Source organism: Myxococcus sp. CA033, from assembly GCF_013336625.1.
Classification (GTDB): Bacteria; Myxococcota; Myxococcia; order Myxococcales; family Myxococcaceae; genus Myxococcus; species Myxococcus llanfairpwllgwyngyllgogerychwyrndrobwllllantysiliogogogochensis.
Genome location: NZ_JABUMU010000024.1, coordinates 111,092 through 165,530 on the forward strand (window position 1 = coordinate 111,092; position 54,439 = coordinate 165,530).

Sequence of the window (54,439 nt, forward strand, 5' to 3'; positions counted from 1 at the left end):
GTGGTCCAGTGAGCGCCACGTCCCCAACGCCCAGTCCTCCTCCTCCGGGTCGTCGAAGCTCACCACGCACAGCGCCCGGTGCCTCCCCGAACTGCACACCGCCGTCAGCCGGCACTCGCCCGGCTCCATGTGCAGCGAGGCGCGGCCGCTCACCCGCTCGCCCCGGTACTCCAGCTCCATGGCCCGGCGCTCCGCCGTGGTGGGAGCCAGACTGTCCTCCGTCGCGTCCTCCAGGGGAACGAAGCGCACGCTGCGCCGATGGTCCCTGGCCACCCAGGTGCCGTCCTCCAGGTGCGCCTCCGCCAGCGAGCCCGGGATTCGAATCTCCCAGCCCGCCGGCAGCGCCACCTGCACCGCGCCCCGCCGGTAGCCGATGGACGGCCCCCTCGCCGCGTGGAACGCCGCGTGCCGGTGGACGAGCTCCGCGAGCGTTCCACCCACGCCCAGGTAGCCGAGCACCTCGCGCCACTCGCGCCACGGGTACGCCAGCTCCGGGTCCTCGCGCCACGCCAGCTCCAGCGCGCGCGCCACCTCGCGCAAGAGCCGGCGCTCTTCGTCCAGCAGCGGCGGACGCCACACGACTTCCGTCCACAGCCGGCACAGGGCCCGGCCCAGCCGCGCGTGCGCGCCCACGCCCTGCTTCCACCAGGGAAACACATCCATGCCCAGCCGAGGGTCCTCGTACACGCGCCGCATCCACCGCTCGTCCCGAGGGCCCAGCGGCGTCAGGAGCGCGCCGGGATACTCGAAGGTGTGGCCGAAGCGCATCGACATCGCGAAGCCCGACTCACCCCGGCTGCGCAGCCGCAGCACCTGTCCCACGGACTCCTGGAGCCACGCGAGCATGTGTACTTCCACCGGGCCCGCGTCGTCCGTGTGGAAGTAGCCCGTGGGGTCTCCCACGCCCATCGCCTCGTCGGCCTCCGCCCAGTGCAGGTCCAGCGATTGACCCATCGCCTTGAGCAAGTCACAGAGGAAGACGTGGTAGCCCGGGCCCACCGCCGTCGTCTCCGCGGAGATGACGACGCGCGCGCCGCTGGCCGCGAGGATGGAGACTTCGCCCGCCGCTGGATGCAATCGCAGTCGCAGCATCGGCGCGCCGTGGGGGCCGGTGCTCAGATGACTGCTCTCCAGCCATTCTTTCGCGTTCCCCTGAAACCATTGCTCCACCTGCTGCAACCAGGAGCGCGCGTTCTCGGATGACGGCGTGAAGGGCACATCCCCTCCACGCCGGCCGGCCAGCAGCAACTTCACACTCATCACGCCTCTCTCGGGTTGGGACGACGGTTCATCCGGGGACAGGGCATGTCTCCGCGTCTTGTCAGGAAAGCGCGCTTCGCCTTGAAGGTGCCACCGACCCCGGGTGCCTGCCGGCCCGTGCTCCACGTCGCGCGGAGTCACGAGCGAGAGGACTTTCGCTCGTCCGCCTGCCTGCCCTTGCCGCAATGACTTGCAGTGACGTGAGGCTTTCGTGACCCGGAGGCATCAGGCCACGGAAGTTGAAGAGAGGTTCAGTTCTGGGTGGCGGCGGCGGGCGCGTCCTTGCGCGCGTTGGCGGCGACCTTCTCCGCGATGCGAGCCCAGGAGGTGTGCTGGCGCACGGACTCGAGCGACGGCTCGGTGGTCAGCGACGTGGTGGCGGCGAAGCCCTGGTCGGCGGCGCGCTCCAGCCAGATGATGGCTTCGTCCTGGCTGCCGGCGCGCGCGGCGATGACACCGGCGTAGTAGAGCGCGTCGGGGTGGCGGAAGCCGTCGGCCCAGGCCTTGCGGTAGAGGAAGAGCGCGTCCTCGTAGCGGCCGTCCTCCAGCAGCTTGTCGGCATCGGCGCCCAGCCGGCGCGCCTCGCTGGCGTCGGGCGGCACGGGGCGGGGGACGGGCCCGGAGGGGTTGCTCGGGTCGTTGGTGTGGGTGGTGGCGCAGGCGGTGAGGTGAAGAACGGCGAGGACCGTGAGGAGACGGCGCATGGCGGAGGGCTCCGGTTTGAGAAGGTTTCGGGCGGGGACGCTGCCAATACCTGGCCAACCATTCAAGCAGGGGCTTGCTGCTCGGAGCAGGGACGGCGTCCACGTTGAGGGAAAGGAGGCCGTCATGAGCAAGAAAGACGTGCTGCACATTCCGCCCGATGCCCTTCCCACCATCCCCAAGCGCGAGGCGGGAACCGAGGACGAGTCCTCACCGCGCCGCGCACCTCCGACGTTGGACCCGGGCACTGGGCCCGGAGGCACCCCCGGGGCGGATGAGGATCCGCTCATCATCGAGCCGCAGATGAACCCCGGCCGCTATCCCGGGACGAGCGTGACCTGAACGTCATGAGGTGGAGTGCGCGAGGCCCGCGTCCGAAAGGGCGCGGGCCTTTTGCTGTTGGACGTCTCCGAGCCAGTGCCGCTCGCCAGAAATGGTGATGCCCGCGCCGGTCGGGGCGCGGGCATCGGGTGCGCTCGATTCAGCGCGGGGCTACTGCTTGCGGCCGGACTCCGGCTCGCGGGGCGCGCTGGTGTCGGGCGCGTACGGGTCCTCGCGGTCGCTGGAGTCAGGCGTCAGGTCTCCATCCCCGCTCGTGCCGGGGTCGACGGCGGTGTCATCCGCGGGGTCCAGCGTGCCCGAGCCACCCGTGCCCGGGTCCAGCGTCGGGTCCTGACCCGTGGGCGGGCTCAGCGTCGGGTCCTGCCCGGAGGGCGGACTCGTGGACGGGTCATCCACGCCCGTGCCGCCCGTGCCCGGGTCCACGGAGGGGTCCGTGGCTGGCGGTGGACTCATCGTCGGGTCATCCATGCCCGTGCCGCCCGTGCCGGGGTCCGGCGTGGTGCCCGCGGGTGGCGTCGTCGTCTCGCTGCCCGTCGTGGTGCCCGTGTCCGTCGTCGGGGCCGTCGTGTCGTCGCGCTTCGCGCTCGAGTCGGACTTGCAGGCGGTACCAAACACGAGAGCGCCGGCGGCGAGCGAACCCAGGACGAGCTTCGTCTTCAGGAACTTCTTCATGGTGGTTCTCCCACTGGAAAGGTTGGGTTGGTGGTGTGGCTGGCTGCTGCTGGTCGAGAACGTGAGCAGCCAAATCGCGACCTGCAGCGGACGCCCCTCCGGCTGCCTGCTCCCCGGGCAAAGGCAGGAAGCAGCACGTGGGGACCTTGTCCGCGCGCGATTGTCTTTCAGCCGTCTTTGTTCGGGCCCACCAGCCGGGGTTGGTCATCCCCGCGAGTGCCCTGGGAACGGCGGCGCAGGGACTCGCGCCACCCCGGCGTCAGCAGCGGACACTCCGCCAGCGCGGCGGCGTCCTCCCGCCGGTGCTCATGCATCGCCAGGTTGGCGAACGCGACGGTGAACGCGGGGAAGGGACGCTCCACCAACTCCAGCGCGTCGCCCGCACGGACCTTGCCTTCTTCCAGCACGCGGTAGTACCAACCCGTGCGTCCCGTCCGCTGGAGCAACAGCGCCAGTTCCTTGTGCCGCCAGCGCCGCGCGGGCTTCCAACAGGGCTGACGCGGCTGCGACACCTGCACGCGGGCGCCACCCACCCGCAGCACGTCGCCAATGCAGACGCTGTCCTCGGCGCCACCGGAGACGACCCAGTTCTCACCGAAGGCGCCCGGGCCCACGTCCTCACGCGCCAGTTGGGCGCGCCAGAAAGCGTGGTGCGAGGCGGGGTACGCGAGCACCGCCTTCTCCAGTCCCCCATGGACCCGCAGGTCCGCCTGACCATCTCCGGCCAGCCCCGTGCGCGACAGCCACACGGGCCCCAGCACGGGCTCCTTGTGGATGGCGCTGGTCCACGGCCGCTCCAGCGGGTCCACGGCACCCGGCGTGCCGAACTCGCGGGGCATGCCCACGTGGAGCGAGAGGATGCGGGGGAGCTCGGTGTCCATCACTCGCGCGACAAAGCAGGCGCGCGAGGCGCTGTCCAGCGGTCCTGACTCGTGAAGGCCGCTCGTTCGACAAGAGGCGGGGGCCGCCCTGAAGGCCGCCCCCGCCTCGTCAACCTCGGGTCGCGTGTGGCGTCAGAAGGTTCCGCCGTCCATCACCGCGCCGCCCGCGGGCGGCTGGAACGTGTCGTCATCCGTGGTGCCCGGCACCACGCCCGAGCCACCCATGCCCGCGTCACCGTCGAGCGTGGGCGTGGTCCCCGGCGCGGACGTCGTCGTGTCCGGGGTCGTCGGGGTGGTGTCGCCCGGCGTCGTCGTGGTGGTGTCGCCCGGCGTCGTCGTGGTGCTGCTGCCGGGGTTCTGCTGTGGCGTGCTGGGCACCGTGCCCGGCGCAGTCTGCGTCGGGTCCATCATCGTCGGGTCCTGCGTTGTCGTGTCCGGAGTCGTCGTACTCCCGGAGCCGCCCGTCGCGGGCTGCCCCGAGGTATTCGGGTCCGTCTGGGCCACCATGACAGGTGCCTCCGTGGAACTGCACGCCGAGCCCAGTGCCAGGGTACCCGCCATGGCACCCGCCCACATCCACCGCCTCATGTGCTTCGCCATTGCCTCCTCCTTCCGTGGGTGTGCGTCACTTCAGCTCAAGGGGTGGCGTGCTCGGGGCCAGGTGCCCCCGCCGCCGCCCGTTCCTTCACTTCCGAATCCATTCGCGCCCGGTGCCGACGCCTCCGTCGCTCCGTCAGCACCAGCAGCAGCGCGGGAAAGGCCACCAGCATGACGAGTAGATTGGTGGCGAAGCCCATACTGGCCAGTGCCCCCACGGAGTTCAGGCCTGGATGCCTGGCCAGGAAGAGCGCGCCGAAGCCCATGGCGCTCGTCAGCAGGCCCCCTGCGATGGCCCGACCTGTCTCCGAGTAGACCTCCACGAAGTCGCTGCCCGGTGACGCCAGGCGTGTCAGCAGATGCACGCCCGCGTCCACCGTCGTCCCGATGAGCACGGGGATGATGAGGATGTTCAGATAGTTGAACTCCACCCCCACCAGCGGCATCAGGCCAATCAGCGCGAGCAGCGACACCACCGTGGGCAAGAGGCACAGCACCGCCATGCGCAGCCCGCCCAAGGTCATCCACATGGCGAGCAGCACCGCCAGCGTCGTGCCTCCGAGGATGAGCGGCGCCTCGTGCGTCACCATGTCCAGCAGGTCCGCCATCACCATGGCCTCACCCGCCGCGGACACGCGCCCCCCATCCAGCGTCGGGGCACCGCGCACCTCGCGCGCCAGGGCCCGCACGGCCTGCCCGTCCGACTGGTCCACCGCCGGGTACACCAGCACGAAGCTCCCGGGTGTCCCCTCGCGTCCCATGAACTGCTGACGCACGCTCGGCGGAAGGTCCTCGAGCGTGAAGGGCCGGGCCTCGCTCTGACGACGCAGTTCCACCAACTGCGTGCGCTGCTCGGGCGACAGGCGCTCTTCAGGGACGTTCTCGAGCAGGCGGTGGATGTCCTGGAGCACGGCCTGCTTGCGCGGCTGGTCCTGGGGCACGAGCGACGACAGCGAGGCCACGAAGTCGATGGTGGAGTCCTTGCCCCGCTCGCGCTGACGCCGGGCCAGGGCGGACGCCATCGCGTGTTCCTCTTGCGTGCTCTTCGTGAGGACGACGACCGGCGTCTGCGAATAGCCGATGATTTCGTTCACCTGCTTGTCGAGCACGAACGAGGGCAGGTCCTGGTCCTCGAGCGTCCCGAAGTTGTAGTCGAAGCGCACCCGAGGCACCTGCGTCAGCAGCCCCACCAACAGCACCGCCGAGACGCCGGTGATGACGTAGCGGTGCCGCACCAGCACGCGCCCGAAGGGGGACTCGCTCGGAGCGACGGCCGCCCGTTTGGGACGCCAGCCCCAGCGCGCCGTGAGTCCCAGCAGCGCGGGCAGCACCAGCACGTACGCGGCGATGAGCACCAGCATGCCGATGCCCGCGATGACGCCGAACTCCCGGAACGCGCGCAGCCGAGACGTCCCCAGCACGAAGAAGGTGAGCGCCGCCACCAACGCGGACACCAGGGCCGCGCCGCCGGTGTGCGTGAAGGACTCGCGCGTGGCCTCCTCGGAGGACTCGCCCTCCGTGCGCAGGTGCAGGTAGCGCCCCAACAGGTGGATGCCGTGCTCCACGCCCAGGCCGCCGAGGATGGCGCCCAGAAAGCCCGTCAAGAGATTGACCTGTCCATACAGCAGGGCCACCAGGCCGTACGTCCACGCGAGGCCCATGCCCACCGGTGTCAGCACGAGCCCCACCGCCAGCGCGCTGCGGAAGTGGAAGAGCAGGTAGAGCAGCATCAGCGCCATGGCCACGGCCGACGACACCGCGATGTCGCGGATGATCTGCTTCTGCTGGTCCAGCTTCTTCTGGAAGGTGCCGGTGATTTCCACCCGGAAGCCGGGGCCGTACCTGGACAGGTCCTGCGCGTCGAGCAGCCCGCGCACCTCGTCCACGATGCGGCGCGAGTAGGCGAGGTCCGCCGACGTCATCTCCGGCTTGACGAGCACGACGACGCGCCGGGCCTTCGCGTCCAGGTAGTAGTCGTCCTTCGCGGAGGACAGCTTCTGTCCCGCGGCGCCGCCGTACTTCGCCTCCAGGTCGGAGAAGTCGAGCGTCGGCTCGGGCTCGTCCACCAGCGGCACATAGAGAGGGTTGGCCTGCTGGCGCTCCCATTGGAGCCGCGCGGCGAGCCGACGGTGGACCTCTCGCAGGTCCTCTTCCGACAGGAAGTAGAGCGCCCTGTCGCGGAAGAAGGCGCCCGTGCGCTCCTTCTCCACGAAGCGCACGCCGGGCAGCGCCTGGAGCTTGGGTGCCAGGTCATCCGCGAAGCGGCGAAGCGACTCGGCGTCTCCTCCTTCGCCCACCACCGACACCCAGCCGAGTGCGCCGAAGCGCGTCTCCAACTCGTGCAGGTCCTGCACGCTCTCAAATGAGTTCGGAAGCAGGTCCACCAGGTTCGCGTTGAGCTTGAGGTTGCGAGCGAAGAAGCCCCCCACCGCCGCCAGGAGCAGCGCCAGGCCCAAGGCGAGAATGGGCCGCTGGTGACTGCGTGTTGCCAGGGCCCCGAGGCTCCGCTCCACGCGTCGCATCCAGCGGCGCTCACTCCGCGTCGATGTCGTCGTTGGCTCCGAGTCCATCTGTCACGGTGGCGTCCCGTCCCCAGGCTCCGGCCTCTGCCGGTAGCGTGGAGGGCGGCACGGCTTCCCCTCCCTTGGGTGTCCGCGTGAGCGGCCCCATGTGGTCGGGAACGTGGGGACTCGGCGCGGGGGATGCAGTGCTCGCCGACTGGCCGTCTGCCCCCCGGGAGGGCGGCGGACCCGCTGCTCACGTCCCTGATGCGCGACGCGCCCGGCCGTGCGCTCCACCCGTGGAAGCAGCCGGGCAGACAGCCGGGCGAGGGTCGTTGGGACTTGTTAGAGAAGGTCAGGTCATTCGGTGCCTTACATTCCGCCTTACGGCATAAACGCGTTGACTCCCTGGTTGGCGCATGCCCAAGGTGGGCCGGCCGTTGTTCGGCCCGCAAACAACACAGCAGGTGTCGCAACATGGGTGAGAAGCGTTGGTCGGAGCGGTTCGAGGGGGCGATGGGCCAACTCGCCGCACGCAGCCACCGGCGTCCGTATCAGGCACTGGTGGTGGCGTTGGTGCTCACGCTGCTGGGGGCCTGGTTCGCGAGGACCCTGACGCTCAGCGCGGACTTCGTGGGCCTGCTGCCCAAGGCGTTCCCCAGCGTCCAGGACATCGAGAAGCTGCGCAAGCGCTTCGGTGGCCAGGGCAACGTGGTGTTGGTGGGCATGGGCGCGGAGCCCGAGGTGCTCAAGCGCTTCGCGGACGACATGGCGCCGAAGCTCGCGGAGCTGTCGGAGATTCGCTACGTCAACTACCAACGGCCGAGCGAGTTCTTCGACAAGCACGCGCTGTACTACGTGGACCTGGATGACCTGAAGACCATCCAGGGCCGCATCGACGCGCGCATCGCCTGGGAGAAGGAGCAGGCCAACCCGCTGTTCGTCCGGCTGGATGACGCGCCGCCGCCGTCGGTGGACTTCGCCGACATCGAGCAGAAGTACACCGGCCGCGCCAATCAGCGGCTCTCCGGCCAGGGAGATTTGTACTACCTGGACACGACGGAGCGCGTGGTGGTGCTGATGGCGAAGCCCAAGGGCAGCGCCGCGGACCTGAACTACTCCAAGAAGGTCGTCACCCAGGTGGAGGACTTCCTGGCGAAGCAGGACCTGTCCAAGTACGGGCCGGGCTTCAAGACGGCGGTGACGGGCACGTTCAAGAAGAAGATCGACCAGCAGCGCGTCATCGTCAGTGATTTGGCGACCGCGTCCTCGCTGGCCATGGTGCTCTTGCTGGCGTACCTGGCGTTCCACTTCCGCAGCGCGCTGTCGGTGGGCTTCACCATGCTACCGGTGCTCGCGGGCCTGGGGTGGACGTACGGCTTCGTCGGGCTGGCGTACGGGCAGGTGAATCTCTTGACGGGCTTCCTGGCGGCGGTGCTCGGCGGTCTGGGTGTGGAGCACGGCATCCACCTGTTGGGGCGCTACGGGACGCTGCGTTCGGAGGGGATGACCTCCGAGGCGGCGGTGCACGAGTCCTTCCGGCACACGGGCTTCTCCGCGCTCATCGCGGCGCTGGTGGCGGCGCTGACGTTCTTGAGCCTGGCGCTGTCGGAGTTCAGGGCGTTCCGCGAGTTCGGCATCATCGCGGCGGTGGGCATGCTGGTGAGCATCTTCGCGTACGTGCTCATCCTGCCGGCGCTGCTCGGGGTGGCTTCGCGCTTTGGCTGGTCGCCGCGCGTGCACCAGGGTGGCACGGGGCCCATGGCGCTGTTGGGGCGGTGGCTGCCGCGTTCCTATCGAGGGGTGGCGGTGGTGATTGGCGTCGGAGTGCTGGCGCTCATCTCGCAGGCGTATCGCATCTCGTTCAACTACGACTCGCGCACGCTGGAGGACTACAAGCAGGCGTCGGCGGTGCTGGACCAGAAGGTGAACAACATCCTGGGCTACTCGCAGACGCCGGTGGTCGTGCTGACGGACTCGCAGGACATGGAGCGCGAGGTCGTCCGGCAGTTGGAGGCGCGCAAGGCGGCGCGGGGCAAGGACTCCACCATCGACTTCGTGGGGGCGCTGGAGGACCTGGTGCCTCGCCAGCAGGCGGAGAAGCGGGCGGTGCTGGAGGCCATCCACACGCGGCTGAACAAGCTGGACCCGGAGCGGCTGCCGGAGGACACGCGGGCGTCGCTGACGCGCGCGCTGAACATGTCGCAGGCGAGGCCCTTCACCCAGGCGGAGCTGCCGGCGAGCGTGCGGCACCAGTTCGAGAGCCTGGATGGGAGCACGGGTGGCGTGGTGCTGGTGTACGCGGGCGGCGGGGTGAGCCTGTCGGACGGCGAGGGCACGCGGCGCTTCTCCAAGGAAGTGCGCGGGCTGCACATGCCGGACGGCAGTCAGGTGTCGGCGGCGGGCGAGGCGCTCATCCTGGCGGACATCCTGGACATGGTGTCGCGCGAGGGCCCGCGGATTCTCGCGGCGGCGGTGCTCAGCGTGCTGGCGGCGATGTGGCTGACATTGGGGCGGCTGCGCACGGCGCTCATCTGCATGGTGCCCACGTTGCTGTCGGTGGCGGGGCTCGTGGGGTTGATGGCGCTCCTGGATTTGCAGTTCAACTACCTGAACATCATGGTGTTGCCGGTGTTGGTGGGCACCACGGTGGATGCGGGTGTGCATCTGGTGCAGCGGCTGGGTGAGCCGGGCGCGGACTTCATCTCCGTATATGGGGAGACGGGCCGGGCGATTACGGGCGGCCTCTTGACGAGCGCCATCGGCTTCGTGGCGTTGGTGCTGGCGAAGCACCCGGGGCTGAACTCGATTGGTGACCTGGCGAACCTGGGGTTCGGGTTGAACCTGGTCATCGTGCTGCTGGGGTTCCCGTCGCTGCTGTTGCTGGTGGAGCGGTGGCGTCGCAAGCACGGGGCCACGGCGGAGCAGCCGGAGCAGCCCGCGCCGGAAGCGTGATTCATGCGCGGCCGGGGCGCCGTGGTGGTGCCCTGGTCGGTGTCCGAGGAGGGCAGGGTATGAAGCGGAGCGGATGGTTCGCGGCGGTGACGGTGGCTGTGGCCCTGGCGGGCTGTGGCCATGGTGGGAAGAAGGAAGAGAAGAAGGGCGACACGCGCTGCGAGGAGTCGCGGAACCTCTCGTGCATCACTGGCACGGAGTGTTCCATGGACCGAGACCGTGGCTGTGAGGTCTGTCGCTGTTCGCCCGCGGATGCGCTGACTCCCACGGACAAGCGCCGGCCCACGGCGATGGAGCCGCAGCAGCGCTGGTAGGGCGGGGACGGGCTACACGAGGTGAGCGACTTCGACGTCCAGTCGCTTCACCTTCAGCTCTGTCAGGAGCCCATGCAGCTTGGGTGACATGAGCAGGAGCGGGTGAGGGCGCAGGATTCCGCTCCGCATCCCCACCAGTTGCCGTGTCCAGGTCAGGTCGCTTCCGTCGTAGTCGCCGCGCCGCAGCGAGAGCTCGGAGAGCACATTCAGGCCGACGACGTGGCCCTTGGGGCAGCGCTGCGCGTTGTCCTCATCGTGGTCGAAGGGGTCATTGCCCGTGAGTGTGGCGGGCAGGATGTCGACTGGGGGCGCTGTCACGATGAGCTGATGCCACTCCTTCACTGGCTCTGACCGCGCACCAGCTCGCCGGATGGGTCGGAAGTCCACGCCGGTGATTCCATGCTCCCGCCAGAGGTCGGCGAGCCGAGCGGAGATGACCCATTCGTGGGAGATGGTTCGAGCGAGGTCCACGCGCTGGGGAATCCGGCGCACGTCCAGGCTCAAGTCGGAGACCTGCCGCGCGCCCGCTCCACACAGCGTGCACGCGGTGGATTCATCGTATGCGGTGCCACACGCCTCTCCAGCCGGCTCGAAGACGGCCTCCAGTCCCAGCTTGAGCAACTCGGCGGACTTCAGTTCTCCCACGGAGTAGTGGCGAAGGATGCGCCAGCCCGCGAAGAACATCTGGCCTTGCTGACGCAGGGCGCGGTCAATCTCCCTGACGCGCGACACGCGGCCATCGTCGGTGGGGAGAGTGACCTTGCGCACCGTGCCACTCGGAAGCACAACGCCCTCGTCTTCGTGAAAGAGTCGCCATGCTTCCGTTTCCTCGACACGGAGTTCGATGGTTTCGCGCATGGTCAGGGCTGGAGTCCGATGAGCTGCGGGATGGGATACTGGGAGTAGACCTGGACCAGGAGGAGTTGAAGTTTCTCTGGAGGAGGCCGCTCCTGGCCATAGGCCCAGCGCTCTCGAAACGCCTGGGTGATGGCCTTGTGGTAGGCGGTTGGCAGTCGATAGGTCGCGCCTGATTTAGCACCGCCCAGGTACATCGGTATCAGGTGATGTTCCTGGAAGCCCGTGCTGCTCGGATAGCGTGCCTGAGCTTCCTTGAGACGCTGGGCATAGCGCTGACGAGCCTGCTGGACGACTTGATGGTTCGCCAGCCGGTGTGCCTGGAGCTGGCTCTGCTGTGGTGTCGGCGTCGGGGTGAGCAAGGGCGCGCGTCGCCACTGGCGTGCTCCAGGCCCCCGACGAAGCGGTGGCCTCATCCCCGCGTTCTCGCAGGAGGTGTCGGTCCGCGAAGCGCAGTATGAATCTGGCCGTTCGCTCTCGGCTTGGCCCGTGTCCACCTGCATGTCGTCTGGCAGGAAGGCCCCGGTGGTACCGTCGTCTGCCGTGACATGGAGGCTGCCCCAGTCGCGAAGGTTGACGGTGGCGGCACCACAGCCCAGTTGAAGCAGGACCAGGACACAACACCACAGGCTCAGATGCCAGGCAGGTGGAGCGCGCATCCATCCTCCATGTCGAGTTTGGGTCGGCCTCCCCATCTTCTTCCAAACTCGCGGGATGGGACGAAGTCAGCTCCGTGCGCCAGGCTCGAAGCGCAGTGGCAGGTGCGTGGGGCCGTGGACATGGAGCGCCTGACGCGGCTGCCAGGGCTCGTCGCTCGCGAGCCGGAAGTCGCGCAGCCGCTCCAAAAGGTCCGTGAGCGCCACCCGCGCCTCCATGCGGGAGAGCGCCGCACCCAGGCAGAAGTGGATGCCGTGCCCGAAGGCGAGGTGCGGATTGGGGTCCCTGCCAATATCGAACCGCTCCGGCTCACGGAACTGCTTCGGGTCCCGATTCGCGGAGCCAATCATCGGCAGCACGAACTTCCCCTCCGGAATCACCCGCCCGTGTAGCTCCACCGCACGCTTCGTCGAGCGGAACATCGACTGCGCCGGAGACCGGAACCGCAGCACCTCCTCGATGGCCAGGGGCAACAACCCCGGCTCCGCCTTCAGTCGCGCCAACTGGTCCGGGGACTCCATGAAACACAGCAGCGCGTTGTTGATGAGGTTGGTCGTCGTCTCCGTCCCCGCCGCCAGGAGCAACTGGAAGAACCCCAGAAGCTCCTTCGCGTCCAGCCGCTCCCCATCCACCTCCGCCTCGACCAGCCGGGTCAGCAGGTCATCCCGCGGCGCCCTCCTGCGTTCATCCAGGATGCCCGCCAGATAGGTCCGCATCTCGTCCCGCGCCGCCGCGTTCTCCTCCATCGCCCGCTTCGACTCGTCCCCACCCGCGATGGTGTAGCTGAGCTTCATGATGATGTCCCCCCACCGCAGGAACCGCGCCCGGTCCTCGACGGGAATCCCAATCATCTTCGCGATGACCATCGCCGGCAGCAGGCTGGAGTAGTCCGCCACCAAATCCAGCTCCCCACGCTCCACCGTCACATCCAGCAGCTCCCGGGACAGCTCCCGCACGTGCGGCTCCAGGTTGGCGATGGAGCGCGGCGTGAAGGCCCGCATGATGATGCCGCGCAGCTTCGTGTGCCGGGGCGGGTCCGAGAACAGCAGCCAGTCCGGCGTCGTCCCCGTCTCCGTCGTGACGACGGAGCTGAACGCGTCATGGTCCTGCAGCGCCCACTTCACGCTGTCGTAGTCGAAGAGAATCCACAGGTCCTCCCGTGGCTCGTGCAACAGCGGCGAGTCCGCGCGCAACTTCGCGTAGAGGGGAAAGGGATTGCGGCGCACGTCATCGGTGAAGAGCTCCAGCATTCCTTGGCGTCTCCGGGACGCCAGGGTAGGAACCCCAGGTTCCAGAGCGAAACCGTGCCGGACTGAACCGTCCAGCCGAGGACGCTAGGCCGCTCGTTCCGCGCGCCGTGCCGCCCACGCGGTGACGAAGTCCGCGAGGCCGCCCAACTGCCGGTCATTGAGCGTGCACTGCCACCGGGCCTGTCGCAGCGCGCGGTACGCCGCCGGAGCCTCCCAGCCGCGCGCCACCATCACCGCCAACCCCATCAACGGGCCCCGCCCCACACCGTGCTCGCAGTGCGCATAGAGGTGCCCACCCCGCTCCAGCCGGGGCAATGCCCACTCGACACCTTGCAGGAGCTGCTCCACCGACGGCGGATAGCGGTCCGTCACCGGCAGGTTCAACAACTCGATGCCCAGCGCTTCCAGCGCCTTCGCGTCGTCGACACTCTCGGCGCGCAAATCAATCACCGCGGTGATTCCTCGCGCCTTCAGCTCCGCGTAGCGCGACGGCGGCACCGAGCCACCCACGTGCAACCAGTCGCTCACGTGCGACACGTTGAGGCCGCGCCCCGGCAGCTTCGTGGTCCACTCCACGCAGCGCGCCACCGAGCGCAGCACCTGCTTGCGCACCCAGCCTCGCACGCCGGGCACATGGTGCACGTCCCGCAACAACGAAACGCTCACGGGTCTCCCTCGAGCGACACTTCCATCAACCCCGTCACCGGCGCCTTCCCCGCGCGCTCCAACACCGCCCGGTGCAGGTACGTCACGGGAGCGCCCACCACGGGCTTGATGAGCCCACCCAGCACGCCCAGCTCTTCCACGGGCGCGCTGCGCTGCAACAGCGACGTGGAGCGCAGCACCATCACCTTCGCCCCGTCGCCGCCGAAGACATCCACCGTCCAGACGCTCCGCTCCTTCGTGCCCTCGCGGCTGAGCGTGAAGGACTCCAGCTGGGTCGGCGTGCCACCCTCCGTCCACGAGTACACCGGACCGAACTCACCGTCCTGCCCCTCGCGCCCCAGCAACACCATCCGCTCCCCGCCCTCGCGCAGGGCCCGGAAGCGCACCCAGCGCCTGGCCAGCTTCGCCGGAGCAATGGTGGAGCGCGTGTGGTCCGCGTAGCCGCCACCGGCCTGCTCCAGCTCCGCGCTCTTGGGCGGCTGCACCTTCGCCTTCAGTGGGCTGAAGGCCAGCATCATCTCGTGCCGGTAGCGCGCGTTGCCCACTTCCACTTCCGAGCCTTCCGGCGAGCGGGGTGCCATGGGCGCCGCGTATTCCAGCACCACCCGCCCACCGTCCAGCGGCGCTTCCACCCGCGTCACGCCCTCCGCCGAACGCGCCGAGCACGTGCCCACGCGCAGCGTGCCGGTGGCCGCGTCGTAGCCCCACTCGCGCGAGCCCACCTTCTTCTGCGCCGTCCACGCGCGCTGGCCCGGCCGCAGCACCGTCGCGCGGCAGATGCCCGTGCGCGAGCCCGGACCGATGTTCGTCACCTGCAACTGCACCAGCACGAAGGTGCTGTCCTCCAGGTCCCCGATGAAGGTGAAGCTCTCCCCGTACGTGTCGCTCGGGGAGGCCGAGGGCTCCAGCGTCGCTCCCGCCGCCACGGTGGGCAGCGCGAGCGACAAGAGGAGACCCAGGACCCGGAGCCGCGCCTCACGCCGCATGGGGGCGCTGCTCCAGCAGCGCGTCCGGCGACGTCGTGTCGTTGAAGACGTAGTCGCGCTGCAGCGGCAGGTTCCACGCGAAGTACACCACGCCGCGCACCAGCCACCAGCCCAGCGTGTAGGCCAGTTGCGGATGCAGCGTCAGCAGCGCCACGCCGCCCGCGTTGAGCAGCGCGCTTGTCCCGCTCACCACCGCGTAGCGCATCATCTGCCGGCCCACCGCCGCCGTGCTGCGGAAGGTGAACACGCGGTTGATGGAGTAGTTCACCACCGCGCCCAACAGCGCGCCCAGCACCGTGGCCCACGCGGGCAACAGCCCCGCCCACTCCACCAGCGCCAGCACCACCGCGAAGTCCGCCACCGTGGCCACCGCGCCCGCCGCCGCGTTGAGGCCGACAATCGCCTTCTCCGAACGCGCCTCCTGCCGCTTGGGCGCCAGCGCCTTCACCAGATTCCGGAAGCGGGAGATGGCCGTCAGGTTGCTCATGATGGCGACGAAGACGAGCCCCACCACCGCCATCCAGTGCATGGGGTGCTTCTCCTGGGGCCAGAACACGGCCTCCAGAATCGGCGACAGCGCCGTGCCCGCGCCCAGGAAGAGCACCCGCTCCAGCCGCTGCATCGCGCCGTCACGCACGTTGACGCCCAGGCCCTCGCCCTTGGCGCGGACATACGGCACCAGCGACGAACCCAGCAGCGCACCCAGCGCCGGCAGCAGCACCCAGGTGTCCCGGTAGTACCAGGCAAGGCCCATCAACATGGCCGAGTCCACGTACCTGTCGAGCACCGAGTCCAGCGCCGCGCCCGCGGGGTTGGCCTCCTTGCGTGTACGGGCGATGCGCCCGTCCATGACGTCCAGGATGCCCGCGCCCAGGAACAGCCAGCCGCCCAGCGCGAAGCGGCCCGCCGCCACCGCCACGCCGGAGGAGATGCCGAGCAGGCCCGACAGCATGGACAGCGCGTTGGCCGGAAGGCCCGAGCGCAGAATCAGCGCCCACAACGGCTGGATGACCCAGAAGAAGTAGTGCCGGAGGAAGTAGCCGACGAACCCGGCGTTGCCCCGCTTGAGCGTCTCCTCGTCGCGAGGCACGCCCTTGAAGGCCACGCGGATACAGAAGATGAGCAGGCCTCCCAGGAAGTACACACAGGCGAGGATGGCCGGACCCAACGCGGTCCAGATGCGAGCCGAGGGGGACAGGTTTCCGGTCAACCAGGCGACCACGTTCTCAAGCACGGGTGTCCCCTCCAGGAGTCAGCGGCAGCGTGACGGTCATGGGTGCGCTCTTGCGCGAAAAGGCCAGCTCCACCGCCAGGAAGGCGGCGAGCGCGAACACGAGGCCCGCGAGCACATCCAGGATGTAGTGGTGCGTCAGATAGACAGCGGAGAAACCAACCAGCAAGGCGAACGCCCCCGTGGCCAGACGCCACTTCGGGCCATCCCGCCAGACGAAGAGCATCACCATGAAGGGATAGGAGGCGTGCAACGAGGGCATGGCCCCGAAGACGTTGGGATTGCGGGCGTAGAAGCCGGCGAAGTAGTTGATGCCCAACAGTGCGTCGAAGCGCGCCGTGCCCGCGGGACTGGGCAGTGCGGCGAGGTTCGCCGGGCCCGGGCCGTACTGAAGGATGTACCAGGGCGGAGCCGCCGGATAGAGCAGGTAGGTGACCATGCCCAGGGCGTTCACAAGCAGGAAGGCCCAGCACAGCTTCTCGAAGCGCGCGTCCTTCTTCACGAAGAAGAAGATGGCCATCAAGAAGACTTCGTAAAGGTAGGCCGCGTAGGCGAAGCCGCACAGCAGGTCCAACACGGCGTGCGAGCGGGTGCTCCACCACAGGGGCCAGTTGACACCCCCGGGGGCGGGGAACCACTGGCGCTCCCAGTCCCACAAGTCACCCGTGTGGATGCCGCCCCGAAGGAACAGCCAGAGTCCCTGGCTGTCCATCAGCATGCCGGTCAGCCATAGCGGGAACCCGCCGAAGAGGAAGCGCCGCGTGCGGGGGCCCGCCCAGGCCACCCCCACCAGCAGCACGTCCGCGACGACGTGGTCCCACCGGAGCCGACCGGTGGCCGTCACGAGCATCAAGTGGCCCACACCCAGCAGGGTGACGAGCCACGTGAAGGCCGGACTCTTAGCGAGCGAGCGGGAGGTCATCCCCGTAGTAGTCGAGTCCGAGGTGGGTGATGGGCTCTTCGCCCGCCACGACGCGCAGGGTGTTCTTCAGCTTGGTGAGCTGGATGAACAGGTCATGCTCGACGGGCAGGCCGGGCTGCGCCATGGGGCTCTTGAAGTAGAAGGACATCCACTCCTGGATGCCGCGCCACTCCAGCCGCTTGGCCAGGTCCAGGAACAGCGCGATGTCCAGCACCAGCGGCGCCGCCAGGATGGAGTCGCGGCAGAGGAAGTTGACCTTGATCTGCATCGGATAGCCGAGCCACCCGGTGATGTCGATGTTGTCCCAACCCTCCTTCGCGTCGCCGCGGGGCGGGTAGTAGTGGATGGACACCTTGTGCGAGTACTTGCTGTACAGCTCGGGGTACAGGTCCGGCTGCAGGATGGTGTCCAGCACGCTCGACTTGGTGACTTCCTTGGCCTTGAAGGCCGCGGGGTCGTCGAGCACCTCGCCATCGCGGTTGCCGAGGATGTTGGTGGAGAACCACCCCTCGAGGCCGAGCATGCGGGCCTTGAGCGCGGGGGCGATGACCGTCTTCATCATCGTCTGGCCGCTCTTGAGGTCACGGCCCGCGACGGGGATGCCCTCCAGCTTCGCCAGCTCCTGCAGCGCGGGCGTGTCCACGCTCGCGTTGGGCGTCGCGTTGGCGAACGGCACGCCTTCCTTGATGGCGGCGTACGTGTAGAGCGCGGTGGGGTTGATGTCCGTGCTGTTCTCGTCCAGCGCCTTCTCGAAGGCGGCCAGCGTCTTGAAGGACTCCGGCAGGGGACGGAAGGTCTCCACGCTGCTGCACACCACCATGACGGCGCGCTTGGCGTTGAGCTCCTTCTTGAAGTCGCGGATGTCCTGGCGCAGCGCTTCAATGCTCTCGCGGTGCGTCTTGGTGGCCTTGGCGTGGTTGGCCTCGATGCGGCGGACGAACTCGGCGTCGTGCACGCCCTTCTTGGGCTTGATGCCCTGGAGGAAGGGCTTCACCTGCTCCAGGTGCTTGTCGTGCAGCACGCCGGAGCGCACCGCGACCTGGTACGCGTCCTCGCTGATGATGTCCCAGGCGCCGAAGACCACGTCGTTCAGTCCCGTCAGGGGCACCAGCTCACCCAGCTTCACGGTGCGCCCGTCCGTCCGCTTGCCCAGGCGCGCGGTCCCCATCTGCGTCAGGGACCCGATGGGTGCGCCCTTGCCCTGCCGCGCCAGCTCCACACCCGCCATCAGCGTCGTGGACACCGCGCCCAGGCCGGGGATGAGCACCGCCAGCTTGCCCTCGGGCTTCGAGACCGACTTCTTGTTCTCCATCGTGGATTCCTTCGAAAGGCGGTTTTGACGCCCTGTGGTGAGTCTTCTTCGGATTCGCCGCTGCGCACCGACCTGATGCCGTGGGGTATGCGGAAAATCTCGAATGCGGATGGTTGATACTCTAAAGCGTTCGTGACTTCAACGTCATGTGGGGCGGCTGGTTAGCACGCCATGGGGCGGACTGATGGATCACCCCAGCCCCAGGTACAAGACGAGCCGAACGCGCCTGTCAGAGAAACACCAGGTCGTGAGAAAAGTGACACCTGCCCGACCGTACATGGGCATGACGGGTAGGTCGGAGTCGTTTCCGACCCGCTGGCTACGGTGTATGGGGGTGTATTGCTGCGTGTGTGCCTTCGAGGGGTGTGGGACGGGCCAGTCATGGCGCCCAGGCGCTTCCGGCGCAACCCCAAGTCGAGGCAGGCAGGGCCCACCCGCCACTTCCCGTAAAGAGAGGGGAGGGTGGGCCCGGGGAGGGACGTCAGTGGGGGCCCGTGCCGCCGCCGCCGTTCAGCTCCAGGGCCTGGTGGTCGCCAGGGGCGTAGGGCTTCCCGGACAGGACGGCCTTGAGCATGCCGGCCAGTTGCACCATGCGGCTGGAGGGAGCGTCCCAGTACTCGGCGCGCTCCACGCGCACGCACAGAAGCGCGAGCTCTGGATCATCCACGCCCTGGGGGAACCACGCCTTGAGAGCGGGGCTCCACAGCTCCCGGACCTTGCGGGCGTCCTTCACCAACTGACAGCGACCGCTGACGGACACGTAGCGTTCGCGGGTGGGGTCGGCGAAGGAGACGTTGACGTGGTGGTCCTGCTCCACCTCGTCGACCTTGTGGGAGTGCTCTCGGGTGAAGAACCAGAGTTCTCCGTCGAAGTCATGGTCCTGGGTCCACATCGGCCTGCTGTGCAGGCTCCCGTCGCTCTCCACCGTGGTCATCATCGCGACCTTGATGCCGTGGATGAGGTCTCCCAGATGTTCGACGGCGTCGCGGGTGCCTTGCTCCTTCTTCTTGGTGCTCATGCGCTCCTCCTGAGTTGGAAAGGTAGGCAGGGTGGAGGGGAGCGAGCATGGGACGGCCGGTCGGATGGCGCCTGGGCAGGCGGGCGGTGTGGTAGGTGGCGAGGGCCTCCCTGGTGGAGGGGAGACCTGGGGCTCCACGTGAGTGGGGAACCTGGGGATGGAAAGCGAGTGCGACGATGCTGAAGACCGCGTGGAACGAGTGGTGCCTGAAGGCGCTGCAGATTGAGACGGCCCTCCTGGCGCTGGAGGAAATCGAGCTGCCCGAGGAGATGCACGGGCTGCAGGACGCGGCGGAGGAGAAGTTGCTGGAGCTGGGGCGCGCCTGGAAGGGGCGGCAGCCGCAGAAGGACGGGCGCCGGTGGGAGCGGCAGACCCTGGAGGGCGGCGCGCCGAGCGACGCGGAGCTCCAGGAGGTCGTCGACGAGTTCCGCGGGGACGGCAAGAAGTGGACGCTGCTCCGGGCCACCAGCGACAAGCAGGAGGTCGTGGAGGTGGTGGTGTCGGAGGGCCGCGCGTGCATGGTGGCCGGCGGCTCGTACTACCTGGGCCAGTGGGACGCGAAGGACGAGGTGCTCGAGGTGGGCCGCGATGACGACGCGGGAGAGCCCGGCACCGGCGTGGTGTTGTCCGCCACCGCCGAGGTCCAGTTCACGCCGGACCCGGAGCTGTAACCCGCGTCACGCGGGCCTTCGAGCGCGCGAAGTTTCAGGAGTCCAGCACGCGCGCCATGCGCTCGCGTGTCTTCGCGTCGGGCAGGCGTCCGAAGCCAGCGCGGACGTTGTCGGCGACGTGCTCGGGGTTGCTCGTGGCGGGCAGCGGGCAGTGCACGGCGGGGTGGCCGAGGATGAACTTCAGGAAGAACTGCGCCCAGCTCGCGCAGTCGAAGTCCGCGGCCCACGACGGCAGCGCGCGGCCCTTCACCTGTCGGAAGAGCTGCCCCGTGGCGAAGGGCTGCATGACGAGCACCGCCACGCCGTGCTCGGCGGCGGCGGGGAGCAGGCGCTTCTCCGCGTCGCGCTCGGCGAGTGAGTAGGGCAGCTGGATGAAGTCCAGGGTCTGCTCGCGCAAGAGGCGCTCCAGGTCATCGAAGGCGCTTCGGGCGTAGTGGGTGATGCCGACGTAGCGCACGCGGCCTTGCGCCTTCCACTCGCGCAGCACGGGCAGGTGGGTGCGCCAGTCGACGAGGTTGTGGACCTGGAAGAGGTCCATGTGCCCTCGCCCCATGTCCTTCACGGAGGTCTCCAGTTGGGCGAGGCCCGCCTCGCGGCCCGTCGTCCAGACCTTCGTGGCGAGGAAGGGTTTGGGCGCGTCCGCGAGCGAGGCGAGCACGTCCCCCACGACGCGCTCCGCCCGGCCGTACATGGGCGAGGAGTCGATGAGGCGCGCCCCTGAGTCGAGGAAGCGCTGGAGCACCTGCTTCAAGGGCGCGCGCTCGGCGGCGGAGGTCCCCACGTCGAAGGTCTGCCAGGTGCCGAGGCCGATGACGGGCAGGGCCTCGCCCGACTTGGGGATGGGACGGGTGAGCATGGAGGTCTTCACGGTGGGAGCGGGCTTCTCGGCTCGAATCTGGCCCGGGAGCAGCGCGGCGCCGAGCCCCGCGGTGAGCACGTCCCGGCGCGAGGGCGGGGACAGGGGCCTGGGGCGTCGGGGTGTCTGGGACATGGTGGTGACAGTATTTCGTGGGCCCGGTGTTCTGTTGCGCGAAGGGGGACGGTGACGTCTCCCGCGAAACAACCCTGGCTCTGGTACCCGCGCCGCGCGTGGGAGGAGCCCTCTCGGAAATCAGCTCAGGAAGGTCCAGCGATGAAGCGCAAGGTCTCGGTGTGTGCGGGCGTCATGGCGGCGATGGTGGCGATGTCCGCTGGCGCCGAGGAGGCGAAGGGGGGCGACTCGGCCCCCGTGGTCTCGGCGGGCGGTGACGGTGGCCCGGCGGTGGGAGCCGAGGTCGCGCCGGTGGTGGAAGGGCCGGGCGTGGAGCGGGCGATGGTGGCGCCTCCCCTGGTGGAGGCGACGACGGCGGGGGTGGTGAGCGCGGGGACGGCCGGAGACGCGCCCGTGGCGGTGGCGAAGACGGAGGCCGCGGAGCAGGACGTCCATGTGCCCTTCAACCTGTCGATTCTGCCGGGGCTGAGCACCTCGGGGTTCGCCCGGCAGAACCTGGTGCATGACGTGTCCATCGGGTTGATCGCCACGCATGCGAAGCGGGTGACGGCGCTGGGGTTGTCGCTGGGCGGCAACTGGGTGACGCATGGCGCGAGCGGCGTGCTCGCCACGGTGGGCGCCAACGTGTCGAGGGGCCCCGTGGATGGGGTGCTGCTCGCGGTGGGCGGCAACGTCGTGACGGCGGACGCGGAGGGCGTGCAGGCGTCGGTGGGAACCAACATCGTGCGCGGCTCCATGGGCGGTGGGCAGCTCACGGTGGGCGCCAACGTGGCGACGGGCGCGGTGGAGGGCACGCAGCTCAGCGTGGGCGCGAACATCGCGGGCGGCGATGTGAATGGCGGGCAACTCACGGTGGGCGGCAACCTGGCGTCGGGCGCGCTGCGGGGACTCCAGATGTCGGTGGGTGGCAATCTGGCGGCGGGGACGCTGAATGGAGTCCAGATGGCGGTGGGCGCCAACGTGGCGCGAGGCACCGCGCGAGGGCTCCAGATGGCGGCGGGCGTCAACGTCGCCTCGGAGCTGACGGGCATGCAGGTGTCCTCGGGCGTCAGCTACGCGAGCAAGCTGTCCGGTGCGCAGCTCTCCCTCATCAACGTGGGCGGCGACGTCGACGGCGCGCAGGTGGGTCTGGTGAACGTGGCCGGCCGCGTGGACGGCGCGCAGGTGGGCCTGCTGAACGTGGCGGGCCAGACGGAGGGCGAGTCGGTGGGCCTCTTGAGCTTCGTTGGCAACGGTCAGGCCCACGTGCAGGTGTGGGCCAGTGACGTGTCGCTGACGAACATCGGCCTGAAGCTGGGCGGGCGGCACCTCTACACGCTGCTCACCGTGGGCCTCACGCCGCCGATGGATGGAGACCGACGTCGCTACACGGTGGGCGCGGGCCTGGGTGGCCACATCCCCGTGGGCCGCTTCTACGTCGACGTGGACGTGATGGGCTCCAGCCTGCATGCCAACCGCCTCTTCGACTTCGACGAAGATACGAACCATGTGCTCGGGCAGTTCCGGGTGATGGCCGGCTGGCAGCTGTCGCGCCGCTTCGCCGTGTTCGGCGGAGTCAGCGCCAACACGCTCGTCACCTGGAACGGGAGCGACACGTGGAAGGAGCTGGGCATCGGCCCGGAGTGGAAGGAGGTCTCCGACAGCGGACGCACCACCGTGCGCACCTGGCCGGGCCTGCTCGCGGGCGTGCAGATTTGACGTGAGCGTGGGTGCTTCCCGGGGGGCCCTCCGCCCCCCATGTTTCCCTCGGACGGATGCGCCCGTCAGTCGGTGGGCGACGGAGGGAGCGACCCCATGGAAGGCACCATGCGTGTGATGGTTCTCCACGCGCCGGGGCAGCCACTGCGAGCGGAGACGTGGCCCATTCCGCGCCCGGCCCCGCAGGAGGTGTTGTTGCGAGTCCACGCCTGCGCGGTGTGCCGCACGGACCTGCACGTGGTGGACGGTGAGCTGCCCAGGCCGAAGCTGCCGCTGGTGCCGGGCCACGAAATCGTGGCCACCGTCGTGGAGGCGGGCGCGGAGGTGATGGGGCTGGAGCCGGGCACGCGCGTCGGGGTGCCCTGGCTCGGCTGGACGTGTGGCCAGTGTCGCTTCTGTGTCTCCGGTCGGGAGAACCTCTGCGACTTCGCGCGCTTCACCGGCTACCAGTTGGATGGCGGCTACGCGGAGTACACCCTGGCGCATCACCGCTTCTGCTTCCCGCTGCCCGCGAACTACCCGGACGTCCACGCCGCGCCGCTGATGTGCGCGGGGCTCATCGGCTTTCGCAGCCTGCGCCTGTCGGGAGAAGGTGAACGACTGGGGTTGTATGGCTTTGGCGCCGCCGCGCATGTGCTCATCCAGGTGGCGCGTCACCGCAAGCGGCGCGTGTTCGCCTTCACGCGGCCCGGGGACGAGGAAGGGCAACGCTTCGCGCGCGAGCTGGGCGCGGTCTGGGCGGGAGGCTCGGACGTGCTGCCGCCGGAGCCGCTGGACGCGGCCATCCTGTTCGCGCCCGTGGGAGCGCTGGTGCCCGCCGCGCTGCGCGCCGTGGACAAGGGCGGGGTGGTGGTGTGCGGCGGCATCCACATGAGCGATATCCCGTCGTTCCCCTATTCGTTGCTCTGGGAGGAGCGGGTGGTGCGCTCGGTGGCGAACCTGACGCGCGCGGATGCGATGGACTTCCTGGTGCTTGCGCCCAGCGTGCCGGTGCGCACCGAGGTGCGGGTGTTCCCCCTGTCCTCGGCGAACGAGGCGCTCACCGCGCTGCGCGAGGGCCACGTGCGCGGCGCGGCCGTGCTCGACACGAGCAGGTAGCCGTGGGGCATTGCGCCCCGCAGGGACTGCGTGCGGCCCCATTCCGCCGCAAATCCCGCGCAAGGGGCGCGCGCGGTGCCCCGGCATTCCAAGGGGTTGGCGTTGGCCAGGGTGATGCAATGGGGAGGGGTGCAACCCGAAGCCCCGCGCACACAGCGGGGCCTGACCCGAGGCCGACGATGAAGCGAGCGTTGCAGATTACCTACCGGGGCATGGCGACGAGCGAGGCCCTGAACGAGCACATCCGCGACCACGCAGCGAAGCTGGAGCAGTTCTTCGATGGCATCGTCGGATGCCACGTGGTGGTGGATGAGCCCCACCGGCACAAGCAGCACAGCCATCACTTCCGCGTGCGCGTGGACCTGCACGTGCCTGGACGAGACATCATCGCGGGCAGGGACCCTGAGCACGACGCCGCGCACGAGGACCCCTACCAGGCCGTGTCGGACGCCTTCGAGGCCGCGCGCCGGCAGCTCCAGCACTACGCCGAAGGGCTGCACGCGCATCATCGACACTGACGCCCGCCGAAGTCCCTGGGGTCGCGCGCCGTAGCCTCGGGTGCGCGGGTCCCCGGGGTGGAGCCAGGGGCCGAGCGTGGGCATGGGGCTCGGCCGTGGTGGGCTCGAGGTGTCGTGCCGGGTGACATGAGTCGTGGGAGTGCGATAGACGACGCGCCCTCCGGTCCGTGGCCGGCGCCTCCTCGATTCACGACTTCATGACTCCTTCCGCCGATGACTCGAGCCCAGGACGCGCACGGCGATGGCCAGGCATGCTGGCCCTGCCGTTCGTGGTCCTCGTCTGGTTCGTGTTCGTCGTGGCGCCTGTCTGGATTCAGGCCGCGCACGCCTGCTTCTCGCACTTCGACCTGGGCATCTACACCCAGGCCCTGGCGCGCATGTCCCTGGCGGAGCCAAACCCCTGGCTCACCGGGCGACAGGTCTACATCTTCAACGACCACTTCGACCCCATCCTGTGGGTGGTTCGCCCGCTGGTGGAGGTGCTGCCACCGATGTGGGCCTCGTTGGTGGGTGAAGCGCTCTTCGTGCTGCTCGCGGTGGCGCCGCTGCTCTGGCTCCAGGCACGGGGGCTGCTGAGCCGCGCCGCCACGGGGCTGATGGCGGCGTTCCTGCTGCTCACCCCCAGCGCGGTGGAGGCGCTGAAGTTCCCCATCCATCCGACGACGTGGTCCGCGCTGCCGTGGGTGATGACCGGCGTGGCGTTCCATCTGCGCCGCAACGGCTGGCTGCTGGTGTCGCTGGTGTTGCTGTTCATGTGCAAGGAGGAGTTCGCCTTCGTGGGCATCATGCTCACCGTGGCGCTGTGGCTGCGCGGCGAGCGGCGCTTCGCGGTGGGCGTGGGGGTGCTGTCGCTGCTCTGGCTCGCGGGTGTCTACGGGCTGCGGCCGTGGCTGTTGGGGCCCTCGGAGGACTACGGCGTCCGGCTCAGGCAGGGCATGGAGGGAGGGTTCCTTCACTACCTCACGCTTCGTCTGGCGCCGGTCCACCTGTCGCGCGTGGGCACGCTGCTGCTGCTGCTGCTGCCGCTGGGGGTCTGGGCGTGGCGCGAGCGCTTGAAGCCGGACTGGGCGTGGCTGCTGGTGTTGTTGCCGATGCTCGGCATCCGTTTCCTCGGCATGGCCTGGCGCTTCCACTACGGCGTGCCGCTGATGGCCGCGGCGCTGATGGGCTTCCTTCCCGTCCTGCGCGCCCGGAAGCCGCCCGCGTGGGTCCTGGTGTCCACGGGGCTGGTCCTCCTCTTCAGCAATGAAGTCAATCTTCGCCAGTTCACTCGCACGTTGGTGTCCTCGCGCACGTATCCGCGCCAGTGCCCGGGGGACCCGGAGCGACTGGCCAGCATCTCGCGAGGAGTGGACGTGCTCACCCAGAATCGAGCGGGGCTCGCGCTGCTGGGCAGCAACTTCGTCGCCCTGCTGGCGGACCGGGATGACATCTACGCCGTGGGCGGTCCACAGCCCGCCGACGGCCGCGTCTACGAGTGGGTGCTGGTGGAGAAGCCGCCTCATGGCGACGTCTTCCCCCTCTCCTCCGAGCGCATCCAGGAACTCATCGACGTCTGGCGCACGGATGCGGGCACGCAAATCGTCATCGACGACGCGAACGTCTTCCTGGCGCGAGGTCGCTTCACCACTCACCGTTGAGTGCTCGCAAGGGCGTGCCTCCGCGCGGCTCGCGTTCCGAGGCACCCCGCGCCGCGCGGCCCCAGAGCTCCGGGAGTGAGCGGCGAGGATGACGCCGCGCTCCGGCCGAGCACCCGCGTCCGCCGTGCCCGGCTCACGATGGAGCAGGCGAAGGGACGAGCGCCGGGGCACCTTCCCGTGTGGATCCACGCGAGGTCCGCCCGCACATACATGTAGGTGCCCGCCCTCTAGCGCTGGCGTACCGGATGCCCGCCATTGGCGAACAGTCCACCGCATCCCCTCACGCTCTGGCGGGGATGGCGCTATCCTCGCGCGGTCCCCGCCATGAATGCCCCGCGGCTCCAAGTGCTGCTGGTGGATGACGAGGCAGCTGTCCTCGCCACCACCGCGGCCGTGCTCTCCGAGGACTTCGAGGTCCAGACCGCGCATGACGCGCACACCGCGCGCCGGATGCTCGGGCTGCGTCCGTTCGACGTCCTGTGCACCGACCTCCACATGCCCGGCCCCAGCGGCATCCAACTGCTGCGCGAGGCCGTCATCCAATATCCCCACCTCGCGGGCGTGCTGGTGACGGGCTTTCGCGAGTACCTCGACTGGAGAGACCGCCTGGACGCGCAGGGCCTCTTCTACCTGGTGCTCAAGCCCTACCAGCCCCCGGACCTCATCGCGATGATCCGCCGCGCCGCCGAGTCCGCGCGCCTCAAGCGCGACATGAGCCGACTGTCCTCCGGCCTGGCCGAGCACAAGTGGGGGCCCCGATGAAGGTTCCCCCCCTGTCGCGGGGAGGGTGGCTGTTGATGGGACTGCTGTGGCTGGTCGCCATGGTGGTGGGCTTCGCGCTGCTCGCCCGACATGCCCTCACCCCGGGCACCGCCCACGAGTCTCCAGCCCGCTGGCCTTCGTCCGTGAGTCCTCCCCGCGCGGAGGGCCGGCCCACCCTGGTGATGCTCGCCCACCCGCGCTGCCCCTGCACGCGCGCCAGCCTGGGCGAGCTGTCCGTCCTGATGGAGCACGCCCGGGGCCAGCTCGACGCGCGCGTCCTGTTCCTCCAGCCCGAGGGCACTTCCGGCGACTGGACACAAGGCCCCCTGTGGCGCGCCGCCGCCGCGATTCCGGGCGTCACGGTGCTCAAGGACGCGGGAGGCGAGCAAGCTCGCCGGTTTGGAGCAGTCACTTCCGGACATTCCTTGCTCTATGATGCCGCCGGTCGGCTCCGCTTCAGCGGTGGAATCACCGGGGCGCGGGGACACCGAGGTGACAACCCGGGGCGGGACGCCGTGGAGGCGCTGCTGCGGGAGGCGGGTGGGGTGGGCGGGTCGTCGGAGCACGCTGTCTACGGTTGCGCACTGGAGGAACCGCCCGAGGCCCGGGCCACGAACACCCCATGAAGCCCACGGAGGATGCCAGCGGCCCGACGGTGGCACTGAAGGAACGCGCCGTTCTGCTGTTCCACGAGCACCTGACCACGGTGCGACGCCGCACGGACCGCCTCTTCGCGGGACTGATGCTGGCCCAATGGGCCTTCGGCATCCTCGTGGCCCTCTTCGTCTCGCCCTACGGCTGGGAGGGCAAGGACCGCGCCCTCCACGCCCACGTGTACGCCGCGCTCTTCCTCGGCGCCGCGCTCACCGTGTTCCCCCTCGCGCTGGCGCGCTGGCGCCCCGGGGCCGTCTCCACCCGGCACGGGGTGGCCCTGGCGCAGATGTTGTGGTCCTCGCTGCTCATCCACCTGACGGGTGGGCGCATCGAGACGCACTTCCACATCTTCGTCTCGCTCGCGTTCCTCTCCCTGTACCGGGACCCGTGGGTGCTCCTGACGGCCACGTGCGCCACCGTCGCGGACCACGTCATCCGAGGCGTCCTGTGGCCGGAGTCCGTGTACGGCCTGCCCAACGCGGAGTGGTGGCGCTTCCTGGAGCATGCGCTCTGGGTGGGCTTCCTGAACCTGGTGCTCCTGCACGCGGGCCGGGTGATGCGGCGGGAGATGCGCGAAGTGGCGGTGCGCCGCGCGGAGCTGGAGCTGGCGCGCGAGCGCGAGGAGGACAAGTCCGCGGAGCTGGACCGCGCCCTGCGCGAGCTGAGCGGCTTCCAGGAGCACCTCATCCGCGTAGAGAAGCTGGCCGCGGTGGGTCAGCTCGCCGCCAGCGTGGGTCATGAATTGCGCAACCCGCTGGCCGCCGTGCGCAACGCGCATGCCTACCTCTCCCGACGACTGAGTCGGGATGCCATCGGGGCCGCGGATGACCCACGCGTCCCCCAGTTCCTCGGGGTGATGGAGCGCGAATTGGGTGCGTGCGCGAAAATCATCTCCGACCTGCTCGACTTCGCGCGCGAGCGGCCTCCGGCGCTGCAGCCGTGTCCGTTGCGACCACTGGTGGACGAGGCCATTGGCGTGGTCCCCTCGCGCGAGGGCGTCCGCATCCTCAACGAAGTGCCCGAGTCGCTCCCGGTGCCGAGCCTGGACAAGGAACAGTTCCGTCAGGTGCTGGTGAATCTGGTGCAGAACGCGGTGGAGGCCATGCCCCAGGGAAGAACCGGTCAGGTTTCAGTGCTGGCGGAAGGCGGCGACACCGGGCCGTGGGCCATTCGCGTGGTAGATGACGGGACGGGCATCCCTCCGGACGTGCTGCCCAAGATTTTCGAACCGCTCTTCACAACCAAGACGCGTGGCACCGGCTTGGGGCTGGCCATTGTGGCCAACATGGTGCAACGTCACGGCGGCACAATCTCTGTGCGAAGCGAAGCCGGCCGGGGTAGTGAATTCCATATTCATCTCCCGGCAACCGCGGCGGCGCAGGCCGCATGATGGAGGACGTGGCTTTGGGCCCCGCTCGCATCCTTTTGGTCGACGACGAGGAGGGGCTGCGCATCACGCTCGCGGCGAACCTGGAGTTGGAGGGCCATACCGTTCTGGAGGCCGCCAACGGCGAGGAAGCGCTGCGCCTGCTGGGCGAGCACCCGGTGGACGTGGTGCTCAGCGACATGCGCATGCCCGGGCTGCACGGGGTTGATCTGCTGCGCCGCATCAAGCAGGCGCGTCCGGACATGCCCGTGGTGCTGATGACCGCCTTCACGGCGGAAGAACTGGTGGAGGACGCGCTCGCGGAGGGCGCCTTCACCGTGCTGCCCAAGCCCTTCGACGTGGCGCACGCGCTGGACACGATTCTGCGCGCGGCGCGGGCTCCCCAGGTGCTGGTGGTGGACGACACGGAGCCGGTGGCGCGCGCCATGGTGCGCGCGCTGAGCACCGTGGGGCTGCGTGCGCGCGCGGTGTACAGCGGCGAGGAAGCGCTGACGTACCTGCGCTCGGGCGACTTCGACGTGTGCGTGTTGGATTTGGTGATGCCGGAGATGAGCGGGCCGGAGCTGGTGGCGAAGGTGAAGGCGGCGGATTTGTCCGTGGCCGTCATCGCGATGTCCGGGCACGTGGTGCCAGAATTGTTACGCAAGGTGGCGGCGCAGGGCGCGGTGGTGTGTATGACCAAGCCGGTGCCGCTGCGGGAATTGGTGCAAGCGATTGCCCGGGTGAGAGGCCAACCCCGGGCGCAGGGGCCCTCCGGGCCCCAGGGTGCGAGGAATTGACGGATGGGCGCGCGCGCAGATCTCCAAGCGCGGGAACGGGCCGCGGTGGCGGACGTCGTCGCCTCCACGCTGCGGCATGACCTCCGCAACAAGCTGGCCAGTGTCCGCAATGCTTCGTTCTACCTGATGCGGAAGATGCAGAAGACGGACGTCTGGAGCACGGATGCCCGGGTGGAAGCCTTCTTCCAGCTCATCGACCGGGAGCTGGCGGCGGCCGAGGAGGTGCTGACGCGACGCGCCCCGGTGGCCAGCAGCGACAAGCCCCTGTGCCACGCGAGCGAGGCGATGGAGCAGGGGTTGCGTGAGGCGAGGGTGCCGGAGCAGGTGCGCGTGGAGCGCGACTTCAAGGCCCGGGGCACGGTGCCGCTGGATTTGGAGGACCTGGCGCTGCTGGTGCGCTGTCTGGTGGACAACGCCGTGGAAGCGATGCCGCGCGGAGGAATGCTCACCGTGCGGACCTGGGACGTTGAAGAAGGTGAGGGCGGCGTGGGCATCCGCGTGGAGGACGCGGGAGAGGGGCTGGCGGCGGAGGCGTATTCACGTGCCTTCGAGCCCTTCTATTCGACACGTCCCGGCCATGCGGGATTGGGATTGAACATCGTGCAGCGATTGGTGCTGCGCAATGGGGGGAAGGTGGCACTGGACGGAGGCCCCTCGGGGGGCACGCACGTCGAGGTCCTCTTCCTGCACCGCCCGGAGGCGGGGGCCAGGATGCGGCTCGCGGGCCATGACGAGATACGGGGGAGCAAGTGATGGAGACGAGCTGGACCTTCGGGCGCTGCCTGCTGCTGGTGGAAGATGACCCGTCCAACCGGATGACGCTCGCGGCGCTGCTGGAGGAAGCGGGGTTCGCGGTGGTGACAGCGGGTTCCTACGCGGAAGCGGAGAAGTGGCTCAACCACCCGCGGCCCATCGACGCGGTGTTGCTGGACCAGAGCCTGGGTGACGGCTTCGGCACGGGGTTGATTCCGTTGGTGCGTCACCACATGCCAGGCGCGAAGGTGGTCTTCGTCACCGGCGCCGACAGCGCCATCGACATGCCGGTGGATGCCGTCTTCCGCAAGGGTGACCATTTCGAGGCGCTCCTGGCCTTCCTCTTCAAGCTGTTGCCCCAGAGACCGCTGGGGATGTCCTCGTCCGCTCCTGGGCCGCGTCGTCCCTGAGCTTCGCGGTGGTGTTCAGCTCCAGCTCTGGCCATCCAGTTCGGGAAAGGTGACCTGGCACTCGCCGGGATTGACGCCCTCCACGCGAGCGTAGCCATTGGAGTTGAGGGTGCCTTCGCGCGTGCTGCCGTCGGGCAGGCTCACCACGTAGCGCGCGTTGGGGACGGGCTTTCCCGCCTCGTCCTTGAGCTCGATGGCCAGCCAGGTCATCTCCTCCACCACGGCCTCGTCGGCCTTGGCCTCGGGTCTGGCCGTCCAGGGCGCTGGCACGCTCTTCGGCCGGGCCACCTCGAGCGCGACGAGCTCTCCGCGCGTGAAGGCGTCCGAGAGGCGCTGCTTGAGGCGTTGCTCGTAGCGGGAGCGCTCCAGGCCCGTCAGGCCGAAGGGGCTGCTGCCGCCGAGCGCTTCGTAGATGCCATACAGCGTGCGCGCCGAAGGGGTGGACAGCCACCGGTCCAGGGATGACGTGACGAACACATCCGGCACTCGCGGGCGGCGCTCTTTCGCGTCGGTGTCGACGGACGAGACGACGAGCCAGTCTGCGTTCCGCGCCGGCAGTGTCCACCGGCGTTCACCGCGATTGAGCGGCATGCTGAGTACCCCCGTGGGACTCAGTGTATCAGCAAAGGACACTCGGTGTCCGGTGGCGCGCGATTTTTCGTGCGGCCACGGGTCGCCCGACGGGGAGGTGTGGGTGGGGCCCTGGGGTCAGTCGGGCGTGGCCTGGGTGGGCGGTGCGGGGAGGCTGTGCGCGAGGACGACCCACCAGCGGCCCTCGCGACGCTGGCACACGTCGGTGAAGTGCCCCACGTCGGAGACTTCGGTTCCATCGGGCAGTCGCACGCGGGCCCGCTGGGTGCCGGTGAGCACGCCGGTGTCGCCGAAGACGTGCGCGCGCACCGTCTCGGTTTCGACAGAGAGGAGGGTGCCGGGGATGGCGGCGATGTTGGCGAGGAACGCCGTGCGGTCCGTCTCCACGTCGCCCACGCCGCGAAAGACGAGGTCCTCCGCCATCAAGCCCTTCAGGGCCTGGGTGTCGCGGGCCTGGATGGCGCGGACGATGGACTCCTCGAGTGCCAGGAGGGCGCGGACGTCCTCCGTCTGGGAGGGGGTGTGGGGCGTCATGGGCGGTGGGCTCCTGAGGGCGCCAGGGTCGCGAGCACAGGCGGTCATCAGCGCGACGAGGGCGATGAAGGCGTGGCGTGGGGACACGGGCCGCGTTTGAGCATGTTCTTCCGGGGGAAGCCAGACAGAGGCGTTTGCTGTTCGTCAAACGCCTCGCGTCCGAGTGGCGGCGGCTCCCATGGACGCGATAGTCCACGCCCCCCTGCCCGCGTCTGCGCGTCGAGACTCCACCTCCGGCGGTGAGGGATGCCTTCGTCTTCCCTTGGGAGTCCTCCATGTCACTGAATGAGTACGTCACGCTGGGCCGTTCGGGTCTGCGGGTCAGCCCGCTGTGTCTGGGCACGATGACCTTCGGTACCGACCTGGGTTGGGGCAGCAGCGTCGAGGCGTCGAATGCCATCCTGGACCGCTTCCTCGAGCGGGGCGGCAACTTCCTCGACACGGCGAATGCATACACGCGAGGGCACTCGGAGAAAATCATCGGTGACCACCTGGGCCGGTATCCGAGCAGGCGGGACAGGGTGGTGATTGCGACCAAGTTCTTCAGCAGCCTCTTCCCGGGGGACCCGAATGGTGGTGGCGCGGGACGCAAGTCGTTGATGGCGCAGTGCGAGGAGTCGCTGCGCCGACTCCAGACGAGCTACATCGACCTGTACTGGATGCACTGCTGGGATGTGAATACGCCCATCGAGGAGACGATGCGCGGGCTCGACGACCTGGTGCGCTCCGGGAAGGTCCGTTACATCGGTATCTCGGATACACCGGCCTGGAAGGTGGCGCAGGCGCAGGTGACGGCGCACTTCCGGGGCTGGGCTCCGCTGGTGGCGTTGCAAATCGAGTACTCGTTGTTGGAGCGGACGGTGGAGGGGGAGCTGGTGCCCATGGCTCGGGAGCTGGGGTTGGGGGTGACGCCGTGGTCGCCGCTGAAGAGTGGCGTGCTCAGTGGAAAGTACACGCGGGAGAACGCGGGGAAGGTGAAGGCGGACCGGGGGGCGTGGGCGGAGAACTCGCTGACGGAGAAGACGTACAAGCTCATCGACGTGCTTCAGCGCATAGCGAAAGAGCAGGGCACCACGGTGGCGCGTGTGGCGCTGGCGTGGGTGCAGGGGCGGCCCGGTGTGACGTCCACCATCCTGGGTGCGCGCACGCTGGAGCAGCTCGACAACAACCTGGGTGCGCTGGAGGTGACGCTGAAGCCGGAGCAGGTGAAGGCGTTGGATGACGCGTCCAAGCCGACGCTCGATTTCCCGGCGGAGTTCCTTCAGGGCGCGCCCACGTTCATGCACGGCGGAGTTTCAGTGAACGGTGTCCCCGCGCCCGCGTGGCCCATGGCTCCGAAGTCCGACGAGGAGCGCTGGTAGTCGCTGGAGCGGGTGTGTTCGCGCGCGTGCTCGACGTGGGCCGCGCGCGTTGTCGCTGGTGAGGTGGCCACGCGTCGTGCGGTGTCGGTGCGCAGGAGTGGCGCGGCGCCGTATTTCGCGCGTGAGCGGTGAGACAGCGGACAGCGAACGCGTGCCACGGCGAAGAAACGTCTTGCGCGAGACAGTCACGCTGGCGTGAGCGGGACGCGTCCCTACGTTGCGAGCCCTGGCGCGGGAATGGCTGCGCGGTTGAGGGGAGGGTGTGTGGGCGAGCTTCTGTCAGGAGGCGACGAACAGTTCCGTACGCGGGGCATGAATCATCCCGAGGCGAATGGCTGTGAGCACGAGCAGTCGGGTGAGGCACTGAGTGTGACGGAGGCGCTGGACTGCGACCTCGACGCATATCTGGACCGAGAGCTCGCCATGGAGCCGGAAGTCGACGGCGACGGTGATGCAGCGCTCACGCCCACGCGCGAAGCCGCGGAGGACATGCGCGCGCTGCTGGACCTCGCGGAAGAGGAGACGCGGTGGATCTCCGAGTCGCCTCGGCCCGCGTTCTCCGACGCGGAGCCTGGTGAGTCCGTGTCCGAGTCCGCGCCCGTGGTGATTCCGGAGTGGATGCGCGCGAATCCGGAGGTGCCAGTCGCGGAGGCGGTGCGTCTGCCGTGGGGGCACTCCAAGGTGGTTCCGGTCAAGACGGCTCGCGGTGGTTCGTCCACGCAGGCGACGCCGCGGAAGAACACCGTGAGCGAGGTGCAGGGTCCGCTCAATCTTCAGCAGCAACCCTGGGGTATTCCCATGGTCCCGCCCGCGCAGCAGTGGAGCGGCCCGATGGCGCCCGGGCAGCAGCACGCCTGGGACGGCTCCATGGCGCCAGGGCAGCAGCACGCCTGGGGTGGCCCCGTGGCGGCGCCGACGGCGTCGAGTCGAGGCCGCGACGTGGTGTCTGGCGTCCTGCTCGGCGTCGCGGCGGTGGGCGTGGTCGCGGCGGGCATGCTCGTGGTCGCGAGCGTGCGCTTCTGGGAGCAAGGCGCGAGTTCCCCTTCGGTGAATGGCGTCGCGGGTACCTCGGCGCATCAGGGAGCCCTGGGTGCTTCGGCGCGGCAAGGGGTGGCGGGATCCGACGGCAGCGTCGGCTCCGTGGGCCAGCTCAACCGCGCGAGCAACTCGGGGGCGCTGGTCGGCGCGAACGCCTCGGGTCAGCTCAACAGTGCGAACAGCACGGGGGCGCTGGTCGGCGCGAACGCCTCGGGCCAACTCAACGGCGTGGGCAACGCAGGCGCGCTGGTCGACGCGAACACCTCGGGCCAACTCAATGGCGTGGGCAACGCAGGCGCGCTGGTCGGCGCGAACGTCTCGGGCCAGCTCAACAGCGCGAGCGCTTCGTGGCAGTTCGGCCAGACGGGTTCTTCGGTTGCCATGGGGTACTGGGCCATTCCTGGCCTCATGGCGGGCACGGCCTTCCCGGGTGTGGCCGATACCAACGCGATGAACCCCGTCGCCCCTCGGTACATGGGCCCCTACGTCTGGGCCCCTCCCGGAAGCATCAGCGACATCGCGAACGGGCTGCACGCGCAAGGTGCGTCCACGGACCCGGCTCGCGCCCTCACGTCCTTCTCGGTCCCGAGCGGCGCGGACCTGATGGCCCGCCGTGACACCCTGGCTGTGAAGTCCGGCGAGCGGAGCATCCGAACCGAGAGCGCGCCCACGACTCGCGCTCCCGTGAGCACGACTCCCACCCAGAGTGTCGCGGAGGCCTCCTCGGGCGCGGTGATGGAGATGACCTTCGAGGAGCCCGACTCCGACGAGCAGACGACCTCCGCTCCGGCGGACACCACGGACGACCCCGATGGCGCGACCAGCACCGAGTCGGAGCTGGACGAGGAGTTCGCGCGAGAGCTCGGCTTCACCGAAGACGGCGAGGAGCGCGCCGCCTCCGAGTCCACCGTCGCGCGGACCGTGTACGTCCCGCCCGCGCTCGACGCGAAGGAGCACCTCACGCCCGAGGACGTGAAGCAGGTGGTGGTCTCCAATCAGCCCGCCATCACCGCGTGCCTGCGCCAGCATGCCGCGGACACGTCGGTGCAGAAGGACGGGCGCTTCGTGGTGCGCTGGTCCGTGTTGCCGAGCGGTGAGGCGACGAGCGTCGCCATGGACACGCAGGCGCTGCGCGCCACGCCGCTCGCCGGCTGCATCGAGGGCGTGGTGCGCGGCTGGAAGTTCCCCGTGCACACGGTCCGCATGCAGGAGCCCATCCGCTTCCCGTTCGTCTTCTAGCCCAAGAGGGCGGGGCCGCTCAGGCCTCGCCTGTCTCGTGTCCGAAGACGTCGCCCGGGTTGGGCGTGGTGGGGCCCTCGGGCGCCTTCTTGACCAGGGGGCGCCGCCACCGGCCGGAGAAGTAGTAGGCCATGCTGACCACCAGCGACACGCCGAAGCTCAAGGCCATCGCAATCCACACACCCGTCACGCTGCCCATGCGGCGCGACAGCCAGTACGCCACCGGCACCCGCACCACCCAGAGGCTCACCAGCGAGAAAATCGTCGTCATCAACGTGCGTCCCGCGCCGTTGATGATGCCGTTGCTCACGAAGATGAGCGCGAACAGGACGTACGTCCCTCCCACGATGTGCAGGTACGTGACGCCCGGCCCGATGACCGCCGGGTCCGAGACGAAGATGCGCAGCAGCGCCTCCGGGAACGACACGGCCACCGCCGAGATGACCAGGGTGATGCCTCCGCTGAACAGGCACCCCCACTTGAAGATCTCCTGCACGCGGTCGTAACGGCCCGCCCCCAGGTTCTGTCCGGCCAGCGTGGACACGGCCATGCCGAACGTCATCGCTGGCATGAAGGCAATCTGGTCGATGCGCGAGGCCGCGCCGAACGCCGCCGTGGACACCTCGCCGAAGCCGTTGACCAGTCCCGTCACGAACACCATGCCGATGGACACGAGCGACTGCTGCACAGCGGCCGGCACGCCGATGCGCAGCGTCTTCCAGGTGGTGGGCCCCAGGTGCGCCAGCCGTGGCCTGCGCGGCGCGACGGGGACATCCTTCATGCGCAGATAGATGAGCAGCGTGATGAGCGCCAGCAGCTGCGATACCACCGTGGCCCAGGCCGTGCCGTTCAATCCCAGCTTGGGCAACCCGAGCCAGCCGAACATCAGCACCGGGTCCAGCACCGTGGTGAGCAGGACGGAGCCCGCCTGGAAATACAGCGGCGTCTTCGAGTCACCCACGCCCTGCAGCAGGCTGCGCGTGAGGAACAATCCGAAGCCCAGGGGCATCGACAACAGGAAGATGCGCAGGTAGCTGACGGACTCCGCATGGATTTCCGGCGGCGTGTCCATCAGCGTGAGGATGGTCGGCGCCAGCCACTCGCCCAGCAGCGTGAGCACCACGCCCAGCGAGTAGATGAGCACCGTGGAGCTGTCGACCACCTTGCGCAGCTCGTCCATCCTCCGGGCGCCGTAGTTCTGCGACACCAGGATGCTCGTCGCCATGGTGAGGCCCATGCCGATGGAGAACAGGACGAAGACGACGGGGAAGCTCACCGTCACCACCGCCAGCGCCTCTGTGCCCAGGAACCGGCCCACCCAGATGGCGTTGATGAAGCTGTATGCCGTTTGAAGGAAGCTCCCCATCAACATCGGGATGGAGAAGGCCACCAGGTGTCGGGGGATGCTGCCTGTCGTCAGGTCTCTGCCGAAAGGCGCCTTCATGACCTGCGACTCGTGTTTCTGATTCCCATCGAAAAGTCCCTCAAGGTCGGCCCTCACCCGTGCATGGGCCGTGGAAGGAACTCGCCAGGAACCTGAGGTTCAACGCGGATCCAGGAGGGTGACGTCGTCTTTCCGGGTGTGGGCGCCCCTCGGCACCCACGCTCCAGCTTACGGCGGCGGAGTCTCATCCGCCTTATGTTTCCAGGCGATGCGCACACCCCCTCCACCCGAGGCCGCACCGGACTCCCAGCCGACCGAGCTGCACGTCTGCCACAACTGCTCGGTGCGCCTGGACCCTCGCCTGGGGGGCGTGGATCTGCCGCGCCGCATCCGGGAAGCCGTGGCCGCGCGGGGCCTGGGACCGAGCACCCGCGTGTTCTCCTCGGGCTGTCTGGGCGAATGCCCGCTCGACAAGGTCAGCGTGCTGGTGATTCCCCCGAGCGGCGTGGGCTCCGAGGTGAAGCTCATCGACGCGGAGAAGGACGGCGAGGACCTGGCCGACCACCTCGCGCGGGAGGCCGAGCGAGCTGCGCGGCCTTGAGCAGCGCCTCCGCCATGGGCACGCAGCTCGCCTGCCCCTTGCCGGCAATCGCGTAGGCCGTGCCGTGGTCCGGCGAGGTGCGCGGCACCGGCAGTCCCAGCGTCACGTTGACGGTGCGCTCGAAGTCGAGCGCCTTCGCGGGGATGAGTCCCTGGTCGTGGTACATCGCCAGCACCGCGTCGTACCGCGCGCCCACTTCATCGGGTCTCGCGAAGAGGCCGTCCGCCGGAATCGGCCCGTGTGCATCGACTTTCGCCGCGCGTGCCTTGCGGATGGCGGGGCCAATCACCTCCACCTCCTCGCGCCCCAACAGGCCCCCTTCGCCCGCGTGAGGATTCAGCCCGAGCACGGCGATGCGAGGCCTGCGTCCCACCACCACGGGCGCGAGGCTGCGTGACAAGAGCTTGAGCCGCGCGGTGAGGCCCTCCACGGTGAGCAGCTTGGACAGCGCGGAGATGGGGACGTGGTTGGTGGCCAGGGCGATGCGCACGCGCGGCCCGTCCATCATCATCATGACGTCCACGCCAAAGGCCTCGGCCAGCACCTCGGTGTGGCCCATGAAGGGAATGCCCGCGCGCGAAATCCCCTCCTTGGACACCGGCGCCGTGCACAGCGCGTCCACGTGTCCCGCGCGCATGGCGTCAATCGCCGCCGTCACGTACGCGTACTGCGCGCGGCCGCCCTCGCGCGAGGGCTTGCCCGGGACGCGGTCCTTGGCCGCCAGCTGAGTCACCACCACGACGGTGGGGGACTCGACGCGGCCCAGGGCGGAGGGCTCCACGCGCGCATGGCGGCGGAAGAAGGGGAAGCGCTCCAGCGTGGGCCCATCCCCGAAGACGACGGGGATGAGCGCGCGACGCACGGCGGGGAGCGCCAGGGCCGCGGCCGTCACCTCCGGCCCGATGCCCGACACATCACCCAGGGAGATACCGACGAGGGGGAGGCTCACGGTGGCGAGCATCCCCCGCGTGGGGACGACAGGCTACATCTTCACGTCGATGCTGGCCTTCTGCTTCAGCTCCGTGACGTACTGGTCCAGGAACTTGTCCGTCTTCTCCTGGAGCAGCTTCCCCTCCAGCTTCGGACGCATCTCCTCGTAGGTCGTCGCGGCGACGGAGCGGCGCTCCTCCACCTTCAGGATGTGCCAGCCGAAGTTGGTGCGCACCGGCTCGCTGACGTCGCCATCCTTGAGGTTGAAGGCGACCTTCTCGAACGCCTGCACCATGACGCCGCGCTTGAACCAGCCCAAATCTCCGCCGTCCGCGGCGCTGGGGCCCTCGCTGCGCGCGCGCGCCAGGGCGGAGAAGTCCATGCCCTCGCGACGGGCCTCCTGGGCAATGCCCTCCGCCTTCTTGCGCGCGGCGGCCACCTGCTCCTCGGTGGCCTTCGGGTCCACGGCGACCAGGATGTGGCGCGCGTGGACTTCCATGTCCTCGCTCTCCGCGCGGGCGTACTGGTTGTAGGCGGCCTTGAGGTCCTCCTCGGTGACCTTCACCTTGGGGCCCACCTTCATGCGCAGGAGCCGGTCCCGGAGGATGCGCTTGCGCAGCATGTCCCGGTACGTGGCCATCGTCAGGCCCTCGGCGACGAGCACCTGCTCGAACTGCGCCGGGTCCGTGATGTTGTTCTGCTTGCGCACGTCATTGACGAGCTCGTCCACCTCGCCCTCGGTCGCGGAGATGCCCATCTCCGTGATTTCGGCCTCCATCAGCTTCTCGCCGATGAGGGTGTCGAGCGCCGTCTTCATGAGCTGCGCGCGCTGCTCGGCGCGCTTGCGCGGGTCGGGGTCATTGAGGCGCGACACCTCCGGCGCCGCGCGCTGCTGAACCTCCGACAGTGCGATGACGTCGCGGTTCACCACCGCGGCCACCTTGTCCACCAGCTCCGCGCGCGCCGACGTGGCGCCCCCCAGGAGCGCCGCCGCAGCGACGAATGCCACCAGCTTCTTCATTCCGTGCATCCTTCCGCACCACACCGGGCCCGTCCAACAGTCCGCCGGGCCCACGATTCCGTCACTTCGCTGCCTGCGGGAGTGCCGCGGGCTGTCCGCGGATGGCCTGCAGCGTGGTCTCATTCACCTGGACCTGCGCCTTGTCCCGCAGTTCCTTCTCGAAGGCGTCCTGCGCCTCCGTGCGCTTCTGCTCCATCAACTTCGCTTCCACCCACTGACGCGCCTCGGCGAAGTCCCGCTTCCGCGCGGGCTTGCGCTCCAGCACCTTGAACAGGTGGTAGCCGTACTCGGTGGACACCACGTCCGAAACCTGCCCGACCCCGAGCTTGAATACCACTTCGTCGAAGGCGGGCGGCATCTGTCCTCGGGGGAAGAACCCCAGGTCGCCCCCCACCTTGGCGTCCGCGCTCAGCGAGTACCTGCGCGCCAGGTCCGAGAACTTCTTGCCCGACTTGAGCTGCGTCTGGAGCCGCCGGGCCTCGTCCAGGCCCTTCACCACGATTTGCGCGGCGTGCACCTGCTCGCTCTCGTTCAGCTCGGCCTCGTGCGCCGCGTAGTACGCGCGCAGCTCCTCCTCCGTCACCCCCACGCGGGCGTAGACGTGGCTGGCGAAGAGCTTTTCGATGGTCAGCCGGCTGGCCTCGCGCGCGCGCAGCTCCGACATGGACAGCTGGCCCTGGGCGAGCACCTCGTTGAAGTTGCCCGCCGGGTAGTCGCCCGACAGCCGCAGCACGCCCCGGTCCACCTCTTCCGGGGTGACGGTGACGTTGTTCTTCCGCGCCGCCTGGAGCAGCAGCATCCGGTGGATGTACGTGTCCAGCAGCGTGCGCTTGAAGGGCTCGATTTCCTCCGGCGTGCGCTGGGAGGCCTCCGTGGAGGCCAGCTCCCGGCCCAGCTCCTGCTCGAAGTCCACGCGGGAGAGGACCTCGCCATTCACGGTGGCCACCACCGTGTCGTCGGGCGTCAGTTTGACGGGCGTGTTGCACCCCTGACTCAGCGCCAGGGCGAGCACCAGGGACAGCAGGGGAGCGCGGGTGGGAGAAAGACGCATGCGCGGAGTCCTGGGGGAAGGGTGGGGGCGACTCCCAAAGGTGGGGATGGCCCCCCAAGCTGGCAAGCGGGCCCTCATGGCGCGGGCACCGTGCCCGGCAGCGGGCTCGACGGCTTGCGCATGGGGGCCTGGACGTCCACTGGCACCCGGGCCAGCGCGTCCGTGTCGACCGACAGCGACAACTGCTTCTCCACGCGCGCCAGGTACTCGCCCCACGCGCGGGTGCGCTTCTCGCCTTCCAGGCGCACGCGCAACTCCTCGCGCACGTCGTCCAGCGAGAGGTCCAGCGCGGGCCTGCGCGCGCGCAGCTTGAGCACGTGGAGCCCCGTGTCGGTCCGCACCACACCGCTCAGCTCGCCCTCGGTCTTCAGGGCGCGAGCGGCCTGGGCGACCTCGGCTCCGTACTCGCGCGCGAGCGCCTCGTCGGAGAGAAAGCGCATGTCGCCATCCAGCGGCGCGGTGCGCGGCTCCTGGCTGTGCTCGCGCGCCAGCTTCCCGAAGCCCCCGAAGTCCTCCGCCGGAAGCGCCTTCGCCTGGGCGAGCAGGGCCTGTGCCTCACCCTTCGCGGCGCTCTCCCGGGCGGCATCGGCCCGCGGCGCGGCGAGGAAGACATGGGACAGGCGCAGGGCCTCCGGGCGCACGAAGTCGTCCTTGCGCGCGGCATAGGCTTCCGCCAGCTCCGCGTCGGTGACAGTCACTCGCGCCTCTTCCAGTCGCGAGCGCATCAGCCGGCCCACCAGCGCGCGCCGCGTGGCCTCCACCACCTCGGGGTCGTCCTGGAGTCCCTGGGCGAGCGCGTCGCGCACCAGCAAATCAAACCGGGCCAGCGACTCCACGTACTCACGCCGGGCGCGGGGCTCCACGTAGCGCTCGCGCAGCGCGGGGCTCATCTCCAGGAAGCGCTCGGTCAGCTCCTCCGCCGTCACGGCATCGCCGCTCCAGCGCGCCACCGCCCGTCCGTCCGTCCGTCGCGTGTGGCGCAGGTCCATCACCGCCTGCCCGGCGGGCACCTCGCCCGGGGCCTTCCCGCACGCGGCGGGCGCCAGCAGGGCGAGGGTGAGGAGGCGGGGGGACAGACTCATGGGGAGGGGCTTCCGGGTAGCACGCCAAGGGGGCCCGGACAACCCGGAGTCCCGTCGCCTGTGTGCCGTCTCACGGCCGGGTGGCGTGCGCGGAGAGGAACGCCTCCACCAGGGGGAAGATTTCGTCCGGTGCCCGGCGGCCCAGCACCAGGTCGGCATGCCCGTAGTCCGCGCCGAAGCCGTGCCCTCGCCCGGCCACGAGGAACTTCACCGGGCCCCCCAGCGCCTCCTTCGCCCGCGCCACCGACATGGGCGGGGCCAGGAGGTCCTTGCTGCCCGCCAGGAGCAGGACGGGAATCTTCACCCCCGCCAGGGACTCGCGGTAGTCGAAGCCCCCGTCGTACGTGGTGAAGCGGTTGGTGGAAATCCAGCGGGCGAACTGGCGGCCCACGCCGCCGGAGATGTTGGCCGGCACGTTGGCCAGCGCGCGCCGCACGACCTCCGGCTCCATGTTCTCCGCCAGCATCATGTACCGGCTCAGCGGGCCCGGCGGCGCGCCCAGCAGCGCGATGCTGGTGACTCGGCCGGTGGGGATGACCTTCAGCCGCAAGAGCGGCTCCACGCGCTGGATGAAGGTGCGAAGCCCCGGTTGCACCGCGAAGGTGAAGGGGCTGCCCAGAATCGCCGCGGCCCGCACCGGGGCCTGCGGGTTCTTGGCCAGGTGGGCGTACAGCGTGAGGCCACCCTTGGAATGCCCCACCCAGAGCACTTCCTTCGCCCCCGTGGACACCACGGTGCGCAGGGCGGTGCGCACGTCGTGCTCCGCCTGGTCGTCGAAGTTGAAGTCCGAGCAGTCGCCCGCCAGCCCCCGCCCGCGCAGCTCCAGCACCCACGTCTCGAAGCCCGCCCGCGCCAGGTAGCGCGCCATGCTGTAGTGCTCGTCGAAGTCCAGGTGGAAGCGGTTGGCGCCCAGCCCGTGGCAGAGGATGACGGGCTCCGCGTACCGGCGCTCTCCCCGAGCGTGGTAGCGCCCCATGGCGATGGCCGCGCCGTCGTCCGTGGGCACCCGGTACAGCTCGTCCGGGCGGAACGTCAGCGTCAGCAACCCCTCTTTTCCCCGGCTCATCGTCCGCGAGAAGAGGTCCGCCATCCGCCCCAGCCGCGCCACCTGTCTCCGTGTCACCCCCCCACTCTAAGCCGGTCCGCCGCCCGTTGCCGTGTCCATTGCTGGGTGGTCATCCCTGCCGGCAGGGCCGTTGCAAGGAGATGTAGGTATAACGGTCCGGAGGAAACTGGATGCGGCAAAACAGGGCAATCAAGGAAGCGTTGTCGTCCTTCATCGCCACCGTTTTTCCCACAGACACCCTCCTGCGTGCCCTGAGAGTGATGGAGCGGCACCAGGTGCAGCTGTTGGGCGTGGTGGGGGAAGGGGGAGGCTTGCTGGGGCTGGTGAGTGAGGCGCACATCCTCGCGGCCTGGGGAGATCCGCTGGCGCCCGTGTCGGAGGTCATGGCGCGGGTAGGGCTGCCGGGCGGAAGGAGGCGACTGTCCCTGCGCCTGCCGCGCTTCTGCCTGCGGCGTGGGGGGCGGATGCGTCCGGCGACCTGATGCGGCGGGCAGGCCGTGGGAGCGGTACAATGCCGCCCCCCGTGCCGGACGACCTTCCCCGCTGGACTGTCTACATGCTGCGTTGCCGAGACGGCTCGCTCTACACTGGCGCCACCAATGACCTGGAACGGCGCGTGGCCACTCACGGACGCGGACGCGGCGCGGCCTACACCCGGGCGCGATTGCCCGTCACCCTCGTCTGGAGCGAGGCCGCCGAGGACCGCGGCGCCGCCCTGCGACGGGAGGCCGCCATCAAACGCCTCACCCGGGGCGACAAGCTGCTGCTCGTGTCCGCCGCTCGGCCCCCGCGACGCCGCGGACGCTGAGCCGGTTCCCTCGTCATACCGGCGTGCGGGGATGACCGTTGGTGGGCGACCCTTCGCGCCGCCATCTGTCATCATCCTGGAATCCGGGTCTTTTGTGTCGGGTCCCTCGATACCCGAACGCGGTGTCGCGCGTTACCGTGGGACCATTCTTCACAGGGGGCAGTCCATGCTTCGGTCGCTTTCAGGAGTCTTCGCCGCACTGGTCATCTTGGCCCTGGGGTGTGGCCGGGTGGTCAACCATCCACCGGATGTCAGTGCGGGGCCGATTCCGAGCCCGAAGACGGTGGAGCCCGGGGGCGTCGTGCAGCTCGTGTTCGAGGTGCAGGACCCCGATGGTGACGAGATGGAGTACGTCTGGACGCAGAACCCCGCGGAGCCCGCGGGTCACTTCAGCGACTCCCACTCGCGCACCCCGACCTGGACGGCTCCGGAGGGCGTGAAGGAGCCGACGCACTTCCTGCTGCAGGTCAACGTGATGGACAGCGGGGGCGGCGGCGTGCTGGGCACGACGCCTTCCGTGCTGGTGCGCGTGCCGTAGTCGGCCGGGCAGGGCCCCTCAGGGCGCGGTCTGGGACGGTGCGGCCGGAGGCGGCGTCTGGGCCTCCTGCTCGCGGGCCTTCCGGTTGCCGCGGAGGGTGAAGAGGATGCCCAGCGCCAGGAAGGCGGCGGCGCCGATGCCGGCGCCAATGGTCTGCCAGGTGAGCAGGTCCGAGCTGACGTTGCGGACCACCTGGGGCAGGTTGCACATCGTCTGGGTCGCCAGGGGCGTCTCGTTGTACCAGCCGATGAAGTGGGGACCGGCCCAGGACGCGACGAGGATGCCCAGCAGGGTACCCGCGAGGACGAAGTTGAGCAGTGTCTTGGCGGCGTTCATGCGCAATCACCTCGGCAGGGGGACGACAGGCCGTGCTTAGTATGTGCACGACGCCCTGGCCAGGGGTGGAACGTGTTAAGGGGAGGGCGTGCCGCTGCTCCCGCTCGCCATCCTGTCCAGTCTCGTCGCCCTGGTGTGCGCCGCCTTCCTCATCGTCCATGCCTTCCGCCGCAGCGTGGGCACGGGAGTGATGGTGCTGCTCATCCCCTGTTACGCGTTCTTCTACGCGTTCAGCCAGTTCGAGCACCGGCACAAGGGGCTCATCGTCGCGGGCTTCGTGTCCTGCACGGTGCTGTCGGCCGTGTTCCTGGGCCTGGGCTCGCACGCCCTGACGGCGCTGACGGCGCGCGTTCCTCCGCCGGGCTTCTGAGGCGTCGCTTCGCCGTGCGCTCGCCCGACGCCAGGGTGTCGTGGTGATGGTGGAGAGCACGGCCGCCCTGTGCGCGCGCCACGCGGAGGTCTCCGCGGTGGCCACCTGTACGCGCTGCGGAAGCTTCCTGTGCGGGGAGTGCCTGGAGCTCTTCGGCGAGTCCGCCTTCTGCGAGCCGTGTGTGTCGTTGCGGCGCAAGGACGGGCCCGCGTCGCGCGCGGCCTGGGGCGCGCTGGGGCTCGGGGTGCTGGGACTGTTGGTCTTGCCGTGTACCCTGGCGATGCCGCTGCCGCCGCTGGTGGCGGGCGTGGGCAGCGTGGTGCTGGGGATGCGGGAGGCGGGGCGCATCCGCAGGGGGGAGAGCCCCGCGAAGGGACAGGTTCCCGCGCGGGTCGCGTCCGTGCTCGGCTGGGTGACCCTGGGGTTGCTGTCCGCGTGGCTGCTGTTCTGGGGCTGGCTGTACTTCGCGGCGCCTGGCGTCTGACGCGGGCTTCAGACGCCGCGCGCGTTCGGCTCCCAGAGGTACTTGTGCATCTGGAGCTGGAAGCGGACGGAGAGCCGGTCCTCGATGGTCCACTCCGCCAGCTCGCGCGGGTGGAGCTTTTCGAACACGGTGGAGAACAGCAGCGCGAAGGGCTTCTCGGCCAGCCGGTGCTCGGCGATGAGGGCCTTGGACCAGTCGTAGTCCTCGCGCGAGCCGATGACGAACTTCAGCTCGTCGTTCGCGTTCATCGACGCGAAGTTGCGCAAATCATTGCGCGCGGCCTCGCCCGAGGACGGTGTCTTCATGTCGACGATTTTGTGCACGGCCGGAGGCACCAGCCGCACGTCGATGGCGCCGCTGGTCTCCAGCAGCACCGTGAAACCCTCGTCGAGCAGCGACTGCATCAGCGGGTAGACGCCGGGCTGGAGCAGGGGCTCGCCGCCGGTGATTTCCACGCGCGGGGTGCGCAGCGCCTTGATTTCCTCGATGACGTCCGCGTTCTTCCGACGCGCGCCGCCGTGGAAGGAGAACTCGCTGTCGCAGTAGGTGCAGCGCAGGTGACAGCCGGTGAGGCGGATGAAGGCGCACAGCAGGCCGGCGTGCGAGGACTCGCCCTGGAGAGAGAGGTAGATCTCCTTCACCACCACGGAGTCAGCGGTGGGAACGAGGCGGGGCTCGATGTGGGGACGCGCGGCGGGCATGGCTTCTTCGTGAGGCGAAGGGAGCGGCGCTTCAACCCCAGTCAGCCCGGGAGGTCAAGCCGTCACCCCAATCCGGAGCCAACGCCCCGGGAGCGGCCCGGGATTCCCGGACCCTGGACCTCGCTGCGGGAAGCGGCCCGGGCGAGGCGAAGTCCGTGGAATCTGGAGCACTTGCGGCCTTCCGGGCTCAGGAGCCGCCCGTCCCCTGGGCCCGTGGGGCGTGTCCTTCTTCCTCCGAAGCCGTGGCCGGGCGGTGGTGGTGCACGGGGCAGGTCTTGGGGAAGGTGCCGAGCTGCTCGACGACGTGGCCCTTCGGGTAGGTGCGCACGCTGGAGTTCTCGCGGCCGAACCTGGGCACCTCTCGCGGAGGCAGGGCGTAGCGCACGAACTTCCCGCGCAGCTTGAGCGCGGTGCGGAACACCTTCCGGGTGAGCGCGGAGGGGCGCGCGTAGTGGAACGCGTCCAGCAGCGCGTCCTCCATCAACGTGCGAGCGAACAGCTTCACGAGCTTCTTGGGCGCCAGGTGGGACGGAGGGAAGGTGGTGAGCAGCTCCAGCGTGGAGTCGGCCACCGCCTGGCTGCGCGCATCGAAGGCGAAGTGCTTCGCCTCATAGCCGTCCATGAGCGCGACGAAGTCCGCGTGGGTCTCCGGAATGTCCCGGATGCCCATGTGGCGGCCCACCGCGCGGTAATAGTGGGTCCACGCCTCCGCCTCGTGCGGAGTGAAGGGCCGCCAGCCGAACTCGCCCACCCAGCGCACGGGGGTCACCACGAAGGTGGAGAGCACGTAGCGCATGTCCTCGTTGGAGATGTCATAGGCGCCGTGCATCTGGTTCATCCGGCGGAAGGCGCTGTGGCCCGTGGGGCTGGCGATGCCGTGCTCGAGGATGGCGTCGAGGATGAGCACGGTGTCGTCGTAGCGCTTCTGGGTGCGCTCGGTGAACTCCCCCGTCTCGTGCAGCAGTATCCCGATGCTCGGCACCGCGTAGGTGCGGAACAGCGCGAAGCTGAGCGCCTGGGTGATGTCCCAGGGGAACTCCTGGGTGGCGAGGATGCGAACGATGTCCTCGTGCTGCGTCCGGGCATCGAGGCCGTCTGTGCGGTCCCGCAGTGCGAAGCGATTCATCCAGGTCCCTCCCGCGAAGGAAGAAGGGACGCTAGCCGATGGCGCCAGGGCCTGCTTATTGGCACCCCCGGTCGCTGTCAGCCTCTGTGCGTCGGGCCCTTCACGCGCTCGATGAAGGCGTCGATGAGGTGCCGGGCGATGCTCAGGCGCGGCGGGACGCGGGGCAGCTCGTCGGGGTGGAACCAGTGGGCCTCGGCGATCTCCTTGCCGTCCACCTGGATGTCGCCCCCCGCGTACTCGGCGGTGAAGCCCACCATGAGCGAGCGCCCGAAGGGCCAGGGCTGCGAGCCGAAGTAGCGGATGTTCTTCACCTCGATGTTGACCTCTTCCTTCACCTCGCGCGCGACGCACTCCTCCAGCGACTCACCCGCGTCCACGAAGCCCGCGAGCGTGCTGAACATGGGCTCCGGCAGGGTGGAGTTGCGCGCGAGCAACATGGTGTCGCCCTTGGTGACGAGCACAATCATCGCGGGGGAGATGCGCGGGTAGAAGGGCGTGTTGTCCACCGTGCAGCGGCGGGCGCGCTCACCGGAGACCAGCTGCGTGGGCTGGCCACAGCGCCCGCAGAAGCGGTGCTGGATGTCCCACTCGGCGATGGCGAGCGCGCGGCCGGCGACGGCGAAGTGCACCTCGTCCAGTCGCTTGTAGAGCGAGCGCGCGGGCACGAGGGTGGTGCCCTCCGGCGGCGCGAAGTCCCGAGGCAGGGGCGCGGCGTAGCAGTCCACTCCGTCCAGCACGCCCAGGTAGTGGGCCGCCGAGGCGAACTCAGGGAGCGTGGAGCCGGTGGGCAGGCTGATGGCGCCCTCCCGCTCGATGATGAGCAGCTCCATGCCGCGCGAGAGGAAGAGCAGGGCGCTGTCGCGCGGTCGGCTGGGGGGCTCGTGGCTGGGGAGGAAGGAAGGGCTGGGGCTCACGTGGCCACCTTAATGGCCCGCGACGGGCGACGCAGGCTTCGTTGTCACCCAGGCGCCCGGGGGGAGGGGCGGAGCGCACCCGTGGCGCGTCACGGGTGAACGGTGGCGCGGCCACGGTGCGGGTGACGAACTGGCGACGGGACTAGGTGTCCTTCTGGATGAGCTCCACGCGGTAGCCGTCCGGGTCCTCGACGAAGGCGATGACGGTGGTGCCGTGCTTCATCGGCCCGGGCTCACGCACCACCTTGCCACCCGCCTGTCGAATCGCGTCGCACGTCGCGCGGATGTCCGGCACGCCCAGCGCCACGTGGCCATAGGCCGTGCCCAGCTCGTACTTCTCCACGCCCCAGTTGTGCGTCAGCTCCAGCGCGGGGTGGGTGTCCTCGGGGCCAAAGCCCACGAAGGCCAGGGTGAACTTCCCGTCGGGATAGTCGTGGCGGCGCAGCAGCTTCATTCCGATGACCCGCGTGTAGAAGTCGAGCGACTTCTCCAGGTCCCCAACGCGCAACATGGTGTGCAGGATTCGCATGCGCGCTTCATAACCCCGGGAGCGCCGCGCGTCTCGGCGCGCTGTCGGCTCCCGGACTACGGGTTCACGGAAGACTCATTGGCCCGGACGTTCCGTGGAACGGTGAACGTCCCCACGTACACGCGGCCCTCGGACACCTGTGCTCCGCCCGTGCCGAGCACATCGACGCGGGACTGGTCGCCGCCCGCGTGCCACAGGCCCACCAGCACGTTCCACGTTCCGGGCCGCCAGCCCCGCGTGGAGAGGGAGAAGGCGTCGCGCAGCAGCGTGTCCCGAGGCGCATCCGCGAAGAACCAGGTGCCGCCCAGCACCGGATGGTCCGAGCCCAGGCGCTGGCCCTCCGCCGACACCACGTGCACGAAGATGCCCACCGAGCGGGGCACCGGCCCCGTCGTGCGCCAGTGGAGCACCAGGGGGGTGATGCCTTCCGCGTCCGGCTCCGCGGGCACCTCCGCCGCCACCAGCTCCACGGGCACGTCGAAGCGCGCGTTCACCGGCCGCGCCGCGGGGGGCAGCGCCGCCACCGTCAACGGCGAGCCATCCGCGTTGCGCGGGTCCGGCTTCGCCACGGGCTCAGGCCACGCCATCGCGAGCACACCCCACACGGCGAGGGGCACGGCGGACACGCCCAGCGCTCCGGGCCACGGCAGCCGATGACCGCGCCGCTCGCGCCACATGAGGAAGGCGAGCCCGGCCCACGCGAGCGCCGACACGAGCGTGCCTCCGAGTCCCGAGCGGGGCAGGAAGCTCAGCACCACCTGCTGATGGCCTTGCGGCACGCGCACGCCGAGCAGCCCGTCACGCGAGATGACCTCGCCCTGTGACGACTTCCAGCCCGGGTGCCAGTTCTGGTTGACGAGCAGCACGGTGGGCCGCGTCGCGTCCACGTCGATGGACACGCGGTTGGGCGTCCACTCCACGCGCTTCGCGGTGCCCGCGCCGGGCTCCTCCAGGTACTCCTCCTGGCTCAAGTCTCCGCGCAGCTTGGAGGACATGGGCACGGGCCACGCCTCGCCACAGGCGATGGAGCCCCGGTTGAGCGCGAGCAGGTGTCCTTGCGACCAGCGATTGCCGCGCGCCTGGGCGAAGGGCTGCTCACGCTCGGCGGGCATCGCCGTCATCTGCGCCCAGCGCGAGAGGTTGTCGAAGGCGCGAAGCTGCAAGCCCCAGCTGGAGATGGCCACGGCGCACGCGGCCACGGCGGCCCAGGTCCACCGGGAGGGCGCGCGCCACGTGCGCGAGAGCAGCGCGGCGAGTCCCAGCGCGGCCAGCTCCGCGAGGAAGAAGCAGGTGGGGACGAGGAAGCGCTCGGGGTAGCGGAACGTCTCGAAGATGGGGAGCGTGCGCAGGCCCGCGAACAGCGAGGGCGTGGCCGAGTAGCCCGCCGCCATCCACGCGCACAGGCCCGCCATGACGGCGGGGTAGAGCGCGCGGCGTCGGGCGAGGGCGAGGGCGGGCAGCGCGAGCAGGAGGGCCGCGGGCGCGAAGTAGAAGTTGCCCGGGTCGCTGTAGCCTGCGCGCGCGGGGAGCTGGAGCAGCGTCTTCGTCAGCGGCACGAGCGCGTTGCCCGGCGTGCCCGCCATGACGCGCGGCGAGGAGCGCATCGTCTCGATGAGCGGCCAGAGCCGGAAGGCACATGCGGCCAGGGTGAAGCAGGCGGTGATGCCCAGGGCCCACAGCGCCTCGCGCCGTCGAGGCATGCCGCGCATCCCGTACAGCGTGCGTCCGGTCTCCAGCGCGACGAAGAGGGCGCCCATGGGCACCGGGTAGGTGCCACCGAAGCTGAGCAGCAGCGCGAAGACGCCGCCCACGAGCGCGACGCCAGACAGCTTCCCCTCCGCGACGCGACGCGTGCCCACGAGCAGCCACGGCAGCAGGAGGAAGCCCGCGAAGTTGAGCCAGCCGATGGACCAGGACAGGGCGGTGAAGCCCATCAACCCGAAGAGGGGCGCGGCGCCCAGTGCGCCTGTCGCGGCGCCCACGCGCCGTCGGGCGTAGTGGAAGAAGCCCTCCATGCCGAGCACGAGGAAGACCCACAGCAGAATCGGCTCCGCGCGGCGCGGGCCCACGAGGGAGGACAGCACCACGGTGGGCGCGAAGACGCGCGTCTGCGGACTGCCCAGGGCGTACTGGCCACCGCAGGACCAGGGGTTCCACAGCGGCAGTTGTCCGTAGTGCGTCACGCTGCGCGTGCCCGCGTCCTCGTACGAGTCGAGCAGGTGCGAGTCGCGGAAATCGTTCATCCCTCCGGCGAGCGACAGGGAATGCCAGCACGCGGCGAGCGCGAGGACGCCGAAGAGGGCCAGGCGCACGCTCGTGAGCGAGGCGGCGCGGTGGGCGGCGCGGAGCAGTCCGTGGGAGGAGGTCGTCATTCGGGAGGGAGCGCGCCGATGCGCGAGAAGACGGGGGACGCGCCGGGCATCAAGGGACGCGAGCAGAAGGAGTCAGGCACGGAGCGGCGGCGACCTCGCGGGAAGACGACGGGGCCGGGCCTCGGGCCTCGGCGAAGGGTCGTGGCGAGCGCGGGCCGACGGTGGCCTCGCGAAGCGAGGGTGGAGTTCGTGCCGGGCATCAGTCGTAGAACGGACGGGGCTTGCACGGGCTGGCGGAGGCCTTGCGCGGCGGGAGGATGGGGGCCGCCGAGCGCAGCTCGGTGTCGATGGCGTCGAACACGTCCGTCACCGGCACGTCGCGCCTGCGCGCCTCGCTCATCACCCAGCCTCGCTCCGATGCGCCGAAGTCGTCGTCCTGGGACCAGTGGTCTCCGGGGAACGAGTGCATCGAGCGCCGACGCCAGTGGGGCTCCGCCTCCGCGGCGGCCCGGCCCACGAGGACACGCTCCTCGGCGGACAGTCGCCGCGACGGTGTCCTCACCTCCGAAGTCACCGCCCGCGCCACCGCCACGCCGCCACACAGCGCGAGGGCCATCCAGCCCGAAACCGCCACGCGCCGCCAGCGCGCCTGTGTCGTCGTCATCGTCATGGGACCCACCTGTCTTCCGTGGGTTCCTACTCCAACTTCCCCGGCCGCTTCACCCGTTTCAGCGGGAATGGCGGCGGGCGGAGCACCAGGGCACCGTCCGCCGGGCACCTCGACTCAGGAGCGGTCGTTCTCGTCGGCGTCCGCTTCCAACTCGTACGGGTTCGCCAGCAGCCGGTGCGCGCCCTCCATCATCTCCACGACGATTTGACCGGCGGGCAGCACGCTCTCGATGCGCGCCATGCTGGAGCCGCTGGCGGGCAGCGCCATCTCCTCCAGGTCGCCCTGCGTGTCGGGCGTGGGCACGAAGGCGCTGAAGCGCGGCATCGTGTAGAGCGCGTCGCCACCCGACAGCCCCGGGTACAGCCGCGTGGTGCCAATGGAGTCCGTGGGGTTCGTCGGCGCGCGCGCCTCGCGGCCCGCCCACTCGCGCACCACGCGGTTGCGCAGCACGCGCTGACGCGGCCCGGACCACTCGGGGCCGAAGAGGGTGGTGAAGTCGGAGTCGCGCGCGTCTCCGTCCACCACGCGCTGCTTGTAGCCGGGGTGCGCGTACGCCTCCACGGAGGCCACCATGCGCGTGCCCACCCAGACACCGTCCGCGCCATGGAACAGCGCGCGCGCCGCGCTCAGCCCATCCGCGATGCCACCGGCGGCGAGCAACGGCAACTCACCCACCAGCGCGCGCAGCTCCCGCACCAGCTTCAGCGTGGGCGTGGTGCCCCGGTTGTAACCCGCCGCCTGTCGGCCCTGTGCGATGAGTCCATCCACGCCCAGCGCCAGCGCTTCCTTCGCGAACTCCACCGAACTCGCCTGCACCCAGACCTTCGTCCCCGCGGCCCTCAGGTCCTTCACCCAGTCCGCGGGCGGCAGGGCCCAGTGGAAGGCGACCACCGGTACGCGCTCGGCGATGCACGTGTCGATGTGCTCGCGCGTGGTGAAGTCCCCCGCTCGCGCGCGGTCGAGGATGAAGTCCACGCCGAAGGGGCGCTGCGTGCCGGCGCGGATGGCCTGGATGCGCGAGCGCAAGAAGGGCGCGGGCTCCGGCGCCGAGCCGAGCATGCCGATGCCTCCCGCCTCCGACACGGCGATGACCAGCGGCGGCAGCGCCACGAAGGCCATGCCCGCGCTGACGAAGGGATAGTGCACGCCCAAGTCACGCGTCAGCCGCGTGTGCAGCGTGTTGTCCTCCAGGACGTGGATGGGTGGACGCCGAGGCGCGCGGCCTTCCTCCGACTCGGCTGGCGAGCCCTCGTCATCCAGCTCGCTGTCCCCAGGACCCCCCGAGGGGCCGGCCCGGTGGGAAGGGGGCGCGGCGCGTCCGTCGTTCGTTCCGTTCATCATGTCTCCTCGGTGTCGCTGGCCCGCTGACCTCTCGCGAAAGGTTACCAGCATCCCCTGCCTGTTGAGGTCAGGGGGCAACGGGGCGGTGGTCCGCCCGGGTGCCCGAAGACATTCGGCGGTGTCGAGTGGTGAGCACCCGCCCCGGTCTACGTCGCGAGTGACTTCTTCATGTGTTGGTGGGGAATCCCCACTTCCGTGAACGCTTCCGCATACACGGAATAGCCCAGGCGTTCGTAGAAGGGGACGACCGTCTGCCGGGCATGGAGGTGGACGTGGGTGACGCCGCGTCGCACCAGCTCCGCTTCCAGCGCATGGACCAGTCGAGCACCCAGGCGCTGACCCTGCAGGTGGGGCGACACCGCCATCTGGAAGAGGCGTCCACCGTGCGAGTCCTCGGGGTGGAAGAGGACGCACCCCAGCACGCTGTCACCCTGGTGGGCGACCAGGTGGAGGCTCTGTGCCTCGAAGGGAAACTTCACCGCGTCCCGCGTGTGGCCCAAAGGCTCGCGCAGCACGCGGAAGCGCAGCTCCAGCTCCGCCTCGTAGAGCGCGTGCCCGGGCTGGATGAAGGTGAACTCGAAGTCGGCCTCGCCCATGCGTCAGAACGTTCCCGTGAGCTGGAGGGTGAAGGTGCGTCCGTACTGCGGCACGGGGGCGATGGAATTCTCGTCCGACACGGGAATCTGGTACTCGGAGTCGAGCAGGTTGTGGACGCCGGCGAAGTAGCGCAGCGGGCCATAGTCACCGGAGAGCCCGAAGCCGACGAGCAGCGCCTCACCGCTGTCGGCTCCACCCGGGCCGGTGGGGCGCGCGCTCTGGTAGGTGGCCTGGGTGGCCAGCCGCATGTCGCCGTTGCCCACGGGCATCAGCAGGCGTCCGGAGACCAGGTGCGCGGGTGACGCGGAGGCCACCACGTCCGCCGCGTTGCGCAGCTTCACGTACGAGTAGCTCACGTCCACCAGCAGCCAGCGTCCCGGCTGCCAGTGCACGCCCGCCTCCGCGCCCCACGCCAGCGTGGTGCCGCTGTCATTGACGAAGCGCAGACACGGGGTGCCGCCACATTCGGTGGAGGGGGCGTCGTCGGTGCGCAGCTGCACCAGGCTGGAGATGCGGTTGTGGTAGCCGGCCACCGACAGGCGCAGCTCGTCCGTCAGGTCGTGCGAGTGCTCCAGCTCGAAGGTGGTGATGGTCTCCGGCTCCAGCGAGCCCGGGGGCGCCTGGGTGATGCCGTCCGTGTAGTAGAGCTCGTAGACGTTGGGCGCGCGGAAGGCCTTGCCGGCCACCAGCTTGGTGAGCCCCGCGTCGTAGGGACGGGCGATGAGGGCCAGTCGCGGGGTGATGGGGGTGGTGTCCAGGTCCAGGTACTTGTCCAGACGCAGGCCCGCGGAGAGGCTCAGGCGCGGGTGCAGTCGCCACTCGTCGAGCAGATACGCGGACAAGAGGGTGCGCGACTTCTCATCCAGGGGGGCGTTGCTCGCCGTCTGCCGCACGCTCAGCTGTCCCTGGGCCTCCACGCCGAGCGTGAGTCGGTTGCCCTCGAAGATGCCCACGCGTGCGCGCACCTCGCCGCTGACCCAATCCGCCGCGCCGCCCTCCTTGTTGGAGCCACCGGCGTCCTCCGGATACACGTAGATGCCTTCGTAGCGGCTGATGTCGAACGCGGCGCGCGCGGACAGGCTGAAGCGTTCGGTGAACTCGCGCTCGTAGCGGGCCTCGACGAAGGCGCGCAGGTCCTCCACGGTGTTGCCCTCTGCGCCAGGCACGGTGCCGTAGGGGGCGGTGGGCAGCTCCTTCGAGCGGACGTTGAGCTGTGCCTGGAAGGACACATCGCCCAGACGGGCGCGCATGGAGCCGGTGGCGGCCCGCTCCGCGTCCAGGCCGTTGACGAGCACGTCCGCCAGCGACGGGTCCAGGCGCCGCAAGCGCGTGG

General features: G+C 69.5%; 56 protein-coding genes (2 of these 56 cut by a window edge). 22 read left to right on the top strand and 34 right to left on the bottom strand.

The window, feature by feature from the left end:
- Positions 1–1,260 carry the 5' portion of a hypothetical protein gene (locus HUA78_RS36865; protein WP_174478333.1) on the bottom strand. The gene continues 15 nt to the left of window position 1, outside the view, so only the first 1,260 of its 1,275 coding nucleotides appear in the window; the start codon lies at positions 1,258–1,260; its stop codon lies beyond the left edge, outside the window.
- A gap of 251 nt (positions 1,261–1,511) precedes the next feature.
- Complete coding sequence (locus tag HUA78_RS36870) at positions 1,512–1,964, bottom strand: hypothetical protein (RefSeq protein WP_174478334.1); 453 nt, start codon at positions 1,962–1,964, stop codon at positions 1,512–1,514.
- Positions 1,965–2,088: 124 nt separating this feature from the next.
- On the opposite strand from HUA78_RS36870, the gene HUA78_RS36875 reads away from it, so the two are divergent.
- A complete protein-coding gene (locus HUA78_RS36875) occupies positions 2,089–2,304 on the top strand; it encodes a hypothetical protein (RefSeq protein ID WP_174478335.1) in 216 nt (71 codons plus the stop codon).
- A gap of 150 nt (positions 2,305–2,454) precedes the next feature.
- Here the strand turns inward: HUA78_RS36875 and HUA78_RS36880 are convergent, their stop codons facing one another.
- From HUA78_RS36880 to HUA78_RS36895, 4 genes are all read right to left on the bottom strand, one after another.
- Positions 2,455–2,976 (bottom strand): hypothetical protein, encoded by a 522-nt coding sequence (locus HUA78_RS36880; protein ID WP_174478336.1) that lies wholly within the window; start codon positions 2,974–2,976, stop codon positions 2,455–2,457.
- Between the two features lie 167 nt (positions 2,977–3,143).
- Complete coding sequence (locus tag HUA78_RS36885; protein ID WP_174456977.1) at positions 3,144–3,857, bottom strand: MOSC domain-containing protein; 714 nt, start codon at positions 3,855–3,857, stop codon at positions 3,144–3,146.
- 132 nt (positions 3,858–3,989) lie between these two features.
- The gene (locus HUA78_RS36890) at positions 3,990–4,457 is read right to left on the bottom strand and encodes an Erp protein (RefSeq protein ID WP_174467462.1); all 468 of its coding nucleotides are present in this window, start codon (positions 4,455–4,457) and stop codon (positions 3,990–3,992) included.
- Between the two features lie 35 nt (positions 4,458–4,492).
- The gene (locus HUA78_RS36895; RefSeq protein ID WP_254613982.1) at positions 4,493–6,976 is read right to left on the bottom strand and encodes an RND family transporter; all 2,484 of its coding nucleotides are present in this window, start codon (positions 6,974–6,976) and stop codon (positions 4,493–4,495) included.
- A gap of 456 nt (positions 6,977–7,432) precedes the next feature.
- On the opposite strand from HUA78_RS36895, the gene HUA78_RS36900 reads away from it, so the two are divergent.
- Both HUA78_RS36900 and HUA78_RS36905 read left to right on the top strand, forming a co-directional pair.
- On the top strand, positions 7,433–9,910 hold the full coding sequence (locus HUA78_RS36900) for an RND family transporter (RefSeq protein WP_174467460.1): 2,478 nt from the start codon (positions 7,433–7,435) through the stop codon (positions 9,908–9,910).
- Between the two features lie 59 nt (positions 9,911–9,969).
- Positions 9,970–10,224, top strand: a complete 255-nt coding sequence (locus tag HUA78_RS36905; protein WP_174456974.1) for a hypothetical protein — start codon at positions 9,970–9,972, stop codon at positions 10,222–10,224.
- 12 nt (positions 10,225–10,236) lie between these two features.
- Here HUA78_RS36905 and HUA78_RS36910 read toward each other — a convergent pair whose 3' ends face one another.
- The 9 genes from HUA78_RS36910 to HUA78_RS36950 form a co-directional block, all read right to left on the bottom strand.
- Positions 10,237–10,992 carry a hypothetical protein gene (locus tag HUA78_RS36910; RefSeq protein WP_174456973.1) on the bottom strand — a complete coding sequence of 252 codons (756 nt, stop codon included), beginning with the start codon at positions 10,990–10,992 and terminating at the stop codon, positions 10,237–10,239.
- Between the two features lie 92 nt (positions 10,993–11,084).
- On the bottom strand, positions 11,085–11,738 hold the full coding sequence (locus HUA78_RS36915; protein ID WP_174456972.1) for a hypothetical protein: 654 nt from the start codon (positions 11,736–11,738) through the stop codon (positions 11,085–11,087).
- A gap of 66 nt (positions 11,739–11,804) precedes the next feature.
- The gene (locus tag HUA78_RS36920) at positions 11,805–12,986 is read right to left on the bottom strand and encodes a cytochrome P450 (RefSeq protein ID WP_254624100.1); all 1,182 of its coding nucleotides are present in this window, start codon (positions 12,984–12,986) and stop codon (positions 11,805–11,807) included.
- An 84-nt stretch (positions 12,987–13,070) separates the two neighbouring features.
- The gene (locus HUA78_RS36925) at positions 13,071–13,652 is read right to left on the bottom strand and encodes a dual specificity protein phosphatase family protein (protein WP_174456971.1); all 582 of its coding nucleotides are present in this window, start codon (positions 13,650–13,652) and stop codon (positions 13,071–13,073) included.
- Positions 13,649–14,638, bottom strand: a complete 990-nt coding sequence (locus tag HUA78_RS36930; protein WP_141645005.1) for a hypothetical protein — start codon at positions 14,636–14,638, stop codon at positions 13,649–13,651. The genes HUA78_RS36925 and HUA78_RS36930 overlap by 4 nt, the downstream gene beginning before the upstream one ends.
- On the bottom strand, positions 14,628–15,872 hold the full coding sequence (locus HUA78_RS36935; protein ID WP_141645004.1) for a GtrA family protein: 1,245 nt from the start codon (positions 15,870–15,872) through the stop codon (positions 14,628–14,630). The genes HUA78_RS36930 and HUA78_RS36935 overlap by 11 nt, the downstream gene beginning before the upstream one ends.
- The gene (locus HUA78_RS36940; RefSeq protein ID WP_174456970.1) at positions 15,865–16,791 is read right to left on the bottom strand and encodes a phosphatase PAP2 family protein; all 927 of its coding nucleotides are present in this window, start codon (positions 16,789–16,791) and stop codon (positions 15,865–15,867) included. The genes HUA78_RS36935 and HUA78_RS36940 overlap by 8 nt, the downstream gene beginning before the upstream one ends.
- Positions 16,769–18,103 (bottom strand): inositol-3-phosphate synthase, encoded by a 1,335-nt coding sequence (locus HUA78_RS36945; RefSeq protein WP_174456969.1) that lies wholly within the window; start codon positions 18,101–18,103, stop codon positions 16,769–16,771. The genes HUA78_RS36940 and HUA78_RS36945 overlap by 23 nt, the downstream gene beginning before the upstream one ends.
- Positions 18,104–18,584: 481 nt before the next feature.
- Positions 18,585–19,121: a pyridoxamine 5'-phosphate oxidase family protein gene (locus HUA78_RS36950; RefSeq protein ID WP_174456968.1), complete on the bottom strand. Its 537-nt coding sequence runs from the start codon at positions 19,119–19,121 to the stop codon at positions 18,585–18,587.
- 176 nt (positions 19,122–19,297) lie between these two features.
- Here HUA78_RS36950 and HUA78_RS36955 point away from each other — a divergent pair, with 176 nt between their 5' ends.
- Positions 19,298–19,792 (top strand): hypothetical protein, encoded by a 495-nt coding sequence (locus HUA78_RS36955; RefSeq protein ID WP_141645000.1) that lies wholly within the window; start codon positions 19,298–19,300, stop codon positions 19,790–19,792.
- A gap of 34 nt (positions 19,793–19,826) precedes the next feature.
- Here the strand turns inward: HUA78_RS36955 and HUA78_RS36960 are convergent, their stop codons facing one another.
- Positions 19,827–20,783 (bottom strand): aldo/keto reductase, encoded by a 957-nt coding sequence (locus HUA78_RS36960; RefSeq protein ID WP_174478337.1) that lies wholly within the window; start codon positions 20,781–20,783, stop codon positions 19,827–19,829.
- Positions 20,784–20,924: 141 nt separating this feature from the next.
- On the opposite strand from HUA78_RS36960, the gene HUA78_RS36965 reads away from it, so the two are divergent.
- The 10 genes from HUA78_RS36965 to HUA78_RS37010 all read left to right on the top strand — a co-directional run bounded on the left by HUA78_RS36965 (position 20,925) and on the right by HUA78_RS37010 (position 30,482).
- Positions 20,925–22,481 (top strand): hypothetical protein, encoded by a 1,557-nt coding sequence (locus HUA78_RS36965; protein ID WP_174478338.1) that lies wholly within the window; start codon positions 20,925–20,927, stop codon positions 22,479–22,481.
- Between the two features lie 96 nt (positions 22,482–22,577).
- The gene (locus HUA78_RS36970; RefSeq protein WP_174456965.1) at positions 22,578–23,579 is read left to right on the top strand and encodes a zinc-dependent alcohol dehydrogenase family protein; all 1,002 of its coding nucleotides are present in this window, start codon (positions 22,578–22,580) and stop codon (positions 23,577–23,579) included.
- 179 nt (positions 23,580–23,758) lie between these two features.
- Positions 23,759–24,097: an HPF/RaiA family ribosome-associated protein gene (locus HUA78_RS36975; protein ID WP_141644998.1), complete on the top strand. Its 339-nt coding sequence runs from the start codon at positions 23,759–23,761 to the stop codon at positions 24,095–24,097.
- 197 nt (positions 24,098–24,294) lie between these two features.
- A complete protein-coding gene (locus HUA78_RS36980) occupies positions 24,295–25,737 on the top strand; it encodes a DUF2079 domain-containing protein (RefSeq protein WP_174478339.1) in 1,443 nt (480 codons plus the stop codon).
- A 324-nt stretch (positions 25,738–26,061) separates the two neighbouring features.
- Entirely contained in the window at positions 26,062–26,499 is a 438-nt protein-coding gene (locus HUA78_RS36985) for a response regulator (RefSeq protein ID WP_141644997.1), read from the top strand.
- Complete coding sequence (locus HUA78_RS36990; protein WP_174456962.1) at positions 26,496–27,125, top strand: RedB protein; 630 nt, start codon at positions 26,496–26,498, stop codon at positions 27,123–27,125. Before HUA78_RS36985 ends, HUA78_RS36990 begins: the two co-directional genes overlap by 4 nt.
- On the top strand, positions 27,122–28,543 hold the full coding sequence (locus HUA78_RS36995) for a sensor histidine kinase (RefSeq protein ID WP_141649370.1): 1,422 nt from the start codon (positions 27,122–27,124) through the stop codon (positions 28,541–28,543). The genes HUA78_RS36990 and HUA78_RS36995 overlap by 4 nt, the downstream gene beginning before the upstream one ends.
- Entirely contained in the window at positions 28,543–29,319 is a 777-nt protein-coding gene (locus HUA78_RS37000) for a response regulator (RefSeq protein WP_246137892.1), read from the top strand. The genes HUA78_RS36995 and HUA78_RS37000 overlap by 1 nt, the downstream gene beginning before the upstream one ends.
- A gap of 3 nt (positions 29,320–29,322) precedes the next feature.
- Entirely contained in the window at positions 29,323–30,072 is a 750-nt protein-coding gene (locus tag HUA78_RS37005; protein WP_141649372.1) for an ATP-binding protein, read from the top strand.
- Positions 30,072–30,482 (top strand): response regulator, encoded by a 411-nt coding sequence (locus HUA78_RS37010; RefSeq protein ID WP_174456961.1) that lies wholly within the window; start codon positions 30,072–30,074, stop codon positions 30,480–30,482. Before HUA78_RS37005 ends, HUA78_RS37010 begins: the two co-directional genes overlap by 1 nt.
- 15 nt (positions 30,483–30,497) lie before the next feature.
- Here HUA78_RS37010 and HUA78_RS37015 read toward each other — a convergent pair whose 3' ends face one another.
- Complete coding sequence (locus tag HUA78_RS37015; RefSeq protein ID WP_141649374.1) at positions 30,498–31,073, bottom strand: carboxypeptidase-like regulatory domain-containing protein; 576 nt, start codon at positions 31,071–31,073, stop codon at positions 30,498–30,500.
- A 117-nt stretch (positions 31,074–31,190) separates the two neighbouring features.
- A complete protein-coding gene (locus tag HUA78_RS37020) occupies positions 31,191–31,607 on the bottom strand; it encodes an SgcJ/EcaC family oxidoreductase (protein ID WP_174456960.1) in 417 nt (138 codons plus the stop codon).
- A 275-nt stretch (positions 31,608–31,882) separates the two neighbouring features.
- Between HUA78_RS37020 and HUA78_RS37025 the strand changes: the two genes are divergently transcribed.
- On the top strand, positions 31,883–32,968 hold the full coding sequence (locus tag HUA78_RS37025) for an aldo/keto reductase (RefSeq protein WP_141648242.1): 1,086 nt from the start codon (positions 31,883–31,885) through the stop codon (positions 32,966–32,968).
- A 312-nt stretch (positions 32,969–33,280) separates the two neighbouring features.
- Complete coding sequence (locus HUA78_RS37030) at positions 33,281–35,245, top strand: AgmX/PglI C-terminal domain-containing protein (RefSeq protein WP_174456959.1); 1,965 nt, start codon at positions 33,281–33,283, stop codon at positions 35,243–35,245.
- A 19-nt stretch (positions 35,246–35,264) separates the two neighbouring features.
- Here HUA78_RS37030 and HUA78_RS37035 read toward each other — a convergent pair whose 3' ends face one another.
- Positions 35,265–36,689: an MATE family efflux transporter gene (locus HUA78_RS37035; RefSeq protein ID WP_141648240.1), complete on the bottom strand. Its 1,425-nt coding sequence runs from the start codon at positions 36,687–36,689 to the stop codon at positions 35,265–35,267.
- A 208-nt stretch (positions 36,690–36,897) separates the two neighbouring features.
- Here HUA78_RS37035 and HUA78_RS37040 point away from each other — a divergent pair, with 208 nt between their 5' ends.
- Positions 36,898–37,230 carry a hypothetical protein gene (locus HUA78_RS37040; protein ID WP_141648239.1) on the top strand — a complete coding sequence of 111 codons (333 nt, stop codon included), beginning with the start codon at positions 36,898–36,900 and terminating at the stop codon, positions 37,228–37,230.
- Here the strand turns inward: HUA78_RS37040 and pdxA are convergent.
- The 5 genes from pdxA to HUA78_RS37065 form a co-directional block, all read right to left on the bottom strand.
- Positions 37,154–38,179 carry a 4-hydroxythreonine-4-phosphate dehydrogenase PdxA gene (gene pdxA / locus HUA78_RS37045; protein WP_174456958.1) on the bottom strand — a complete coding sequence of 342 codons (1,026 nt, stop codon included), beginning with the start codon at positions 38,177–38,179 and terminating at the stop codon, positions 37,154–37,156. The genes HUA78_RS37040 and pdxA overlap by 77 nt on opposite strands.
- Positions 38,180–38,212: 33 nt before the next feature.
- Positions 38,213–39,181 carry a peptidylprolyl isomerase gene (locus tag HUA78_RS37050; protein WP_174468145.1) on the bottom strand — a complete coding sequence of 323 codons (969 nt, stop codon included), beginning with the start codon at positions 39,179–39,181 and terminating at the stop codon, positions 38,213–38,215.
- Positions 39,182–39,242: 61 nt separating this feature from the next.
- Positions 39,243–40,232 (bottom strand): peptidyl-prolyl cis-trans isomerase, encoded by a 990-nt coding sequence (locus HUA78_RS37055; protein ID WP_141648236.1) that lies wholly within the window; start codon positions 40,230–40,232, stop codon positions 39,243–39,245.
- A 74-nt stretch (positions 40,233–40,306) separates the two neighbouring features.
- Positions 40,307–41,314 (bottom strand): peptidyl-prolyl cis-trans isomerase, encoded by a 1,008-nt coding sequence (locus tag HUA78_RS37060; protein ID WP_174456956.1) that lies wholly within the window; start codon positions 41,312–41,314, stop codon positions 40,307–40,309.
- Positions 41,315–41,384: 70 nt separating this feature from the next.
- Positions 41,385–42,404 carry an alpha/beta fold hydrolase gene (locus HUA78_RS37065; protein WP_141648244.1) on the bottom strand — a complete coding sequence of 340 codons (1,020 nt, stop codon included), beginning with the start codon at positions 42,402–42,404 and terminating at the stop codon, positions 41,385–41,387.
- Between the two features lie 146 nt (positions 42,405–42,550).
- Between HUA78_RS37065 and HUA78_RS37070 the strand changes: the two genes are divergently transcribed.
- From HUA78_RS37070 to HUA78_RS37080, 3 genes are all read left to right on the top strand, one after another.
- Positions 42,551–42,862 (top strand): CBS domain-containing protein, encoded by a 312-nt coding sequence (locus tag HUA78_RS37070; RefSeq protein ID WP_141648234.1) that lies wholly within the window; start codon positions 42,551–42,553, stop codon positions 42,860–42,862.
- Between the two features lie 29 nt (positions 42,863–42,891).
- Positions 42,892–43,188 carry a GIY-YIG nuclease family protein gene (locus HUA78_RS37075; protein WP_141648233.1) on the top strand — a complete coding sequence of 99 codons (297 nt, stop codon included), beginning with the start codon at positions 42,892–42,894 and terminating at the stop codon, positions 43,186–43,188.
- Between the two features lie 166 nt (positions 43,189–43,354).
- Entirely contained in the window at positions 43,355–43,726 is a 372-nt protein-coding gene (locus HUA78_RS37080; protein WP_174456955.1) for a hypothetical protein, read from the top strand.
- Between the two features lie 18 nt (positions 43,727–43,744).
- On the opposite strand, the gene HUA78_RS37085 is transcribed toward HUA78_RS37080, so the two are convergent.
- On the bottom strand, positions 43,745–44,062 hold the full coding sequence (locus tag HUA78_RS37085; RefSeq protein WP_141648232.1) for a hypothetical protein: 318 nt from the start codon (positions 44,060–44,062) through the stop codon (positions 43,745–43,747).
- Positions 44,063–44,150: 88 nt separating this feature from the next.
- On the opposite strand from HUA78_RS37085, the gene HUA78_RS37090 reads away from it, so the two are divergent.
- Both HUA78_RS37090 and HUA78_RS37095 read left to right on the top strand, forming a co-directional pair.
- On the top strand, positions 44,151–44,432 hold the full coding sequence (locus HUA78_RS37090; protein WP_141648231.1) for a hypothetical protein: 282 nt from the start codon (positions 44,151–44,153) through the stop codon (positions 44,430–44,432).
- Positions 44,433–44,478: 46 nt separating this feature from the next.
- Positions 44,479–44,916, top strand: a complete 438-nt coding sequence (locus HUA78_RS37095) for a hypothetical protein (protein ID WP_174478340.1) — start codon at positions 44,479–44,481, stop codon at positions 44,914–44,916.
- An 8-nt stretch (positions 44,917–44,924) separates the two neighbouring features.
- Here the strand turns inward: HUA78_RS37095 and HUA78_RS37100 are convergent, their stop codons facing one another.
- From HUA78_RS37100 to HUA78_RS37140, 9 genes are all read right to left on the bottom strand, one after another.
- Complete coding sequence (locus HUA78_RS37100) at positions 44,925–45,617, bottom strand: radical SAM protein (protein ID WP_141648668.1); 693 nt, start codon at positions 45,615–45,617, stop codon at positions 44,925–44,927.
- Between the two features lie 187 nt (positions 45,618–45,804).
- A complete protein-coding gene (locus HUA78_RS37105) occupies positions 45,805–46,743 on the bottom strand; it encodes an oxygenase MpaB family protein (protein WP_174478341.1) in 939 nt (312 codons plus the stop codon).
- A gap of 77 nt (positions 46,744–46,820) precedes the next feature.
- Complete coding sequence (gene nudC / locus HUA78_RS37110; protein ID WP_174478342.1) at positions 46,821–47,657, bottom strand: NAD(+) diphosphatase; 837 nt, start codon at positions 47,655–47,657, stop codon at positions 46,821–46,823.
- A 142-nt stretch (positions 47,658–47,799) separates the two neighbouring features.
- Positions 47,800–48,186, bottom strand: coding sequence for a lactoylglutathione lyase (gene gloA, locus HUA78_RS37115; RefSeq protein ID WP_141648671.1), 387 nt, complete (start codon positions 48,184–48,186; stop codon positions 47,800–47,802).
- A 56-nt stretch (positions 48,187–48,242) separates the two neighbouring features.
- Complete coding sequence (locus HUA78_RS37120; RefSeq protein ID WP_174478343.1) at positions 48,243–50,558, bottom strand: hypothetical protein; 2,316 nt, start codon at positions 50,556–50,558, stop codon at positions 48,243–48,245.
- Between the two features lie 199 nt (positions 50,559–50,757).
- Positions 50,758–51,168: a hypothetical protein gene (locus tag HUA78_RS37125; RefSeq protein ID WP_174456952.1), complete on the bottom strand. Its 411-nt coding sequence runs from the start codon at positions 51,166–51,168 to the stop codon at positions 50,758–50,760.
- 114 nt (positions 51,169–51,282) lie between these two features.
- Positions 51,283–52,506, bottom strand: coding sequence for a nitronate monooxygenase (locus tag HUA78_RS37130; RefSeq protein ID WP_174478348.1), 1,224 nt, complete (start codon positions 52,504–52,506; stop codon positions 51,283–51,285).
- Positions 52,507–52,655: 149 nt separating this feature from the next.
- On the bottom strand, positions 52,656–53,105 hold the full coding sequence (locus HUA78_RS37135) for a GNAT family N-acetyltransferase (protein ID WP_174468028.1): 450 nt from the start codon (positions 53,103–53,105) through the stop codon (positions 52,656–52,658).
- Positions 53,106–53,108: 3 nt separating this feature from the next.
- Positions 53,109–54,439 carry the 3' portion of a TonB-dependent receptor domain-containing protein gene (locus HUA78_RS37140; protein ID WP_174460056.1) on the bottom strand. It continues 1,519 nt past the right edge of the window, so 1,331 of the gene's 2,850 nt are visible here — the last part of the coding sequence; the start codon falls outside the window, past its right edge; it ends in the stop codon at positions 53,109–53,111.

What these genes read in the sequence shown, in the direction of transcription:
- HUA78_RS36870 (WP_174478334.1), bottom strand. Translation starts at nt 1,964, where the DNA reads ATGCGCCGTCTCCTCACGGTCCTCGCCGTTCTTCACCTCACCGCCTGC.
- HUA78_RS36875 (WP_174478335.1), top strand. Translation starts at nt 2,089, where the DNA reads ATGAGCAAGAAAGACGTGCTGCACATTCCGCCCGATGCCCTTCCCACC.
- HUA78_RS36880 (WP_174478336.1), bottom strand. Translation starts at nt 2,976, where the DNA reads ATGAAGAAGTTCCTGAAGACGAAGCTCGTCCTGGGTTCGCTCGCCGCC.
- HUA78_RS36885 (WP_174456977.1), bottom strand. Translation starts at nt 3,857, where the DNA reads ATGGACACCGAGCTCCCCCGCATCCTCTCGCTCCACGTGGGCATGCCC.
- HUA78_RS36890 (WP_174467462.1), bottom strand. Translation starts at nt 4,457, where the DNA reads ATGGCGAAGCACATGAGGCGGTGGATGTGGGCGGGTGCCATGGCGGGT.
- HUA78_RS36895 (WP_254613982.1), bottom strand. Translation starts at nt 6,976, where the DNA reads ATGCGACGCGTGGAGCGGAGCCTCGGGGCCCTGGCAACACGCAGTCAC.
- HUA78_RS36900 (WP_174467460.1), top strand. Translation starts at nt 7,433, where the DNA reads ATGGGTGAGAAGCGTTGGTCGGAGCGGTTCGAGGGGGCGATGGGCCAA.
- HUA78_RS36905 (WP_174456974.1), top strand. Translation starts at nt 9,970, where the DNA reads ATGAAGCGGAGCGGATGGTTCGCGGCGGTGACGGTGGCTGTGGCCCTG.
- HUA78_RS36915 (WP_174456972.1), bottom strand. Translation starts at nt 11,738, where the DNA reads ATGCGCGCTCCACCTGCCTGGCATCTGAGCCTGTGGTGTTGTGTCCTG.
- HUA78_RS36920 (WP_254624100.1), bottom strand. Translation starts at nt 12,986, where the DNA reads ATGCTGGAGCTCTTCACCGATGACGTGCGCCGCAATCCCTTTCCCCTC.
- HUA78_RS36930 (WP_141645005.1), bottom strand. Translation starts at nt 14,638, where the DNA reads ATGCGGCGTGAGGCGCGGCTCCGGGTCCTGGGTCTCCTCTTGTCGCTC.
- HUA78_RS36940 (WP_174456970.1), bottom strand. Translation starts at nt 16,791, where the DNA reads ATGACCTCCCGCTCGCTCGCTAAGAGTCCGGCCTTCACGTGGCTCGTC.
- HUA78_RS36945 (WP_174456969.1), bottom strand. Translation starts at nt 18,103, where the DNA reads ATGGAGAACAAGAAGTCGGTCTCGAAGCCCGAGGGCAAGCTGGCGGTG.
- HUA78_RS36950 (WP_174456968.1), bottom strand. Translation starts at nt 19,121, where the DNA reads ATGAGCACCAAGAAGAAGGAGCAAGGCACCCGCGACGCCGTCGAACAT.
- HUA78_RS36955 (WP_141645000.1), top strand. Translation starts at nt 19,298, where the DNA reads ATGCTGAAGACCGCGTGGAACGAGTGGTGCCTGAAGGCGCTGCAGATT.
- HUA78_RS36960 (WP_174478337.1), bottom strand. Translation starts at nt 20,783, where the DNA reads ATGTCCCAGACACCCCGACGCCCCAGGCCCCTGTCCCCGCCCTCGCGC.
- HUA78_RS36965 (WP_174478338.1), top strand. Translation starts at nt 20,925, where the DNA reads ATGAAGCGCAAGGTCTCGGTGTGTGCGGGCGTCATGGCGGCGATGGTG.
- HUA78_RS36970 (WP_174456965.1), top strand. Translation starts at nt 22,578, where the DNA reads ATGGAAGGCACCATGCGTGTGATGGTTCTCCACGCGCCGGGGCAGCCA.
- HUA78_RS36975 (WP_141644998.1), top strand. Translation starts at nt 23,759, where the DNA reads ATGAAGCGAGCGTTGCAGATTACCTACCGGGGCATGGCGACGAGCGAG.
- HUA78_RS36980 (WP_174478339.1), top strand. Translation starts at nt 24,295, where the DNA reads ATGACTCCTTCCGCCGATGACTCGAGCCCAGGACGCGCACGGCGATGG.
- HUA78_RS36985 (WP_141644997.1), top strand. Translation starts at nt 26,062, where the DNA reads ATGAATGCCCCGCGGCTCCAAGTGCTGCTGGTGGATGACGAGGCAGCT.
- HUA78_RS36990 (WP_174456962.1), top strand. Translation starts at nt 26,496, where the DNA reads ATGAAGGTTCCCCCCCTGTCGCGGGGAGGGTGGCTGTTGATGGGACTG.
- HUA78_RS36995 (WP_141649370.1), top strand. Translation starts at nt 27,122, where the DNA reads ATGAAGCCCACGGAGGATGCCAGCGGCCCGACGGTGGCACTGAAGGAA.
- HUA78_RS37000 (WP_246137892.1), top strand. Translation starts at nt 28,543, where the DNA reads ATGGAGGACGTGGCTTTGGGCCCCGCTCGCATCCTTTTGGTCGACGAC.
- HUA78_RS37005 (WP_141649372.1), top strand. Translation starts at nt 29,323, where the DNA reads ATGGGCGCGCGCGCAGATCTCCAAGCGCGGGAACGGGCCGCGGTGGCG.
- HUA78_RS37010 (WP_174456961.1), top strand. Translation starts at nt 30,072, where the DNA reads ATGGAGACGAGCTGGACCTTCGGGCGCTGCCTGCTGCTGGTGGAAGAT.
- HUA78_RS37015 (WP_141649374.1), bottom strand. Translation starts at nt 31,073, where the DNA reads ATGCCGCTCAATCGCGGTGAACGCCGGTGGACACTGCCGGCGCGGAAC.
- HUA78_RS37020 (WP_174456960.1), bottom strand. Translation starts at nt 31,607, where the DNA reads ATGACGCCCCACACCCCCTCCCAGACGGAGGACGTCCGCGCCCTCCTG.
- HUA78_RS37025 (WP_141648242.1), top strand. Translation starts at nt 31,883, where the DNA reads ATGTCACTGAATGAGTACGTCACGCTGGGCCGTTCGGGTCTGCGGGTC.
- HUA78_RS37030 (WP_174456959.1), top strand. Translation starts at nt 33,281, where the DNA reads ATGAATCATCCCGAGGCGAATGGCTGTGAGCACGAGCAGTCGGGTGAG.
- HUA78_RS37035 (WP_141648240.1), bottom strand. Translation starts at nt 36,689, where the DNA reads ATGAAGGCGCCTTTCGGCAGAGACCTGACGACAGGCAGCATCCCCCGA.
- HUA78_RS37040 (WP_141648239.1), top strand. Translation starts at nt 36,898, where the DNA reads ATGCGCACACCCCCTCCACCCGAGGCCGCACCGGACTCCCAGCCGACC.
- HUA78_RS37050 (WP_174468145.1), bottom strand. Translation starts at nt 39,181, where the DNA reads ATGAAGAAGCTGGTGGCATTCGTCGCTGCGGCGGCGCTCCTGGGGGGC.
- HUA78_RS37055 (WP_141648236.1), bottom strand. Translation starts at nt 40,232, where the DNA reads ATGCGTCTTTCTCCCACCCGCGCTCCCCTGCTGTCCCTGGTGCTCGCC.
- HUA78_RS37060 (WP_174456956.1), bottom strand. Translation starts at nt 41,314, where the DNA reads ATGAGTCTGTCCCCCCGCCTCCTCACCCTCGCCCTGCTGGCGCCCGCC.
- HUA78_RS37065 (WP_141648244.1), bottom strand. Translation starts at nt 42,404, where the DNA reads ATGGCGGACCTCTTCTCGCGGACGATGAGCCGGGGAAAAGAGGGGTTG.
- HUA78_RS37070 (WP_141648234.1), top strand. Translation starts at nt 42,551, where the DNA reads ATGCGGCAAAACAGGGCAATCAAGGAAGCGTTGTCGTCCTTCATCGCC.
- HUA78_RS37075 (WP_141648233.1), top strand. Translation starts at nt 42,892, where the DNA reads ATGCCGCCCCCCGTGCCGGACGACCTTCCCCGCTGGACTGTCTACATG.
- HUA78_RS37080 (WP_174456955.1), top strand. Translation starts at nt 43,355, where the DNA reads ATGCTTCGGTCGCTTTCAGGAGTCTTCGCCGCACTGGTCATCTTGGCC.
- HUA78_RS37085 (WP_141648232.1), bottom strand. Translation starts at nt 44,062, where the DNA reads ATGAACGCCGCCAAGACACTGCTCAACTTCGTCCTCGCGGGTACCCTG.
- HUA78_RS37095 (WP_174478340.1), top strand. Translation starts at nt 44,479, where the DNA reads ATGGTGGAGAGCACGGCCGCCCTGTGCGCGCGCCACGCGGAGGTCTCC.
- HUA78_RS37100 (WP_141648668.1), bottom strand. Translation starts at nt 45,617, where the DNA reads ATGCCCGCCGCGCGTCCCCACATCGAGCCCCGCCTCGTTCCCACCGCT.
- HUA78_RS37105 (WP_174478341.1), bottom strand. Translation starts at nt 46,743, where the DNA reads ATGAATCGCTTCGCACTGCGGGACCGCACAGACGGCCTCGATGCCCGG.
- gloA (WP_141648671.1), bottom strand. Translation starts at nt 48,186, where the DNA reads ATGCGAATCCTGCACACCATGTTGCGCGTTGGGGACCTGGAGAAGTCG.
- HUA78_RS37120 (WP_174478343.1), bottom strand. Translation starts at nt 50,558, where the DNA reads ATGACGACCTCCTCCCACGGACTGCTCCGCGCCGCCCACCGCGCCGCC.
- HUA78_RS37125 (WP_174456952.1), bottom strand. Translation starts at nt 51,168, where the DNA reads ATGACGATGACGACGACACAGGCGCGCTGGCGGCGCGTGGCGGTTTCG.
- HUA78_RS37130 (WP_174478348.1), bottom strand. Translation starts at nt 52,506, where the DNA reads ATGAACGGAACGAACGACGGACGCGCCGCGCCCCCTTCCCACCGGGCC.
- HUA78_RS37135 (WP_174468028.1), bottom strand. Translation starts at nt 53,105, where the DNA reads ATGGGCGAGGCCGACTTCGAGTTCACCTTCATCCAGCCCGGGCACGCG.